Below are 53,270 nucleotides of genomic sequence, written 5' to 3' on the forward strand. Positions count from 1 at the left end.
GACCACCGCCGGGCCGCCGCACCCGGCCGACCGCGAATTCCTCGCCGGCCCGCAACTCGGCCAGCCCGCGCCCGATCGCGCTGCGCGCAATCCCGGTGGCGCGCATCACCGCCGTGACGCCGCCGCGCCCCGCAGCCAGCGCTTCGGCCGCCGCGAACCGGCGCCGGCCTCGCTCGTCGAGAACGTCACAGAGCGCCTCAAAGCGCAGGCGGATGGCCGATTCGTCAATCACTCAAACAGGCTACGAAATTGCCCGCCGGCCCGGAATCCCTTCCGGCCCGCAATAGACCCCACCTCGATTCACTTGTTCGTGGTCAATGCCTTAGCGTCATCCGCTACCACGGCATCGTCACCGTCATGATCTGCCGCCGCGGCTCGGGCGTCATCGACCTCGATCGGCGCCGCCTCGATCCACTTCCAGCCCTCGGCGGCGATCGTGGCAGCTTCCGTGGCCAGCTTCTCCGCCACCATGCGGTCGATGAGGGCAACGTCCTCCAGCCAGCCGCCGTCATCGCCCTGGAACAGGTCGCGCAGCACGGTGCCGCCGGCCTCGACATAGGCGGCAACGCCGATGAACTGGGCCCGCTTGTCGGCGGCGCGCACCGCGCCCTCGGTCAGCATGCGGCGGATGACGTAGGGCTGTCTGTCATGGGTCCGCTGCAGCCGCTCGAACGCCTGCTCCTGGCGGGCGTGGTCACCGGACACGGTGAAGGCCATCAGCTGGTCGAGCGTCAGGCCGTCCTCGGCATAGACCTCATGCAGCCTGGGCGACACCGACGCCAGCTTGAGGCGCTGCTTGACCACGTTCACCGAGACGAAGAAGGCGGCGGCGATCTCCTCCTCGGACTGGCCCTTCTCGCGCAGCGCCAGGAAGGCACGGAACTGGTCGAGCGGATGGAGCGGCGCGCGCTGGACGTTCTCGGCGAGCGAGTCCTCCTCGGCAATGCCGCCCTCGCGCACCACGCACGGCACCGGCGCGGTCTTGGCGAGCCGCTTCTGCTTCACCAGAAGCTCGAGCGCCCGGTAGCGCCGGCCACCGGCGGGGATCTCGAACATGCCGGTCTCGACGTCGGCCTCATTCACGACTGCCCGGACGCTCAAGCCCTGCAGCAGGCCGCGGCGGGCGATGTCCTCGGCGAGCTCCTCGATCGAGACGCCGGCCTTGACGCGCCGGACGTTGGACTGGCTGAGGATCAGCTTGTTGAAGGGGATGTCGCGCGAGGACGAAAGCGTGATCTTGGAACCTTGAGTCGCCATGGCGGATGCTCCGTGACGGGCGGCCGAGAGCCTGTCTCTCGCCCAACATCCCGTCACGAGGCACGGCGCCGCCCTCGTCCTCGAAGGCAGCGCCGCACAGCCGACAATCAGCAAAGGCGGACAGTCGCAAAGCCGGAGACCCGGTGTTGCGGGGAGCCGTAACACCACAAAGCCGGACCTCCGGCACCACGAGCATCAGGCGGCCTTGTCGAGCAGCTTCTTGGCCCGGGCCTCAAGGTCGAGCCGGGCGTCCTGGTGCGGCTTGTCGCGGGCAAAGGCGGTGATGCCCTGCACGAAGTCGAACACGCTCTCCGGCTTCCTGCCTTCCTCGGCCAGCACCGTCTCGATGATCTTCGCGGTCTCAGCCTTGGAAAAGCCCCGTTTGCGCAGGAACTCGGTGCGGTCGTCGTCATTCTTCGCGACGATGCGCTCGCGCGCCGCCTTGATGCCGTTGACGAACGGCAGGGCAGAGGAATTGGCAAACCGGGTCAGCGCCGGCGCCGCCTCATGCGCGAAGCGTGAAGCGGCGTACTTCGAATGCCGGATGGTGATCTCCTCGAAGTCCTCGACGCCCCACAGGTTGCGGTTCTGGCACACCGCGCGGAGATAGAAGCTGGCGATGCCCAGCGTCTTGGCGCCGACCTCGGAGTTCCAGCAATAGAATCCCCGGAAATAGAGATCGGGCGAGCCATCCGGCAGCCGCCCGGCCTCGATCGGGTTGAGGTCGTCGACCAGGAACAGGAACACGTCGCGATCGGAGGCGTAGAGCGTCGTGGTATCCGTGGTGATGTCGACGCGCGGGTTATAGACGCCGGTCGACCAGTCGAGCACGCCTGGCACCTTCCAGCGGGTGTCGCCGGTGCCGTTGCCGGCGATGCGCTGCACGGCTGCGACGAGTTCATGGTCGAAGATGCGGCCATAGTCCGGGCCAGTGACGGCGCGCAGCTCGACGCGGCCGTCCTCGATCTCCAGCGTCTTGACCTGCTCGGCGCGATGCGAGGTGAGGCCGTACTGCAGATTGATGCCGGCGAGCGGCGCTGGCAGCTGGCGCAGATACGCCGCTGGCGCGCCGACCAGGCCCGCCAACTGGCCGAAGCTCCAGTGGGTCGGCGACACCGGTGCGTCCGCGCCCGGCAGCGTCAAGGTGAGGCGCTCGGCGTCGTCGCGGCTGGCCTCCACCCGGATCGCGGCGCTCTCCACCGTCCGCGTCCGGCTGCGCTCGGTGCGGCCGCGCACGGCGGCAAACAAATCCGACAGCGACAGGAACCGTTCGTCCGCCGGCCGGGAAAACCATTCCGACGACACCCGGCCATTCCGCGCGCCGCGGGTCACATCCACCCGATAGCCGCTCCGCGCCTCACGCGCGGTGTCCAGAACCTCCACCTGGGCCATGGCACATCTCCATGACGGGCGCCGGAAGCCTCTCTCCCGACCCTCAACCCGTCATAGAGATCCGACTAAACTCTCACTTTCGGCATTGAGGGAGAGAATGACGTGGTCTTGGCTCCAACCGTGCAGAATGGCGCTTAAGCTTCGGCCGCGGAAGCAGCCCATGAACACCACCGGCTTACCCCTCGCATTCGCCGTGAGATCAAGCGGCTAATCGACCGCAGCTGAGACTTCAACGGCCGTATCGCAATTCTGGCATCGGAACAGCGCCATCGACTACATCTCGATCCAAAGATGGTCGATCAGAATTGGCTCGCGGCCGGCATCGCGCTTATGTGTCGACTGCAAGGAAGCAATCCGGGTCGCGCCATAGTGTGCCGCCAAGACCAGCTTGTCGTCCGCGGACCAACCTTGAACCGCTGTGGCAACCAGCCCATCGATCCATGCATCGAGCTGCGCATGCCAGAAGGGGATGTCGTGGCCCTGGACGTAGCCGATCATGCCCGCGCGGGCGTGCGCTGCGCCATGGTGACCTGCCTTGAAGCGCTGAATTCCGCCGGTCGAGCTGAACTGGCTAAACACATACTCACGCTCGTCACGATCCTTCCCGCTCGGGGTTGGCAGCCGTTTGCACTCTATAGGCAAGAGAGTGCGGTATTCGCTGTATTCGCGGCCGGAGATCCAAATGAGAGCCCCACTGGGTGCGACGACGAGATCGATGGAACGTCCCGCGCGAGCGTCATCAGGTTCCTCCCGGCGAAATTGCAGAAAATCCCAACCTGTTGAATGTCGGCTTACGCTATTCAGCCGCGCGCAGAGCTGTGCCGTCAAACCCGTTTCGCCAACCTGTGCAGGCCGCTTGGGATCGTCACGCCACCCGGGCAGTGCTGCAGCAATGAATCCAACCAAGGACGAAAGCCATTCACCCGGAAGATGAATGTTGGCGCCGAGCGTGCCGGCTTGCACCGAGGTCTCTTCTTCATCCGCCAGCACTCTAGAATCCCTGCGCCCGAAGATCTGTGAGGACATCATCGGCATCGCGCAACGCGATCGACCGAGTCCAGAATCGGTGCCGATCCGGTTTCAACAGAAAAACGAAGCCCTGATCGTATAAGCGGGTGATGCGTGTGATCGTAAGACTGGAGCCGCGACGCTCATGCAACAACGCATTTAGCTTCGCCCGCAGCTCTTCGGCATCCGACCAATCGACAACGCCATCGCCGAACACGTACGCTCCGCATATGGCGCCGGCCCAATGATAGCGATCCAGGGCGCGCAACGGCTTGCGTGCATAGACGGCGTTGATCTGAGCAGTGAAGGTCTTGTCGAACGCGCCGAGCGCCTCCTTCGGCGCGACGCGCATCAACGCTGACCCCGTGCCCCGCCGGATGAACTCGCGCTGATAGTCGACAATATCCTGAGCGATGATGCGCTCATTGTCGCTGAGGTCGAGATCCTCGTTCTCCGGATAAGGTAGTGCGAGAATGTCCGCCTGCAGGATTGCAGTGGCGCGCTGCACAAAGAGGCTGGCGCTGATCCCCGCGACATACGCCCTGAGGACGGTTTGCTCCTTTCGCAACCACGCCTCGACCGCCTTTAAGCGGGCAAGATCACGCTTCTTTGCCGCAAAACCCATTATGCGGTGTTTGTAGGCCAGATAGTGGCCTTGCCAGAGACCGTGATGAAGGTCCTCGTTTTCTTTGACCAGAAGGAGCGGAGGCGTGAACCGCTTGGCGGACCTAGGCCCCTCGATCGGCTGGTCGGGCACTATCTGCAGATGGGTGGCATCAATTCCGGTGTCGGACAGCGCTTTCGTCGGGAGCAGGGGCTGACCGACCAGGTGCTCAGCGGACCGCGATACATTCCCCCCACCTGCGATAAAGCCTTCACCGAAGTCCCAATCGTGGCGTGTTGCGATATCCCGTAGCGTTGGATATTGCCGAAGGCGCCCAATCAAATCGTGCACGCGATTGCCACCGAGGAGGTTCGATCTCCATATATCGGCGGAGTCTCTGGCCACCGTGTTCCGCACCCAATGGAGATCGTAATAGTCGATATCGAACCCTTGCTCCGCTGTAGCGCGCCCGTTGCGACGAAACACAGCGTGCAGGATACGCCCATCGGCAACAGGAACGACCGCCTCCGCGAGCACGACAACGATCTTTGGGTCGGCTTCGCCCTTTTTAAAGAGGCCTCGAACCGAGACGAAGTCCAGGATCTCGCGCACACCCCAACGAGTGAAGACGCCACGCCGGAATGGAGCGACATTCTGGTTGTAGAGAACACCAGCTGGCTCGACCAAGGCCAGGATTCCATTCGGCACAAGAAGCTCCATCGCCTCATGCAGGAAAAGATATGCGAGCTGCATATCCGCAAGCAGGCCATGGATCTTGGTGTAGGTGGCGTAGCTCCGCCTGGCACCCTCAGTCGTCAGAGTCGACTCGAACGGAGGGTTGCCGACCACCACTGCAACTGGTGCCTTGAGCAGCCCCTGTTCCTTGGCTTCAAAGAAGCAAATCCGGTGCAAGGTCACATCGGCCAACGGTGGGAAGAGCCTTACACTGGCGCGGATTTCCTCCGGCTGAAGGGCGTCACAGAGGCTGAGACACAAGCTGAATGCCGCAAGTTCGATGGCGCCTTCCTCGACGTCCACTCCGTGCACACGCTGCAGCAGCGGGCGTAGGTTGTCGACGCCAGGACGCGCCCATCCGTTGTGAAGTCGCCAGTGCAGCACCAGCCGCTTATAGGCTTCAACCAGAAAGACGCCCGACCCACAGGCCGGATCGAGAATGACACCGTCACTGGCCATCAGCCTGTCCAGCCGCTCCCAGCTCAGAGTCTCCTCAAGCATCAAGCGAACCAGCGCTGGCGGTGTGTAGATTGAGGAGCTAGCGGCATCCTTGACGAAGAGCTGGTAGATGTTGCTGATCAGCTCTACAGGAAGGTCCCGGAACGAATAGAGCCGCCATAGGCTAAGCTGACCTGTCGCATCCTCGCGGCCTTCGACCAACCGCGCGTAGTTCGCCAGTTCGCTGCTCGCAAGCAGCGCGGCGCGCTCCTCAGCGGTGAGGCGAAACACGTGGCCATTGAAACGCTCCTCCAGCATCTCGAGAAGCTTCACCAGAGCGGCACCATCACCCAGCACCTCGAAGAAGCGGTTCGCGTCTTTGCGCGCGCGCGCGAAATCCTTGGGAAGGAGAACCGAGCGCTCTTCGAGATAGGCTATGAGGAGCGCGAGGATCAGCAGTCGACGACGCAGCCGTGGCTCGAGCAAATCGCTATCGGTGAGCTGCTTAGCAAGCGCGCGCACTTCCTCAACGAGCGTGCGGTGGGCTGACTTCTGAGCGGACAGCATGAGATCACATGCGACGGGGTCATCCCAAATCGTGCCGTTCCGGATGCGCGCCGCATTCCACCACACGTCCGCTGCCGCGATGTCGGCACCGACGACCAAAGTGCGGATCGGTCGGCAAACCGGAGTATCTTGGGGACCGACAAAGTCGGGTTCGTGCGCGCAGCGGAACAGCTGAATGCGCCCTGGGGCGGCACGATAAACAAGAGGCACACCTCCCCAGCTCCATAGCCGCTTGTGCAATTCGGCAAACTCGTCGTCATCCACTGCGGTGCTTGTGTCGAACACAAAAGCTTGCGCGACCGGCGCGCGCCCGTGCCGCCCAGCCTCGAAGAACACGCCACGCGCACCGTAGTCGCGTGCTTTTTCCATGACCGCAACTTCCTCGGGCGCGCGTCCCGACGGCTCATAACCGTCGACCGCCACCAGTCCGTCAACGTTCGGAAAGCCACGACCTTCGCCAATCGCGAACAGCCATTCCGCGTCGGAGCCCGGACGGTCTGGCTCGTCCAGAGTCATAGACGCCACCTGCGACACGCGGGCGCCCGGGGACTTCGGCTTGCTTGAACTCGTGCGGTCATTTCTGCCGTTTTTTTTTCGAGAGTGCGAAGCCTTCTTTGAGGAGATCGGTCATGCTGATCCCCTCGGACACGGCGAAGCCTTTGAACTCCTTCTTGAACTGGGAGCTGACCTTGAAGTTGAGCGACTCTTTTTCGCTCTCCAGCGCGCTGCTTTCGCTGCTGCTTTCGGTCCGCCTGCTGGCCAAAGCCGCCCCCCTTGGCACGGCGACTACCATTTCCGGCCGCGCGATGCGGTGCGCAGGGTACAGATTTCCATCTTTCTTGCAATCCAGAAAGCCATAAATCGTACTGTCCCGAAAGCCAGAAATAAAGAATTCTGGATTGAGCGGTCGACCCATGCATAGCCCACCGTAGACCGCTCACGCCTGTGCTATTCAGCCCGATGCCGAACTCGGTTTTTTGATCAGGCGGCATCTGGGGTGACGGCGAGGACGAGGAGCGCCGGCGCGGCGTCGAGCATAGCGGCGGCAATCACCAGAACGAAAGCATCGTCGGTGCGAACGACGAAACCGGTCACGGTGGTCAGGGCCGCCAGCTCCCTCGGCGTGCCCACCCCGCACAGCACCCGCATCAAGAGGCCGAGATTGTAGCCGGCGACGTGGATCAGATACCGCTTGTGGACATTGTCACGCCCGCGCAACCACGTCCGGCGCATGCCGCCGCGCTCCAGGGTGTGGGCGAAGCTGCGCTCGACGATCTCGCCGCGCAGCCGCATCGCCTCCCGGCCGACTTCCGATTTCAATCGCGCCCGGTTGGCATAGACCGCCGACCGGGCCTCCTCGTCGCCATGCCAGCGCAGATAGCCCTTGGGCGGCTTTGGCTCGGCGATCCGCGTCTGCCACGGACCGCCGTCGATCGCCTTCAGCACAGCGCGGGAATGATAACCTTTGTCGGCCACCACCTCGCAGCGATCCTCCGGCCTCAGTGCCAAGCCGAGCGCGGACAGCGCCTTCTCCGCCGCCGCCAAGGTCGGCGCGATCGTGGTGGTGTCGCCCTGATCGGCGGCATGGATCGGTGCCGCCACGATCGCGCCGGTGTCCAGATCGACCGCGTGCTCGGGCTTGTAGGCCAAGTGCGTGGAGCCGTCCTTCATCTTGGCGATCCTGGCATCGGGATCGGTCGGGCTGGTCCAGTCCGCGTTCGACAGCGTCTTGTCCTTGCGCCGACGCTGAAGCCGGATGAGGTCCTCGGTGGTGGGCGTCGCGATGCCGCTCGCCTTGGCCATCTTCTCCAGCATCTGGCGATACGTCTCGCCGCTGTCCCGCCGCACGATGGTGCGCAGCGCCGCGTTGGCCTCCATGGTCGAGTCGTCCACCCCGAGCCGCTCGCCCTTCACCAGGCCACGCTCGGCCAGCAGGGTCAGCACGAAGCCGAACACCTGCTCATGGACCTCGTGCGGCAGCCGCGAGCGGGTCTTCGACAGCCAGGAATGATCCGGCACCTTCTCCCGCGAGCCAACCCTAAGCTCCTTCATTGGGCCAATTCCGCCCCTCGGCCAGAGCTTTCAAGGAGGCTCTGACCATGTCCGCTCGGGTGCGCATGAACGCCTCGTAGTCGGCCCGGATTTTCTTCGTCCGCTCCTCAGGCGACGCGATCTCGAAGTAGCCTCCGACCTTTAGCTCCTCGAACGGAACGATATGCGAGCGGAGCCGATCGCGGACGACAGGCTCTCCAAGGTCAGCGCGGTCGATCCGTTCCGACAAATATTTCAGAGGCTCCTTGGCAGAGATGTTTCGGTTGGTGTTCATCGTGATGAGGAGGCAGTTCAAGGCGCGGCTGCTTTCCCGATCCGACAATCCGCCATCGTCCCGGAGCAGTGAATCTGGAAACACATGGTGGTACTCACGATTTGCGAGCCGTTGGCGCGTCGCTTGATTCCCGTCTGCAATGTCGATGGCGCCCGCTTTGATTGAGGCGGCAAGTACGGCCCGCGCCAGCGTCTCCCTTCGCTTCGGCCAACCGGCTTGTATGAGTTCTTCAACAGATGGCAGCGGATAGTCGGCGTCATTGAACACTGGGACTGCGTTGCGCGCCCCTGTCCCGGCGAGGAAGTCTCGGAGGCCGCGATAGTCTTGCAGCGACCGCGTAGCGGAGGCGTTCTCGTATCGGGACGTTATCGAAGATCGCCAGACATAGGATCGGATTGTAGCCCTGGCGTTGCCGTGCTCGTCGAGCTTCTTCGGCATGTATTTGTGCAGGGCTGCCAGGACCGGCATGATCGTCACGGTCGGCAAGCGTTGGCCGTCGAAGATGCACTCCTCCTCCAAGACCTGAACCGCCCAGTTGACACCGTCGAAAATCTCGTCCCAGGCGGCAGCGACGTCCGAAAGATCGAGTTGGAAGAAGCTCGCTTGTGCGGGCGTTCGATCTGCCCGTAGCGCGGCCGTCTGAAGCACGATCTGCTCGGGCGAAACGTAACTCTCCAAAGCAGGGCACTTCTTCCGCAGATCAATCATCAAGTCGTGCATTGACTTGCCGGTTCGCGCCTCGAATTGCGCCACGATGATATCGAAGGCATTCAGCGGGACCGCGGATGTGTTCATCTTCACGAACACGTCCAATGCGGTGGCGGGTTTTGTCGCAACGTCGAGAACAAGCATCGGCAGGTTGAAGCGCTTCATCTTCTCCTGAAGATCGCGTAGGGCGTTCTCAAGGTCCCTGCTGGCCTGCAGATCGCCTTGCACCGCTTGATCGCACCATTGTTGGCGCCGTGCCGAGATATCTGAAGGTTGAAGTAGGGAAACCGGCGCGAGCCCGCGCGAGTAGACCTGAACAGCATCGTCGGCCCAAACTGGAAATCGACGACCATCCTTGTTGAGCCATCGCTTGACGCGGGTTATGCGCGAAGGCGCGGTCCCGTCCTCATCCGGCTCCGGCGCCTTGAGCTGCACGAAAAGAGTCACGTCGTCATACAGATCGTGAAGGCTGCGCCATAAGGCGGTCAGCCGTTGCTGCCCATCAAGAAGATGTTCGGTACAGCGCTCAACGGGCGCCGGCGCGCCGGCAAGAGGGCGCGTGACGAAAGGCTCTCTCTCTCCGATTTCCAGAACCAGCGTCGATCCGATAGGAAGGTCACGAAGGATCGAATCAATCAGCGCGGCAATATTCTCGTAGTCCCACGCCTCGAATCTTTGGAACCGAGGCAATCTCAATTGCCCGCTGCGTACGCGGTTGAACCATGCTTCAACGCTGCGATCCCGTGCCTCCATGAGCGCCCCCTCGCCGACCGGTTGTGCATGCGAAGAAATACCATGAAGGGGAAGAACCGCATCCCTGGAATCCGCTACGCCGCCGTGACCGTCGCGATCTCATCGAGCCGCACGCGCACTTTCGCCACGCCATTGTCCGCGGCTTTGGTAACCCGCCGCGGATTCCCGCCGGCAGCGTCCCGGTCACCGTCTCGCCCGACGGCGTCTTCCAGCTCTCGCGCCGGGAGCGGATCGCCCGCGCGGTGAGGTCGAGGTCCTGCACCACGATATCGCCATAGCCCTTGAAGCGGGAGCCGGCCGGCGCTGGTGCCGTCAGTACCGCCTCTTCGGTGATCGAAATCCGCGACAAAACAGGCCCGCACCGCCGGCGCAAACGGGGCCGCTTGGTCTTCGACACCCGCCCAGCCTCGGTCGAGCGCTCCATGCCCGATGGCATCAGCGGCGGCCGCGGCGGCAAGCCCTTCAGCCGCGCGATCTCGTCCTTCAAGGTCCGGTTCTCGGCTTCGAGCCGCACCACCTCGCCGCGCAGCGCCGTGTTCTCGTCCCAACGCTCCGTGACCCGCGCATCAAGCGGCGCCACGGTGGCTCGCAGGCCGCTGACCTCCGCCACAAGCCGGCCGATCAGGCCCCGAAACTCGCTGTCGGGAAGGTCATCAAGGGAACCAGCCGCGTCAGGCTCCATCGGCATGATGAATCACGCCGCCGGCCCTCACGCCACCCCCGCGCCCGCCAATCTGCCCCGGTTACGCGGCTTTGCGGCTAAGCCTTTGAAAAGAATGGTGGGCGCGACAGGAATTGAACCTGTGACCCCTGCCGTGTGAAGGGAGCGATCTCCCGCTGCGCACCCCTCAACTGACGAGGGCGACGAGAGCCTTCGCCCCGGCGCTACGCCGGAACCCGCTGGAGTTTGCCACCGAATGATTCCGATATGATTCCGGCGCTGGGTTCATGGAGGCGCGCTCGAGAGTCAAAAAGCCCGCCATCTCGTTGAGATAGCGGGCTTTTTGTTGGTTGCGGGGAGAGGATTTGAACCTCTGACCTTCAGTTATGAGCCTGTCGCCATTGATCACGCGGACCGGGGCCCCGATTGTCTGCGCGGGCGGTGGCGCAGCCACACGTTCATGCACAGGTTTCCCTGTAAGCCTGTGTGTCTCGATTTTCGGGCAAGCACGGGCGCGTCGCTTACCAGTGGAGCTTCGATCTTCTCTTCGAACACTCGCTTGATCGTAGTGGCGGAGACGGAGCCTCTCGGCGCTCGGCGGCGGCGGAGTAAGCGGAAGCGGAAACCGTTTCAAAAACCGTTTCAACCCCTGAATCTGAAACGGTGAAATTTCACTAAGTGATTGATTTTAATGGCGCGCCCGAAAGGATTCGAACCTCTGACCCCCAGATTCGTAGGCTGAACCGGGGCTTTGATCCGACTGGCACTATCGGCAAACCGGGGGTGAACCTACCCTCAGTTTATCAATGGGTTAGCAGGCCATTCGCAAACCGGATCACCCTTCCCAAAGGCAGGGGAGGGTGATGACCGACCACCCCCCGACCGCCAGCCGGACCCCGCTCGCCGATCAAGCTCGGGCCGTCCGTCCGTGGCCACTCCCTTTGCGGAGGGCCACCGAATGAACGAACTGCCCCCGTTTACATCTCTCTCCAAGCTCGCAGACGACTGCCAAGCCGCCCGCGATGAGGCCTATGCGAGGTGGCGGAAACCGTCCGCCCCCAGCAGTGCGGCAAGTTCCGCCGCTGGGTGCGACTTCGCGGACCGCATCGATCAGGTCGCCCGGCGGCTGCTTGGCGATCCGAGCCCCCGCCTGTCGAACCGGGATGAATGGCGCTACGGCACCAATGGCAGCCTGTCGGTGAAGGTCGGTGGCGAGCACCGGGGCACTTGGCGCGACCACGAGGTGGGTGCCGGCGGCGGCGTGCTCGACCTGATCGTGCGCGAGCGCGGCGGCGACCGGAAGGACGCGGTCGACTGGCTGCAGGCCGAGTTCGGCGACGTCGCCGGCCGCTCCGAGCCGGCCGGCGAACGGCGCATTGCCGCCCTCTACGGCTACACCGACGAAGCCGGCGAGCTGCTGTTCGAGGTGGTGCGATACGCACCGCAGAAGGACTTCCGGCAGCGGCGGCCCGATGGCCGCGGCGGTCACGTCTGGAATCTCAAGGACACCCGCATCGTCCCGTACCGCCTGCCGGAAACCCTGGAGGCGCTGGCGCTGGGCAAGACGGTGTTCGTCGTCGAGGGCGAGAAGGACGCCGACCGCCTCGCGAAGCTCGGCATCCCCGCGACGTGCAATCCGGGCGGGGCCGGCAAGTGGCGTGACGAGTTTGGGGCGCTCTTCGACGGCGCCGACGTCATCGTTCTGCCCGACAATGACGACGCCGGCCGGGACCATGCCGCGCGCGTGGCCAAGTCCCTTGCATCGCACGCGGCCCGCATCCGCGTCGTCGAACTGCCGGACCTGCCGCGCAAGGGCGACGTGTCCGATTGGTTGAACCGCGGCGGCACCGTCGAGGCCCTGCTCGACATCGTCGAGCGCGCGTCGCCGTGGCGGCCCAAGGCCGTCACCCGGTTTCCGTCGATCCGCTACGGCGATGAGGACAGCGCACCGCCGCTGCGGTGGCTGGTCAAGGGCCTGCTGCCCGAAGCCGGCCTGTCGACGGTCTACGGCCCTCCGGGCACCTCGAAGACGTTCGTCGCCCTCGACTTGGCCCTGCACGTGGCGCACGGCCGCGACTGGTTCGAGCGGCGCACCGAGCCGGGCGGCGTGCTCTATGTCAGTGGAGAAGGCGCCAGCGGCATGCTGCTGCGCATGAAGGCTTGGCGGCAGGAGAAGGGCGACGGCACGCGCGCGCCGTTCGTCCTGATCCCGTCGTCGGTGAACCTCTACGACGAAGAGGGCGACGTCGACATTCTGATCGACGACGTGAAGGCCCACGGCGCCGCGCTCGGCGTCCCGGTCCGCCTGATCGTGCTCGACACGCTGTCGCGGATGATCGGATCGGGCGATGAGGACAAGGCGCGCGACATCGGCATGGTGGTGCAGCGCGCGGAGCAGGTGCAGCGCGAGACCGGCGCCCATGTGCTGATCGTCCATCATTCCGGCAAGGATCGAGACCGCGGCATGCGCGGCTCGAATGCTCTCCTCGGCGCTGTCGATGCGTCGATCGAGGTGTCCCGGCACGATGAGTCCGGGATCTGCGAAGGCAAGATTGCGAAGGTGAAGGACGGGACCGCCGTCGCTCCCTTTCGGTACACGCTGCGGCAATCGGTTCTCTGGGTCGACGAGGACGGCGAGGATGTTACCTCCTGCGTCGTCGAGCCCACGGATGCGAGCCCCGGCGAGGCCAAGGGAAAACGGCCCCTCTCCGCCACCGAGAAAATCGCCCTGGACGCGCTCGACGAAGCCACCCTGGCCGAAGGCGTCGCCTCGCCGACCGCCCTCGTGCCGCAAGGCTACAGGGCCGTCCACATCGAAACGTGGCGCACCCACGCCTACCGGCGCGGCATCGCCGAAGGGACAGAGGAGGCGAAGAAGAAAGCGTTCCAGCGGGTTCGGCAGAGCCTCCAGGCCAAGCGCATCGTTGGTATCGACGGGGAGTGGGCATGGCGGGCGTAGCGGGACATCAGCGGGACATTTGCGGGACATTCTGCTCGTCCCGGTGCGAAGGCGGTAGGTGGATGCCGGATCGCCTGCGGTCTCTCCGGATCGGCCGCGGCCAGCGGAAGGGAGATGAAATGCCTGTTCCTTCAATGGGATTGGCAAGTCCCCTCAACCATCACTTCGCGAGCGGGACAGCGGGACATTTGCGGGACATGTCCCGGGTGTCCCGGTGCGGGGGGGCGGGACATAGGCCCCCCCCCAAGGGGGGCCGTATGTCCCGTCCCCCCTCCCAAGGCCGGCGCGCGGTGTGTCCCGCTGACCTGTCCCGACAGTCGGCCCGGCTGACGGGACGGAGCCCCCTGCCGGTGCTGGTGACCCGGCACCCGGCCCGACCGGCTGGGCCGACCCTGACCCGGTTGACGAATGGGCACCCCATCCGGATACCTCGGCGGGTCCTTCCCCGTGGGTGGCGTGCGCAGCCGCGGCGGCCCGGGATTTCGCTAGGCGGGGTCGGTTTAGCTCATAAACTCAGAGGCTTGAGGTTGTCTTAGCTATGCAATCGGCGCAGGGCCTGCCCTTCGATTTCCCCCCGGGACCGTTGCCGACGACGGTGTCGAAGGGCGAGTTCGCGCGGCTGATCGGCGTCACCGCCGGCCGGGTGTCGCAGCTCATCACCCGCGGCCTGCCGGTGGAGCCAAACGGCCGCATCCACATTGAGCGTGGCCGGGCATGGCTGCGCGAGAACGTCGATCCGAACCGCCGCCGGGCGATGATCGAGGACGCGGCGCCGGTCCTCGCGCCGACGGCGAACCCGCGGGCCGCCCGCACCGTTGCCGAAGCCAAGCTGATCAGTTTGAAGGCCGACCGGCTGGAGGGTTCGCTGATCAGCCGGGCCGCCGTGCTGCGCGCCATCGAGGGCCGCGCCCGGCAGGAGCGCGATGCCTGGATCGGCTGGACGAACCGCGTCTCCGCCGAGATCGCCCGCACCACCGGCGCCGACACCGCCGCCGTCTACGCGCTGCTGGACCGCCTGGTGCGCGAGCAACTGCAGGCGCTGGCCGACATGCCGGCGCCCGACATCATCACCGATCACAAACCGTCGCCCTGACCCCCAGGAGAAGCACATGGGCAATATCGAGAGCTCCCTCACGCTGCGCCTGATCGACCGCGTCACTGACCCGGCCAAGCGCATGTCGCCCGCATTCCAGCAGTTGGAGCGCCACGTCCGGCGGATGGAACGCCTGGGGCCAAAGTACGCGGCGGCCTCTGCGATCCTCACGCGTGGCGCTGGCATGATCGCCGGCGCCGTTGGCGGCATCGGCGGCGGCATGGTCGCTCGCAATGCGATCACCACCTATGCCGACCTCGACCGCCGCATGACGCGCATCGGCATCACCGCCGACGAATCGCGCGAGGCGATCATGGGCGCCACCGATGCCCTGCGGTCGCTGGCGCAGGAGACGGCGCTGCCGTTCGACCAGGTTATCGGGGCGCTGGAGACCATGGTCGCCCAGGGCATGAGCCTGACCGACGCCATGGACAAACTGCCGGCGGTGCTGCGCACGGCGCAGGCGGCCGGCGCCGAGACCGCCGACATCGCCAACAGCGCCAACGCGCTGACGCAACACCTCGGCATCACCGCCAACAAGATGCAGGAGGCTTTCGACATCGTCGCCAAGGGCGGCAAGCTCGGCCAGTTCGAGCTGAAGGACATGGCGCGCTTCCTGCCGTCGCTGGCGCCGGCGTTTGCGGCTCTGGGCGAGACCGGCACCAAGGGCATCACCAAACTGGTGGCAGCGCTGCAGACCGTGCGCCTCGGCACCGGCACGGCTGAGGAGGCGGCAGCCTCAATGCAAAATATCTTCGCCAAGATGGAGAGCGACGAGACAACCAAGAAGTTCAAGAAGTTTGGCATCGACCTCCGCAAGGAGATGGCCAAGGCCCGCAAGGAGGGCAAGGATCTGTTCGAAACCTTCCTCGACCTGTCGGAGAAGGCGCTGAAGGGTGACATGTCGAAGCTCCCGCAACTCTTCCCGGATCAGGAATTTGCGCGCGGCATGCGGGCGCTGCTGACCAATCGCGACAAGCTGCGCGAATTCATTGTCCAACTGGAGAAGGCCATCGGCACGGTCGCGAACGACCTGACGCGCATCACCGGCGATGCCCGTTCGTCGATCGACCGCCTGTCGAACTCCTGGACCAAGATGCTGGCCTCGCTCGGACGGGCCGGCGATGCTGCCGGCATCACCAAGGTGTTTGAGGCGATTGCCGAGTACGCCGAGCGGGCCGCGGACGGCTGGGATCGCATCCATGATCCGGAGGCGAGACGGAAACATCTGGAGAAGTTCGGAATCAAGGAACCGGGCGACGGCCGGAAATTCGTCGGGCGGGTTGTGGACTCGCAGCGGTATGATGCCGTCACCCGCAAGATCGCAGTGGTTGAGCATGATCTTGCGTCGGCCGAGGCGGCGCGCCGCACCGGCAACCATCTTGCCCGCGATCCGGAGTCGGTCCGCCGGCAGTTGGAACAACTCAAGGCGGAGCGCGACGAACTTTTTCGCAGCGTGTATCCGGCCGATTTCGAGGAGCGTGAATTCGAGCGCCTCCGCGCTGTGGCCAGGTCAGCCTGGGGGAGACCTGCACCCGGCGTGCCGATTCCACCGCCGCGGCCGCCGGCCGCGGGCGTCGATTGGTCGGGCGCCCGCGCCGCGGTCCCCACCGATTTTGCCTCGCCTTCCCGGTTTCCCTCTGCTTTCGGCGATATCGCCGACGAGCTCGCCGCGGCGATCAGCGGCCTCGACGTCACCGCAAAAGTTGAAGGATCGATCACGTATAGCGGCGTCAACGAGGTCACAATCACGCCTTCGCCGCTTTTCGACGCGCGGGTGCGGTCGATCATCGACGAACAGCTGCGCGGCATCGTGCAGCGCGGCGGCGCCAACGCGAATCCGCCGACCGGCACCAGCGGCTCGACCGGGGTGTCGCGGCCGGAGACCGCGCCCGGCGCCGGCCGTGATGGTGCGTGGTGACGCCATGACCGACGACGCGGCCCAGCTCGCCGATGTCTTTGCCGAGGTCGTGGCGGCCCGCCGCCGCGGCCTCCAGCTCGACGCGCAGTTGACGGTGTCCGAGTGGGCCGACCGGCACCGCATCCTGCCGGCCGGCTCATCCGAGCCTGGGCCGTGGCGCACGGCGCGGGTGCCGTACCTGAAGGACATCATGGACGCGCTGTCGGTGGCGTCGCCGATCGAGCGCGTGGTGTTCATGAAGGCGGCGCAGACCGGCGGCACCGAGGCGGCGCTGAACGCCATCGGCTATTGGATCGACCACGCTCCGGGCGTGATCCTCGCGGTGTGGCCGAGCATCGACATGGTGCGCAAAAACTCGCGCATCCGCATCGATCCGCTGATCGAAGACACCCCGGCGCTGCGCCGCAAGGTGGCCTCGCCGAAGGCCAAGGACTCCGGCAACACGGTGGTGCAGAAGGAGTTCGCCGGCGGCTCGCTCAACATGACCGGCGCCAACTCGGCCACCGGCCTCCGCTCGACCCCGGCGCGCTATCTGGTGCTGGACGAAGTCGATGCCTATCCGGTCGACGTCGGCGAGGAAGGCGACCCGGTCGCGCTGGCCATCAAGCGCACCGCCACCTTCCGTGGCCGGCGCAAGATCCTGCTGGTCTCGACGCCGACGCTGGCCGGCGTCTCGCGAATCGAGAAGGAATATTCACGCTCCGATCAGCGGCGGTTCTTCGTGCCGTGCCCGCACTGCGGCACGTTTCAGCCGCTGGTGTGGGCCGGCGTGACGTGGCCGGAGGGCGAGCCGGGCAAGGCGTTCTATGTGTGCCAGGCGCCGGGCTGCGGTGGCGTCATCGAGGAGCATGACAAACCGGCGCTGCTGGCGGCCGGCGAGTGGCGCGCCACCGCCGAGGGCGACGGCCGCACCGCCGGCTTCCACATCTCGGCGCTCTACAGCCCGTTCGAGACCTGGGGCGAGGTGGCGACCGATTACCTCGTCATGCGCCGCGACCCGGTCGAGCTGAAGTCCTGGACCAACACCAGCCTGGGCGAGGCGTTCGAGGATCGCGACACCGCGCCGCTGTCGCCGGATTCTTTGATCGCCCGGGCCGAGGACGGCGGCGAGCTGCTGCCCGAACGCGCCTTGGTGCTGACCTGCGGCGTCGACACGCAGGATGACCGCCTCGAACTGGAGGTGGTGGCCTGGGGGCTCGGCGAGGAATGCTGGTCCGTGGCCTATGAGGTGATCCACGGCAACACCGCCGGCGCCGAACCGTGGGCCGCGCTCGACCGCATCCTAGCCCGGCGCTTCCGCCACCCGCGGGCCGGCGAACTGGCGATCTCGGCGGTGGCGATCGACTCCGGCGGTCACCGCACCGACCAGGTCATGCGGTTCTCGGCCGAGCGGCTGCAGCGCCGGGTATGGGCGATCAAGGGCCGCGGTGGGCCGGGCGTGCCGCCCTGGCCGAAACGGCCGCCGAAGCCGCGCCGCGCGTCGCTGGCGCCGGTCCACATCGTCGGCGTCGACACCATCAAGGCCACGCTGTTCGCCCGCCTGCGGGCCGGCGGCGAGGATGGCGCGGCCCGGGAAGGCCCCGGCGTCATCCACCTGCCGGCCGAGCGCGATGACGACTGGTTCCACGGACTGGTGTCGGAGCGCGCCGTCCGCAAGTACCGCGGCAATGTCGCGCGAATCGAATGGGTGAAAGATCCCGGCGTGCGCAACGAACCGCTCGACTGCCGGGTCTATTCCATCGCCGCGCTGCACGGGCTGCTGGCGGCCGGGCTCGACCTCGCCGCCGCGTCCGCCCAGCTCGCCGCCCTGGCGCCGCAGCCGCCCGAACTGCCGGAGCCCGCGCCGCCGCTGGCGCCCGGGCTGAAGGTGGTCGGGCGGTCGAAGTGGATGACGCGGTGAGGAATGTGCTGCGCGCCGAGCGGATGCCCGGCCTGCCGCTGTCCTTCGGAAGGGCTCAGAGTGAGCCTCGTTATTTTGCCGAGGCGGAACAGCTCTGCTTGGATGCGCTGATGGAGCCGTCCCTGCAAACGAACTTCTCCCCCTGACAGCGGGCAATGCCACCCTTCTTGCCGGAGCACGGGGTGTTCTTCGCAATTGCCGGCACGGCCGAAATGCCAACCGCGGCGAGGACTGCAACCGCCACCAAGCCAAGTTTCATGTCGCACCTCCAAATTCAGAGGCGCGATCATCCGCTTTTTGGTTGCGATAAACAACTTTCGATTGTCACAAATTATCGTTCTTGCGTGAATTCGCCCCGGCCGCTGCCGTCCGCCTCGGACAGCGGCCGACCACCACCGGATATTCAGGTGGCATCTCGCGCTCGCTCGGCCGGGTGGTGCTGGCCGTCCTGGCGCTCGGCAAGCTGCATAGCGGCGTAGCCTATGGCCACGACGATCACGGGCAGCACGACATAGGCGTAAATCCAGAGCCCGGTCATGCCCCGGCGACGGCGCCTATTCCCCGGCCGGGAGATGACGGTTGAAGCGCCGGTCGAACTCGGCCGCGCTGTGGCGGGCATAGAGATAGCCCGCGACGGCCAGGAGGCCGGCGACGATCGGCAAGCCGTAGATCACCAGGGTGCTGGTCATGGTCATTCGGCCGGGTGGTGCTGGCCGTTCTGACGCTCGGCAAGCCGCATGGCGGCGTAGCCCATGGCCACAACGACCAAGGGCAGCACGACATAGGCGTAAATCCAGAGCCCGGTCATATCAGTCCTCGCAGCACGCGCCGCGCCATCAGATGTAGGGCGCCGGCGGCGAGCATCCAGCACAGGCTACCGATCGCCAAAAGAATACCACGATCCGCCAGCCCCGTCCCGCCGACGCCGTAGAGGGCGGCAACCAGCGGCCCGAGCACTCCCACGGTCAGGCAGGCGGTTGAGGCTCGGTCGAGTGCATTGGCGGCAAGCTTGATTCGCTCGTTATGGATGAGGCTCATGCCGGCTGCTCATCCCTGCAGGCTGCGATGGCAGATTATCGCGATTTTAGTCTTTCCAAGGCCGATCGCGATCATTTGCTTTGCTGAAGCATCGCCTCGAACGAGAAGGTGTACCCCATCTTCGATGTCGCGGAGCCCATCAAAGATATTGGCGAAGCTTCTGTTGTGAGCTCGCACGCTCGACCGAAAGTCCTTTATTGCACGAAATACAGCATTCGCGTTGCTATCTGTTGGTGCCAACTGAACAGCGTCGGTCAACAGGGTCAACCCGTCCCAAAATGCCTCAACGTCCTTCAGCGCGAGCATTTATGCACCGATGTTTCCGGGCTTCAGCCGCACGCCCGGCCCGCCGCCGTTCTCCGGGATGAACTCGACGCCGGCCTCTTCGAGGGCGCGCTGAACCGCGGCCAGTGTCGCCGCATTTGATGTTCCGTCAGCCTCTATCCGAGTGACTGTGTTGGGGGACACTGAGGCAGCCGCCGCGAGGTCGCGGACGCTTAGCTTCAATGCCGCGCGCGCCATGCGGACTTGGCTTCCTGTTATCATATGGTGACCTAGTCGCAAAATAGGGATTGCATCCCTGTGTGAACGTTGGTACTGTATCACAACATTGCTACGGAACCAACGGAGATCACGCGCATGAACACTCATGTTCGCGAACGGGAGAGCCATGCCCGGCGCCTGTTCATCGAAGTGACGCCCGAGCTGCGCCGGGTGCTGGAGATGGTGGCCGAGGCCGCCATCGACGCTCTCGACCGGATTGACGGCGACCCGGACCTCGAACCGCAGCCTGCCGAAGCCGAGGATGACGATCCGGCCGAAGACGACGATCCGGCTGAGGATGACGATTTCGCCGCGGAGGTGGCGTGCCATGCCTGTTGAACCGCTCGCTCCGCTCGCCTTCGCCTCCTGCCTCTTTTCGCTGCTGATCGGCGTCGCGATTGGCCGGATGACGTTGACCGATCGCCGCGGCGTCCGCGGCGCCCTCGACCTCTGAACCAAGGAGCCAACCAATGAACACGACCACGAATTCCACCGACACGCGCCAAGACGAGAGACCGATGAAACACCTTCTGGATATGGAGCCCGATTTGCGCCGCCTGCGCGCCCTCGCCGAACTGCTGGAGCTTGCCGGTGAGGGCCTGGAGGCCGACCACCAGACCGATACGGCGATGGCCGTGCGCCACGCCGGCGAGCTGGTGGCGGAAACCGCCAGACGGCTGCGTGAGACGTTCAACCGCGCGACCGACGCGCTGCGGCGCGAGGCCGACGCGCGCGCCTTCGCCGCGATGCGCACTCCGGGGGAGGCGTCGTCATGACGGCAATCCCCAGTGAGATCACCTCGGCCGCCGCCAACACCGTCAGCCTCCCCGACCTCGCCGTCCGATTCGCAGAGTTGTACCCGCGCTGGTGCGACTACAAGAACCGCCGCCACGCGGAGCATGAAGAATTCGAGGCGAGGGTACTGGCAGCCACTGGAATGACATTTGATGAGGCCGAAGCCCGCGGCGGAATACTCTTCGAAAATTATAGGGCAGTGCGCAAGCAGGTAATCTACGACGATAAGCAGACAGGTCGCTTGGATGATGATGATCCGGAAGAGATAATTTGGGATGAGATCGAAGACATTGCTTCGGCGATCCTGAAACATCCGGCTCTGTCGATGGATAATATCCGTCTGCAGGCGCAAGCTGTGGCTGTTTACTGCTTGTCTTATTGGGCAGACGTAAAGTCTATCGACCACGATGTGTGGCACATGCGGCGGGCCATCGAGAATTTCGCGGCGGTCGCCGGCGTCGAGTTGCTGCCCGGGCTCGACGAGGTTGTGTCGCTCGACGCCGTGCCCATGGCGTGAAGGGGACGCCCCTCGACAGGCCCCGCCGGCACGCCTGGGAGGCGTTCCCGGCGGGGCTGAGGCGGATCGAACAAAGCGACCAGCTAAAAGCTCGATAAGACGCTTTACAAAATCGTTTTGATATTTTACATTCGGGCAACGCTAACGGAGAACGCCGCGACATGCACCCCGAACACATGACCGTCAGCCGAGCGGATGCCGCGCGGATCATCGGAGCAACCGAGGCCCAGATTTCAAATTGGATGGCGCGCCACGGACTGTTCGGAAGTCGAAACCTCAAAGGCCGCGGCTTCCACGTACCTCTGACAATCCGCGAGTTGATGATCCTTGGCGCGATCAAGGAGCTGATCGACGCCGGAATCGACGTGGGTTTGGCCGTTGGCGCGGCCAACCGTTATTCCGTCTATGGCGCCCTGTTCTCTGGCTGCGGCGAACTTATCCTTGCGCCGAATGCCGACCGGACCGCCTTGATCGGGATGGACGGCACCGACCTCCCGGTCGCCATCCGCATTCGCGCTTGGCCGATCTTCGACCGCGTCATGCGGGCTTGGTTCCCCGAGCGGCCGAACGACCCCGAGTTCATCGATTATATCCGGAGTGTCACCGCGCGCCGTCGTGAGCGTGACTCCCGAGGCGAGCCATTCGAGGTCACCACCGATCCGTGGGGCAACGAGGTCGAGCCGATCAAGCATCCTGACCCGGCAACGCTGCAGGCTGCTGAACAGCGCCACGCGGAAAATGCAGCGAGCTGGAAGCGGGCCATCGACAAGGTCAACGCCGAACAGTCCGGCGACTCCAACGACTGACCGGGTTGACCTCGCCATGCTCGCCGCCCTGACCCGCTCCCGCCTCGGCCGCCGCATCGTGGATGCTGGTCGCGTGCTGTTCGCCGGCGAGGTGTCGACGCGCGGCATGATCGAGGCCGGCGGCAGCGGGCCGCGGTGGCACCGCAACGCCATCCTGCGGGCCCCGGCCCGCGAGATCGCGGCGCGGTCGGAGACGGCCGGGGCGAGGGCCGCGGCAGCGTTCCTGAACTCCACCTATGGCGCCGCCATCGTCAACACCTGGGTGACCAACGTCACCATGGATGGCCCGACATGTCGGCCGAAGGTGACGCGCAAGGCGCTGCGCAAGAAGCTGGTCGAGGACTTCGGCCGGTGGTGGTCGAACTGCGACGCCGAAGGGCGTTCCGATCTTGGCGGCTTCCTCGCCCGCACCGTCCGCTCGCTAGTGGTGAACGGCGAGGCGTTCGTTCACCTTGAGGTCGACCCGGACACCGGCGCGCTGCAGCTGCGCCTCTGGAACGTCAATCAGGTCGACCGGTCGATGAACCGCGACATTGGCGGCGGCTTCCGCGTCGTCGCTGGCGTCGAGTCTGATCCCCGCGGACGGCGTGTTGCGTACCATGTTCGCGAGAACCCGGACGCGCCGTTCGCAACCAATTACGGCACCATCCGGGTGCCGGCCGAGGATGTGCTGCACGTTTTCGAGCCGCTTTTCCCCGGACAGGCGAGGGGCCTGTCCTGGCTGGCGCCCTCGCTGACGCGGATCGCGGAGATCGACAAAAGCGAGGACGCGAACCTCGCGAGATTGAACGCCTCGGCGATGTTTGCCGGCTTTCTGACCAAGCCCAGCGAGGGGGCGCCCGACGTGCTGCCGATTGCACCCAACGCGCCGTCCGTCGATATGGAACCCGGTGCTTTCATTCAGGTGCCGCCTGGTTACGGCGTCGAGTTCTCGACCCCGCCGAGCGGCGATGGTGCGGTCGACTTCACTCGCGCGATGATCCGCTCGGCGGCGGCCGGCGCCGGGGTGCCCTACGAACTGGTAAGCGCCGACCTTTCACAGGTGAACTACAGCTCGGCCCGCCTCGGCCTGTCCGAATTCCGACAGCGCGTCACGGCGATCCGCCGCACGCTGATCATTCCCCAATTCCTGGATCCGGTGTGGCGCCGCTGGCTTGCGCTGGAGGCCTTGGCAGGCCGCATCAAGCTCGACCTCGGCGCGCTGCCCGAGGTCGAATGGGTGTTCCCAGGCTGGCCGGCGGTCGACCCGCTCAAGGAAACCAACGCGGAAATTCAGGCGATCAACGCTCGCATCAAGAGCCGGTTCGAGACGATCGCCGCCCGCGGTCGCGATCCGGAAGAGGTCGACGCTGAGATCGCGATGGACACCGCTCCGGCCGCAGAAAAGGAGGCCCGCAAATGAGCGTCGTGCGCCTTCGCGACACATCCACCGCCGCCAGCTTCAATCCGTTCCCGCACATCGCGGCCCTTGCCGGCGGCCTGCCGGACTGGATGGCGACTGCCCCCGCGTCCGACCGCGTCATCGCCGCGGCGGAGCTTTCGGAACTCATCGATCTGACCGGCAAGACGCTCACGGCAATGGACCCGATCGGGGTCCTCATGGCGCTGCAGAAGGCGCTGCCGGCATGGTTTGAGACGGCTCCGCTCGAAGATCTTGAGCGGTTCGCTGCGCTCGGTGAGGCGTTCGGCTACAGCGTCGCCGCTCTCTGCGCCGAACGTGCCCAGCGTCTGCGCGCGGATTTTCTCGCCGGCACGCATGACGAGTACGGGAGGCCGATTTGACCGCGCGGTTCCCGTTTATCGATCCGACCGCCGGCTTCGACCTGGCGCCGCTGCTCGACCTGCTCGACGATGAAATCGAGGTGTGGGCGCCCGGGGCGCCAGCGTCCGAGCTTGAAGACGTGCTGCAGCGGCTCGACGACCTGATCGAAAAGGTCCGCTCGGAGATCTCCAGCCGCTCCGGCGATCCCACCAATCTTGAAGAACTTCAGTTCGCAGAGCTTGAGGCAACCCGATGCCGCCCGCCGAAACCGAAACGTTGATCACCCGCCGCGCGCCGGAGGCCCCGACCTCCTGGAATGCCGAGGCGCGCACCTTCGAGGTGGTGTTCGCCACCTCTGCCGCTGCAGTCGATCGCTACGACATGCGCGGACCCTATCGCGAAACGCTTGCCGTCGAGGGTTTCACGGTGGTCGATCCGACGCCGTTCCTCGACGGCCACCGGCGGGACAGCCTGGACGCGGTGCTGGGCCAGATCGTCAGCTCGCGGGCGGTCGGCGGGAAAGCCAGTGCCGTTGTCCGGCTGTCCCGCAACAATCCGCTCGCCCTCCGCCTTGGCCAGGATCTCGCCGACGGCATGCGCTTCGGCGTTAGCTGCGGCTACACGGTCGAAGAGTGGCGCGAGACCACAAACACCAAGACCGGAATTCGCACCAAGGTCGCGCTCCGCTGGACCGTTCGCGAAATTTCCGTGGTCACCATTCCCGCCGACCGCCAAGCGACCACACGAGGTGCCGCCATGGCAGATCCCACCCCGACCCCGGCGCCCGCGCCGGCCACTGACCCGGCGGCGCTTCCGCCGGTCACTTCGCCCACCATCGCGCCGGCCCAGCCGCCGGCAACCGAGACGCGCTCGGCAAGCCCGGAGATCCAGAACCGCGCCAACGTCAACACCGAGATCCGCGCCATCGCCCGCACGCTCGGCCTAAGCCAGTCTTGGGTCGACGGGCAGATCGACCGCAGCGCCACCGCCGATCAGGCCCGCGCCGCGGCGCTCGACGAACTGCAGCGGCGCAGCGCCGCCGGCACGGTGCCGACCACGCCGGTGGTGACCTTCGGTGTCGACTACACCGACCCGGCGATTCGCGTCCGGGCCGCCGGCGAGGCGCTGTATTCGCGGACCAACCGGTCGCACAACCTCTCGGAGCCCGCCCGGCGCTACGCCGAGATGAGCATGCCGGACCTTGCGCGCGAGTGCTGCCGGGCGGCCGGCGTGCCGCTGGCGGGGCTGTCGACCGCCAGCATCGTCACGCGCGCGCTGCACACCACGTCCGATTTCGCGTTGATTCTCGGCGACGCGGTCGGCCGCACGCTGCGCGATTCGTATCAGGCTGTGCCCTCGGCGCTGAAGCGGCTCGGCCGGCAGCAGAACGCCACCGACTTCCGTACCCGCCACCGCATCCAGTTCGGCGGCAACCTGCTGCTGGAGCGGGTCAACGAGTCCGGCGAGGTGAAGTCCGGCACGCTGGCCGAGGCGAAGGAGGCGTATCGGCTTGAGACGTTCGCCAAGATGTTCGGCATCTCACGCCAGGCGCTGGCGAATGACGATCTCGGCGCCTTCGCCGATATGCCGCGCCGGCTCGGCCAGCTCACCGCGGCGACCGAGGCGAAGCTCCTGGCCGGCCTGCTGACCGAAGGCAGCGGCCTTGGCCCGGTGATGGCCGATGGCAAGCGGCTGTTCCACACCGACCACGGCAACCTTGCGAGCGCCGGCACGGTGATCGACGTCGGCACGCTCGGCGCGGCCCGGCTGGCGATGCGGGCGCAAACCGGGCTGTCGGGCGAGCTGGTCAGCGTCACCCCGAAGTATCTGGTGGTGTCGTCTACCAAGGAAACCGAGGGCGAGATGGTGCTCGCCGCCATCAGCCCGGCCACGGTCGACGACGTCAATCCGTTCAGCGGCAAGCTGGAACTGATCGTCGAGCCGCGGCTCACGGGAAACCGCTGGTATCTCGCGGCCTCGCCGGCCGAGATCGACGGGCTCGAATGGGCGTACCTCTCCGGCGAGGAAGGGCCGCAGGTCGAGACCCGGGCCGGCTTCGAGGTCGAAGGCGTGCAAATGAAGGTTCGCCTCGATTTCGGCGCCGGCTTTGTCGACCACCGCTCCTGGTATTCGAACCCCGGAGCGTGATCCATGGCGGACCTGGACACCCTTCGGCAGCGGCTGTCGCTCCTCAAGGAGGATCTCGCCAGTCCGACGCATTCAGTGCGCGAGGGCGAGCGGGAAATGACAGCTCGTTCAGTCGCCGACATCCGCAAGGCGATCGCCGACATTGAGGCCGAGATCGCCGCCGCCGAAGGGCGACCGGCCGGCAAGATCGTCCACCTCAGAAACACCAGAGGATGGTGAGAGCTATGAAAAATTTCGTGCAATCGGGTCGCATGCTGACCCTGACAGCGCCGAGCGGCGGTGTGGCCTCCGGCGACGGCGTGATGGTTGGCTCGGTCTTCGGCGTTGCAGCGTTCGATGCCGCCGAAGGTGCCGAGGTCGAGGTCGCGACCGAAGGCGTTTTTTCGTTGAAGAAGACCACCGGCGCCGCCTGGATCGTCGGCCAGCCCGTCTTCTGGAACGCGAGCGCCGGCGAGGCCGCCACCTCTGGCGACCTGCAGATCGGCGTCGCGGTGGCTGCGGCCGGCTCCAGCGCGGCGATCGGCCTCGTGAAGCTCGACCCGAAACCGGTGGTGCCGGCGGCGGCGATCGCCGACCTCGCCGGCGGTGCCGACCTCGCGACGGCGGTCGCGAAGATCAACGTCATCCTCGCCGCGCTGCGCACCACCAAGGCGGTCGCGACGAGCTAACGAATGCCTGCGGCGGGTTGAGCCTGGGGCTTGGTCGGTCCCTAAGGCGCCTCGCTTGCCGCCGTTGGTTCTGAAGATCGGTGAGGCGCCGAGACCAGCGGGCGGAGTGATGACCCGCGACCGCTGCCCGCCGGGGTTCTCCTGCCCCGTGACGGCGGTTTCCGCCTCTCCCGGCTTTGGCCGGGGGAGGCTCTTTCCGGGTCCGGCGGCGACTGCGGATGAACCAGCGCCGCCGGGCCGGAGCAGATTCCATTTCCGACTTGCAGGGTTGCCCCGGACACTGGCGCCACAGTCGAGGATGAGGCGGACAAATGGCGAGGGGGCGGGTCCCGTTCAGGCAGGCGGACGTCAAGCGCGCGGTCGCTGGCGTGATCGCCGCCGGCGTGCCCGCAGACAAGATTCGCGTCGAAGTCGACCCGGCAGCGGGCCGGATCGTGGTCACCGCCACGCCGACCCTGGAGGCCCCGAAGAATGCCCTCGACGAATGGAGGGCGCGCAATGCGCGTTAGGCTGAAAGGCATCAACACTGTCAGGAAGAAGCTCGCCGACGGAACGGTGAAGGTCCATCGCTACCATCGGGCAACCGGGCATCCGTTGACCGGCGAGCCGGGCTCGCCGGAGTTCCTGGCCTGTATCGCAGCCGCCGAGAAGCTGATGCGGGACCGACTCGCCGGCGTGTTCAATGGGCTGGTGCGCGACTTCACGCTGTCACCGGAATTCGGGAAGCTCGCGGACAGCACCCAAGGCGAGTATCGCCGGATGCTCACGAAAGCGGAGGGCAAGTTCGGCGACCTGCCGATCGCCGCGCTTGAGGATCCGCGCGTGCGCCGCGACTTCCTCGATTGGCGCGCACAGATCGCCAAGTCGTCGGGCGAGCGCGAGGCCGACAACCGGCTCTCGGCGATCAGCGCCATGCTCACCTGGGCGCGGGAGAACGGCCGGCTCAGCGCGAACCACCTCGCCGGTTTCAAGCGCCTCTACGCCTCCAATCGCGTCGACAGGATTTGGCTACCGGAGCACGTCGCAGCCTTCATGAAGGTCGCGCCGATTGAGCTGCAGCGCGCGCTGATCCTCGCGCTCCACACCGGGCAGCGGCAAGGAGACATTCGCCGGCTTGCCTGGACGAACTACGACGGGACGGCGATCACCCTTCGGCAGGGCAAATCGAAGAGGGGTGGCAAGGTCGCCCCCGCCCTCACCGTGCCATGCACGAAGGCGTTGCGGCGGATGCTCGACGAAGCACCGCGCCAGGCGGCGGTGATTCTGACCACGAAGACGGGCCGGCCCTGGGAGAAACGGTACTTCGCACGGTGCTGGGAGGAAGCGTCGGCGGCGGCGGGAATCACCGACCTGCACTTTCATGACCTCCGGGGAACGGCGGTCACGATGCTGGCGGAGGCCGGCTGCACGGTTCCGCAGATTGCGTCCATCACCGGCCACTCGCTCAAGACGGTGACGAGGATCTTGGAAACCTACCTAGCCCGAACGCGGGGGCTGGCTGAGGAGGCAATCGCCAATTTCGAGAACGCCAAGCGAACGAAATTTGCAAACCGTCTGCAAACCAGACGGGTTCGGAAGCCGAAGGAGGGCAGCTAAGTGTTTGATTTTAATGGCGCGCCCGAAAGGATTCGAACCTCTGACCCCCAGATTCGTAGTCTGGTGCTCTATCCAGCTGAGCTACGGGCGCGCGAGCCGGTCGGTGCCGGGAGGTAGGCTGCATACCGAGTTGGCCCCGGCATTTCAAGACCCCCGTCCCACCTTCCTGCGGATTATCTCGCTTGCGGGGCGAAAACGAGGGACAAGTTGCCGGCGGCGGTGTTCATGCCCCTCAGGCATTGCGGCCCGGCGGGATTGGCTGGACGCCAGCGCAGCGCGAGATGGGGCCGAAGGGGGACTCAGCGGAGGCTCGCGGGAGACGAAAGGGCAGGGGTGGCCGGCGAACGCGTGTTTCCGAACTCCTGCCTCCGGTCTCTCGCCTCCGAACGCCTGCGTCAGAACTCCCGCCTCCGAGCGCCCGCCCTCGAACTCCTGCCTCCGAGCGTCCATGTTCGAACGTCACTCCAGAACGCCCACCTCGCCGCGGCGGGCGGGCAATGCGTCCTGCCTCGGCGAAACAGTGTCCGGGGTCGTGTCCGGGCCAACCCACCCCCCAGCGGCTGCCGGCAGCGAGGCGCTTTCATCGCCAGCGGGGCGGATCTTCCGGTGCCAATTCATGCGGTTTCCGGTTGATCCCTTCGGGATGCCGGAAACGGTCTCGCCGAAAACCCCTTGTTCGGAAACGGGATTTTCGGCGATTTGAGTACGGTTCTCCGGCTTGATCAGCCGGAAACCGTATCACACGGTTTCCGGACGATCTCCTCGGATCCCGGCAACGGCCGCACCGAAAACCCCGTGTCCGAGAACGGGATTCTCGGCGACCGGCATATGGTTCTGCGGCCCGATCGGCCGGAAGCCGAATCAGGCGGCCGGCTTGACCACCTTCTCGACGCTGGCCTTCACCGGCTCGGCGGTGTCGGCGGCGATCTTCTGGGCCAGATCCGTCAGTTCGCGGGTCTGGTCGATCAGCGTCTCGAACTGCTTGCGGATGTGGCTGGAGGTCAGCTCCACCGCCTGCGACAGGGTCTTCACCTGCATCACCGCGCGGGTGAAGTCGAAGGAGGCGTTGATGTTCGCCCGCATCGCTTCCAGCGCCCGGATGTTGAGGTCGGAAAGGCCCTTGCTCGCCGTGATGTAGGTGTCCTCGATCATGTCGGTGGTCTCTTCCGCCGCCGACTTGATCTTCTCATAGGCATCCTTGGCCTGGGCGACGCTCTTCTCGGCCATCTCGCGCATCGCCACCGGCAGTTCCATGTCGGCCGCCGCGGCTACCGGCGCCTTGGGCTTCGCCGGCTTGGTGTCGGCGGGTTTGACCTCGGCGGATTTGACCTCGGCCATGCTCTTGGGCTCGATCTTGGTCTCGGCCATGGTGGTTGTCCTCAAATCGGTTGCGGCGGTGCACACCCTCCCGGTCCGACCGCCGCGGGCAGTCCGGGAACATCTGATACGGTTTCCGGTCGATCCCGTTGGGCTGCCGGAAACGGTCTCACCGAAAAATCCTTGATCTGAAGGATTTTTCGGCGAAAGGAATACGAAACGCCGGTCCTGGGACCGGATGTCGTATCAACTGTCCGGCCTCCGGAGGATCATCCGATGATCCCGGAGACAGCCTTGCCGAAAACCCGGATGCGAAACCGGGATTTCCGGCGACCTGGACACGGATCGTTGGCCCAGAGGGCCGACCTCCGTGTCTCCCGTTCGTGCCGCTCAGCCGAACGCTGGCGCGCCGATGACGCGCCTCGCGGCTGTCCGATCCGATCGCCTCGGATCGCCGGTCATTGCCTGTGGTCACACGCCATCACCGGCGGGATCCTGGCAATGTCCCCTCGATGCGCTCAGGACGGCGTGTTCACCTTCAGCGCCTTCTGGGCGATGGTGCCGAGTTCCTTGGCCTGCTCGGAGAGCACCTTCATCTGGTCCTGGACGAACTCGGCCTGGATGCGCATCACTTCCTGCACGTCCTTGGCGCGGACCAGCTTCTGGGCAAGCTCGAAGCTCGACGCCACATTGACCTCGGCAAAGCCCATGGCCTTCTTGCCCAGATCCTTGATGCCGCTCTGCATCGCCTCGGCGGAGCCTTCGATCGTGCCGACGGCCTTCTGGGCGGCGCTCAGATAGCTGTCGACCGCCTTCTTGGTCTGTTCGACGCTCTTTTCGGCGAAATCGCGCAGTTCCGGCGGGACGTCGAGTTGCGGGTTCTTCGTCGTAACCATTGCAAGCCTCCTTGGGTGGGCTGCTCGGACCCCCGGGCTCCCACGCCCCGAGGGTAGCAGCGATGACAAAAGCAACCTTAGCATTGCTTATTGTGCACTGCAACATAAATTTCGCATCGCGATATGCGGGGCCTGTCGGAGTGGCCCGCCTAGTTAAGGTTAAAGAAGCGTATTTTGTTCACGGCGGCCGTGCGCGTGGACGGAGCGACGCCACGTTTCTATTAATATTTCAGTTAGAAATGGCCGGGCTGCTGCCACCGGCCGAGCACCAGATGCGACGCGGCGAGACGAGACGCGAGCGATGATCGATCTCCAGCGGCTGATGGCCGCGCTCAGCGATGGCAGGCTCGCCGGGTTGATCGCCCGGCAGGGGCCGGCCTGGGCCTGTGGCGCGGATGGCACGCTGGCGCTGGCCAATGCCGGGGGCCTCGCCGCCCTCGGGCCGGCCGCGGGGCTCGGGGCGCATGTGCCGGAGACCTCGCCGCTTGGCCGGGAGCTCGATCGGCTGCGCCGCGTGCTGCCACGGAGCGGGGCGGTTCGCCTGGAGCGGCTGCGCCTGCCCGGCGCGCGCTTCGCGGCGGTCACCGCCGCCTGCCGCCGGCTGCCGGACACCCCGCTCGGCGACCTCATCACCATCGCCTCGCTGGAGGAGGGGGGCGATCGCGCCGCGACCGCGGCCACCATCGCCCGGCTGATCGCCGCCATCGTCGCGGCACCGGCGATCGTCGCCGACGGCGAGGGCCGGATCCTGGCGGCGAGCGCCGAGGCCGGGTGGCTCGCTGGTGCGGCGCCGAGGCTGTCGGCCCTGGCCGCCGACGCCCCGGCCTGGATCGCCGAGGCGGCGATGCGCCCGGCTGCGCGGCCGTTGGCCGGCGGGCAGCTAGTGCTGCAGGTTCTCACGCTCGGCGGCGCGCCGATGCTGTTCGGCCGTTTCGTCGCGGCCCCCGAAGCCGCGGCGCCCGCGCCGCAGCCGGTGCCGCCGGCCGAGCCGGCGCCGCAGGCCGACCTGTTTGCCGAACCGACGGCAGAGCCGACCGCCGAGCCGGTCCCCATCGAGGCGCCGGCCGCCGCCGAGCCGGCCGGTCCCGAGACCGCCGAGGAGCGCGCGCCGATCGACGCGGTCGCGAACGAGGCGTCCGAGGCGCGCGAGACGTCCGCGCCGGCGACCGAGCCTGCCGCCACGCCGCCGGCCGAGGCGCCGTCTGCCGAGGCGCCGGCGGCCCCGGCGAGCGGAGGCGGCCGCCGCCTGCCGCTGCGTTTCGTCTGGCAGACCGATGCGGCGGGGCTTCTGGTCCAGGTGTCGGGCGAACTTGCCGAGGCGGTTGGGCAGCGGGCTGCCGACATCATCGGCGAAAATCTGGTCGATCTTGCCGAGCGCCTGGGGTTCGACCCCGACGGGCGCATCGCCCGCGCGCTGGCCAAGCGCGACACCTGGTCGGGCGTCAACGTGGCGTGGCCGACCGACTTCGACGATGTGGCGATGGTCGATCTCGCCGGCCTGCCGGTGTTCGACCGCGCGCGCACGTTCCAGGGCTATCGCGGCTTCGGCGTGTGCCGGGCGCTGCGGCCGGCGCCAGCCGCGCCGCCGCCTGCGGACAGCAAGGCCGAGGCTGCCCCGCCGGCCGCGCCCGCGCCGCCGGTCGAGCCCGCAGCCAAGCCGGGTGCCGGTGCCAAGGTGGTGCCGCTCAGGGCCGAGCCGCCCGAGGCGCGCAAGCCCGCGCTGTCGCCGGGCGAGCGCTCGGCGTTCAACGAGATCGGCCGCATGCTCGGTGCGGTGCCGCGGGCCGGGGAGGGGGGCACCGGCCGCATCGGCGCGGTGCTGCCGGAGACGCCGAGACCGGCGCCTGAGGCCCGCAAACCCGACGAGCCCAAGGAGCCCAAGCTCGCGGACTCCAAGGTCGAGGCGCCCGAAGCCGAGGCGCCCGAGACCGGCGTGCCCGAGATTGACGTGCCGGAGACGGAGGTTTCCGAGACCGAGGCGTCTGGGGCAGCCGCGCGCGCGGCTGGCGAACCTGCATCCGAGGAACGCGGGGATGAGGGGGGCCCTCAGGTTCCCCCGGAGGAGCCGCCCCAGGCCGCTGCCCAGGATCTGCATGAGCAGGATCTGCGCGAGCAGGATCTGCACGAGCAGGAGCCGCAAGAGCAGGATCCGCATGAGGCGCCCGCCGAACCCGCGCCCCTGGCGGAACCGGTGCCCGCGCTTCAGCCCGAGCCCGAGGCCCGTCCCGAGCTGGTGGCCCGCATGGTGGCCAGCGGCGAGCGGGCGGTGCTGGAGCGCATCCCGCTCGGCGTGCTGGTCTACCGTGCCGACCGCGTGCTGTTCGCAAATCCGGCGCTGCTCGACTGGACGGGACGGCGGACGGCCGAGGAGATCGAGCGCGCCGGCGGCATCGCCGCGCTGTTCGGGGGCGAGGATCTGGCCGGGGCCGACAGCGGCGGCAAGGCGCTGACGATCCGCGGCGGATCGGACGCTTTGGTACCGGTGGAGGCGCGGCTGTTCAGCGCGCCCTGGCATGGCGACAGCGCCATGGTGCTGGTGCTGCGCCGGATCGACAACCAGGCCGACGAGCGCATCCGCATGCTGGAGGGGGCGCTCCGCACCGCCGAGGCCTCGGCGCGCGAGCTGCACGCGATTCTCAACACCGCGACCGACGGCGTGGTGCTGACCGACCGCGACGGGCGCATCCTCGGCACCAATGGCGCCGCCGAGGCGCTGTTCGGCTATGACGGGCACGAGCTTGCCGGCCGCTCCTTCGGCCTGCTGTTCGCGCCCGAGAGCCAGCGCGCGGCGTTCGACTATATCGACGGGCTGCTGCGCGGCGGCGTCGCCAGCGTGCTGAACGACGGGCGCGAGGTGATGGGCCGGGTGCGCGAGGGCGGGCTGATCCCGCTGTTCATGACCATGGGCCGCATCAACGAGGACGGCACCAAGTTCTGCGCGGTGTTCCGCGACATCACGCAGTGGAAGCGGGCCGAGGACGAGCTGGTGGCGGCGCGCCGGGCAGCCGAGCGGGCCAGCTCCCACAAGTCGGACTTCCTGGCCAAGATCAGCCACGAGATCCGCACGCCGCTCAATGCCATCATCGGCTTCTCCGAGGTGATGATGGAGGAGCGGTTCGGGCCGATCGGCAATCCGCGCTACAAGGAATATCTCAAGGACATCCACACCTCCGGCGAGCACGTGGTGTCGCTGGTCAACGACCTGCTCGACCTGTCGAAGATCGAGGCCGGCAAGCTCGATCTCGAATTCGTCAGCGTCGACCTCAACGACGTGCTGGCCCAGTGCATGGCGCTGATGCAGCCGCAGGCCAATCGCGAGCGCATCATCATCCGCACGTCGCTGGCGCCGCATCTGCCGCCGGTGGTGGCCGACGCCCGCGCCATGCGGCAGATCGTGCTCAACCTGCTGTCCAACTCGATCCGCTTCACCCAGCCGGGCGGGCAGGTGATCCTGTCCACCGCGTTGTCGGAGACCGGGGAGGTGGTGGTGCGGGTGCGCGACACCGGCGTCGGCATGAACGAGGCCGACATTGCCGCGGCGCTGGAGCCGTTCCGCCAGATCAACACCTCGGGCCGCGCCGGCACCCGCGGCGACGGCACCGGGCTCGGCCTGCCGCTCACCAAGGCGCTGGTGGAGGCCAACCGCGCCACCTTCGGCATCCGCAGCGGCGTCAATGCCGGCACGATGGTCGAGATCACCTTTCCACCCACCCGCGTGCTGGCGGAGTGATGGCGTTCGGGGATCCCTGAGGGGGCTTGCGGGAGACTGGCGACGCGGCCGGGTGACCGGCCTGCAGTTCAGACGAGTTCCAATATGCATCGTCGGGACTTGCCCGCGATGGACAGCGGCGGCATTTCATGGGACATGGAATGCCACTCGGTCGCATCAGCAGATTGGGGCAAGCTGGATGATCGTCTGCTCCTGCAACGTCCTCTCCGACCATGACATCCGAACGGCCGCCAGCAAGGGCGCGACGGTGCGCACCGTCGGCGATGTCTACCGCACGCTCGGAGGTTGTGACGGGCAGTGCCACCGCTGCGCGCGTTCGATCAAGGCGGTTCTGGACGAGGTGAGGAGCGGCGATTGCGACGCCTGCCCCACCGTCTGCGGGGCACATGTAACCGATACCGGCCATGTGCAGCGCCAGCCGCTGCATCTGCATGGCGTGAAGGATGACCGCGTCTCGCCGCGCCGGTTCGGCCCCGCGCCCTTGCTGGAAGCGGCCGAATAGGGCTCTTCCTCTTCGTGAATTCAAGTGCTGCGGCGGTAAGGCGAGCGCGTATTGCCGAGAGTTTCGGCATTCTTTTCGCCTGCAATCAATTATAATAATGTGAGTATATGGCGGCTTGCAGAAGCCGGTCATGACACATGCGGTCTGCCATGGTGTTCGGGCGGTCACCTGCTGATCCGGAGATCATGCGCGCCGAAAATCCTTGTTCGACGACGCGATTTTCGGCGACCGGAATGCGAAACGCCGGCTTGATCGGCCGGATTTCGTATTACATATTAGAGTTATTCCAGTTTGCGCGTATCGGATTTGCGCGTCTCGGAGGCACGAATGAAGGGCGACCAGAAAGTCATCGAGTATCTCAACCGCGGCTTGCGCAGCGAGCTGACGGCGGTAAGCCAGTATTGGCTCCACTATCGCATGCTCGACGACTGGGGATACAAGGATCTCGCCAAGAAGTGGCGTGAGGAGGCCATCGAGGAGATGGAGCACGCCGACAAGTTCGTCGAGCGCATCCTGTTCCTGGAGGGCTTCCCCAACCTGCAGACGCTCGATCCGCTGCGGATCGGCCAGAACATCAAGGAAGTCCTCGACGCCGACCTGGCGGCCGAGAAGGAGGCGCGGGCGCTGTATCAGGAGGGCGCGAAGTATGCGGCCTCGGTCGGCGACTTCCCGTCCAAGAACCTGTTCGAGGAGCTGATGACGGACGAGGAAGGCCATATCGACTTCCTCGAAACCCAGCTCGATCTGGTCGAGAAGCTCGGCCTGCAGCTCTACGCCCAGCACCACATCGGCAAGCTGGAAGGCTGAGGCCGGACAGGCCGTCGAAAATCCGTTATCGAACAAGGGGTTTCCGGCATTCCGAAGGGATCAACCGGAAACCGCACCATACGAGCTCCGGCCGATCGGCCGGAGCTTCGCATTCCGCATCACGAGGGGCGATCGGATCGATCGCCCCTTTCCATTTGACGATAGGGAATTCGCCGGCAGGCTTGCGGTTGTCCGGCCGTGTGCGGCCCGGAGCGTCAGGAGCAAGCATGCTGCCGAAACGTGACGATATCGAACGCGCCGCGGCGCTGGTCCACGCCACGCTGGGGCCGACGCCGCACTATGCGTGGCCGCTGCTGGCGAAGCGCCTCGGCACCGAGATCTGGGTCAAGCACGAGAACCACACGCCGACCGGTGCCTTCAAGGTGCGCGGCGGCCTGGTCTATTTCGATCGTCTGCGGCGCGAGCGCACCGGGGCGCTCGGCGTCATTTCCGCCACGCGCGGCAATCATGGCCAGTCGGTGGCCTTTGCCGGCGGGCGGGCGGGGGCGGCGGTGACCATCGTGGTGCCGCACGGCAATTCGCCGGAGAAGAACGCCGCCATGCGGGCGTTCGGCGCCCGTCTGGTCGAGTTTGGCCGCGATTTCGACGCTGCGAAGGCGCACGCGTTCGAACTTGCCGAACGCGACGGTCTGGTGTTCGCGCCGGCCATTTCGCGCGAGCTGATCTCGGGGGTTGCGACCTATGCGCTGGAGTTGATGAGCGCGGTGGCCGACCTCGACGTGCTCTATGTGCCGATCGGCCTCGGCTCGGGGATCTGCGGCTGCATTGCGGTGCGCGAGGCGCTGGGGCTGAAGACCGAGATCGTCGGCGTGGTGTCCGCCCGCGCGCCGGGTTACGCGCTGTCGTTCGCGGCGGGCCGTCCGGTCGCCACCGACAGCGCCGACACCTTCGCCGACGGCATGGCGGTGCGCACGCCCGATCCGGCGGCGCTGGAGATCATCCGCCGCGGCGCCGCCCGGATCGTCGAGGTCGATGACGACGCGGTCGCCGCCGCGATCCGCGCGCTGTTCGAGGACACCCACAATATGGCCGAGGGCGCCGGTGCGGCGCCTCTCGCCGCGGCGCTGGCCGAGCGCGACCGGCTGCGCGGACGACGCGTCGGCATCGTGCTTACCGGCGGCAATATCGATCGGACGGTTGCGGCCGAGGTGCTGGCCGGCGGGACGCCGGGGACGGCCTAAACAGGACGTGTCTGGGTCAACGCCACCCCAGCGGCTCCCGGCGGCGAGGCGCTTCCCTCGTCGGCGTGCCGGGTTTTCGGTGGCAAACCGAGACGGCTTCCGGCCAATTTCCGGTTTCGGGTTTCGCCCCTGCGCACCCCCCCACCCCCGACCCCTCCCCACCGCTCGCGAAGCTCGCGGGGGGAGGGGAGAAAAGAGCATGCCTCTTCTCCCCTCCCCCCATGAACGCAGTGAATGGTGGGGAGGGGTTGGGGGTGGGGGGCGCGCAGAGGTACGCCCCGGCGCGCGTCGTGTGCGTTCCGCCTCGCCGTGTGCCTCGCCAATGTTCCGGCCGGTCGGTTCAGGTTCTTCAGCCTTTAGAGCAGTCTCCGCAGAAGCGGATGCCGGCTCTACGAAAGTGACCGGCTTTCCGAAAGAGACTGCGACGGACCAAAAACTCAGAGCGCCCGGTCTGATGCCGTCAGACCGGGCGCTCTGAAACCGCGGCTGCGGACCGCTGTCAGTGCGTGCCGGTCAGCCGGCAGATGCCGCATACGTGGTTGATCTTCACCTCGTCCTGCTTCTCGATCGAGACGACACCGCGGCGGCGCAATTCGGAGAAGGCGCGCGAGACGGTCTCGATGGTGAGGCCGAGATAGTCGGCGATCTCCTGGCGCGTCATGGTCAGGCGCACGGTGGCGAGCATCTGCTCGCGATCCTGATGGGTGGGGCAGGTGTGCAGCGGCACGAAGCGCATGAGGAAGCTCGCCACGCGCTCCAGCGCCGACTTGCGGCCGAGCAGCACGGCGTGCTCGTGCAGGGCGCAGATCTGCGACTGCACGCAGCGGTTCAGGCGGGCGAGGAAGTGCGGCGAGCGCTCGACGGCGGAGCGCTCGTAGGAGGTTACCAGCGCCGGCGACAGGGTCTCGGCGGAGGAATCATGGACCGGCTTGAACGACAGGCCGAAAATGTCGCCCGGCCCGAGCAGCTCGACCACTTGGCGGCGACCGTCGGGCAGGAGCTTGTAGAGCATCACCGCGCCGTCGACGACCTGGAAGATGCGGTCGGCCGGGTCGCCTTCGAGGAAGATCAAAGCGTGCTGGACGAAGCGGACGCGCTGGCCCTCGATCTCGCCATCGACATCCTGGACTGGAAGCACCGGGGGCGCGTGCAATACCGGGGTGTGACCGCAGCGGGAGGCGGTTTCCCCCTGCCGCTCCTCGACGAGTTGCTTCATGGTTTCCCCTGGTCTGGCCATGCCGGCTACGTATCCGGCTCGCCTTGTTGCGGAAAGCCTAGTCGTGCGTTCTGAGGACGTTAACCGGTGACGTACTTAGGGAGAACGCCTAACCGCGGCATATTATCCGGACGATAGCATCTGTTGGCGCAACGGCCGAAGGCCGTCAATGACGGCGCTCAAGGTTCCAAACATTATGATCTGCGTCAAATGAATATCGGCCATTCGAGCGCCCGCCGGCCCATGTCTGCCGGACGGATGTCTGCCGGACGGATGTCTGCTGGATGGATGTCTGCCGAACAAACGTCAGGCGCGCAAATTTCACCCGAGCGGGCGCCGCCGAGATCCTTGGTGGAGATCCTTGGCCGAGATCCTTGGCCGAGATCCTCACCCGAGTTCCTCAGCCGAGCTCCTGGGTGATGACGTCCTCGGTCAGCGGTTTGCGCAGCAGGCGGGGCATCGCCATGCCGCGAAGCTGCGCCTCGATCGCGGATTGCGGCTGGCCGGAAATGGCGATGATGGCCGGCGGATTGGCGAGGCGCTGCAGCCAGCGAATCACCTTCGCCCCGCTGATGCCGGGCAGCAGCAGGTCGATGATGATCGTGTCGCCGGCGCCGGGCGGCTCGTGACGAAAGAAGGTTTCCGCGTCTGGATAGGCAATGGCGTGATGACCGAGACTCCGCAAGAGCAGAACCAGCGAGTCGCTGACACCCGGATCATCTTCGACAATATGAATCGTCACCTTTTGTGCTTTCATACGGTTTCCGGGGGATCACGCCGTGATCCAAGGAAACAGCCTCGCCGACAATCCTTGTTCGGGAACGGGATTTTCGGCGATCGGAATACGGACCCCCGGCCTTGCAGGCGGGATTTCGTATCGCAGGCGGCAATCATCCCAGGCTGGATACGTCCGCCGCCAGAGCCCCCGTCGATCTCACTCAACCGGAGGGACGCTCTAAGTTGTTGATTTACCGCATTCACTTTCGCAAGATCGGTTTCCGCCTCTGCGGCGAATGCACTAGAGAAATACACCGGGTGTCCCGCCAACAATGCGGGGAAATGCGACAGCCGCGAAATCCCCGCGAGGTGCTTCGTCTAAGACGCAGCAACCCGTGCGTGCAATAACCAGAAATACGGCTTCCGGCTGATCCTGACGCGATCCCTGCGAACCCGCGCGCCGAAACCCCGAACGCCGAGATGGGATCTCCGTTGACCGGGAGACGACGCCTCGGCCCCGGGGGGCGGGTTTCGGACCGGACGCGGGCTTGCCGGCAGCGGATCGGCCGCCGTCAGCCTATTGGCCGCGCCCCTCTGTCAGCACGATCCGCACCAGATCGGCGGCGTTCTTGGCGCCGAGCTTTTCCATGATGCGGGCCCGATGAACCTCGATGGTGCGCGGGCTGATGCCGAGGTGGCGGCCGGCCTCCTTGTTGGAGGCGCCGGAGGCGATCTGCGCCAGGACCTCGCGCTCGCGCGGCGTCAGCAGGTCGTGGCCGGGGAAGGCCATGTGCAGGAAATCGGCGCGGCCGTTCTGGTTGCGGCGGGCGCTGGCGTCGATCGCGTCGCGCACGCGCGACACCACGGTGTCGGCGTCGAACGGCTTCTCGATGAAGTCGAGCGCGCCGTTCTTGATGGCCTCGACGGCCATCGGAATGTCGCCCTGGCCGGAAATGATGAAGATCGGCGAGGCGTAGTTCTGGGCGTTGAGCTCCTTGAGGATGTCGAGCCCGGAGCGCCCCGGCATGTGCACGTCGAGCAGGATGCAGGCCGGCGTGCGGGAGCGGGCGGCGGTGATGAAGGCCCCGCCGTCGGCGAAGCCGGTGACGTGGAAGCCCTCGATCGTCAGCACCGTTGCGAGCGCATCGCGCACGGCCGGGTCGTCGTCGACCACGAAAACCTCAAGAGCCCCATTCGATGCAGTCGTCGGCATGGACTTCCTTTCGCTCGCCGTCTCGGGCCATTTCCATTGTCGGTGCTGGGTGTGTCGTCGCTGGTTCGGGCCGTCCCCACGCCGCTGCGCAGGGGGAGGGGCCAGACGGCGGCCTCACGATGCCGTTCCTGTCGTTTTCCGTTTGCGCCCGGTTGCCCGCCGCGCTTCACACCCCGCCTTCACAGGACTTCGGCTTTACAGCGTCTCCGGCTTTACAGCGTCTCCGGTTTCACAGCGTTTCCGGCTTGGCCGCCGGAAGCTGCAGGATGAAACACGCCCCGCGGCCCGATCCGCCGGGGTCGACGACCAGATCGCCGCTATGATTCTGGGCAATCGTCCGCGAAATGGCCAGTCCCAGGCCGAGCCCGGTGCGCTTGGAGGTGGCGAACGCCCGGAACAGGTTCTCCATCGCCTCTGGCAGGATGCCGGGACCATTGTCCTGGACGGCCATCTCCACCATGCCGTCGATGGCGCGGGTGACCACCCGTACCTCCGGCGCCTCCACGCCCTTGACCACTTCCAGCGCGTTGCGCACCAGGTTGACGACGATCTGCTGGATCTGCACCGGGTCGACCCGGACCTGCGGCAAATCGTCGGCAAGCTGGCGCAGGATGCGCGTGCCGCGGCGATGGCCGAGCATGGTCAGCTCCACCGCGTCGTCGACCAGCGGGTTGAGTTCGAGCAGGCGGCGCTCGGGCTCGCGCTTCTCGACGAACTGGCGCATGCGCTGGATGATGTTGCCGGCGCGCTCGGCCTCCCGCACCGCCTTGTCGAGAATGAGCTTGGTGTTCTCGGAAAAGCCGCCGCCCTGGCGCGCCTCGCGCGCATTGGCCCGGGCGATGGCCTGCAGATAGAGCATCACCGCGGTCAGCGGCTGGTTGAGTTCGTGCGCCAGCGCTGCACCCATCTCGTCCATGGCCGAGACGCGGGCCATGTGAAGCAGGTCCGTCTGCAACTGGTTCAGGCGCTGCTCGGCCTCCTTGCGCGGCCGCAGGTCGCGCAGGATGCCGATGAACTGCCGGCCGTCCGGCGTGTTGGCCTCGCCCACCGACAACTCGATCGGGAACACCGTGCCCTCGCGGTGCTGGCCCAGCACCTCGCGGCCGATGCCGATGATCTTGCGCACGCCGGTGGCCATGTAGGTGGAGATGTAGCCGTCATGGTCGGCGGCGCAGCTATGCGGCATCAGCAGGGTGATGTTGCGGCCGAGTATCTCATCCTCGCTCCAGCCGAACAGCCGTTCGCACGCCTGGTTGAACATGAGCACGCGACCGCGCTCGTCGGTGACGATGATGCCATCGACGGCGGTATCGAGCACGCTATCCAGACGCGCGTCAGACACGGTTCTCAGGGTGTGGAAGTCGTGGATGAGACTTACTCCCAAAGTCAAACTTAAACCAACTTTGGCCTGTCCAGGCGCGGTCTGCAAGTCCTTGGCATGACGCAGCGCCCGGCGTCGCCGGTAGGGCGCGCTTCGGCGGCGCCGCAGCCGGTGGCGCCGCGCCCCCATGCCCGCTATGAGCGGCGTTCGCTCTGCCACACCGGATAGCCATGCGCCACCCCGATCCATCCACTTCCGCCGACAACGCTGCCGTGGTGACGGTCGAACTCGACCGCGCCGGCGTCGTCATCGACGGCCGCACGATCATCGCGCCGACGACACTGACGCTCAAAGAGCGGCGAATCGGCGTCATCGGCGCCAATGGCTCGGGCAAGAGCACGTTTGCCCGCCTGCTGAACGGCCTGGTCGTGCCGACCACCGGCGCGGTGCGGATCGACGGGCTCGACACTGCCCGGGAGGCCGCCAAGATCCGCCGCAGCGTCGGCTTCGTGTTCCAAAATCCCGACAACCAGATCGTCTTTCCCATCATAGCGGAGGACATGGCGTTCGGGCTCAAGAATTCGGGCCTGGCGAAGGTCGAAATTCCGACCCGCGTCACGGCAGAGCTGGCGCGGCTCGGCATCGCTCATCTCGTGGAGCGCGCGAGTCATTCGCTCTCGGGTGGCGAAAAGCAGCTCGCGGCGCTGGCCGCCGTGCTGGTGATGCGCCCGAAGCTCGTGGTGTTCGACGAACCGACCACGCTGCTCGACCTGAAGAACCGCAACCGCATCCGCGCGGTCATCGACGCGCTGGCCGCATCCGCGCTCGTCGTCACCCACGATCTCGACCTCGTCGAGCGGTTCGACCGGGTGCTGGTGATCGAGGACGGCCGCATCGCGGCCGACGACACCCCGCGCGCCGCCATCGCCTGGTATCGCGAGCGCGCCGCCGCATGACCGCGCCACTCTATAGTCCCGGCGACAGCCTGCTGCACCGCGCGCCGGCGTCGGCCAAGCTGGCGGGTCTCGTGGTGCTCGGTACCGCCGTGTTCCTCACCGCCGATCTTGCGCTGCTGCTGCCGGCGGCATTGGCTGGGGTCCTGCTGCTTGCGATCGTCCGCCCGCCGCGGGCGCGCCTGACGCGCCAGCTCGCCGGTAGCGCGATCCTGATCGGTCTGGTGGCGCTGATCGCCGGCCTGTCGCAGGGCTGGCACCAGGCGGCGGTGGTGGCGCTGCGCTTCTCCGCCATCGTGTTGGCGGCCTTGGCGGTGACGCTGTCGACCCGCGCCGCCGACATGCTGGAGGCGATCGAGGCGCTGCTGGCGCCGCTCGACCGGCGCGGCCTCGTCGATTCCGCCCGCATCGCGCTCGCCGTGTCGCTGGTGCTGCGCTTCGTGCCCGACATTCTCGGCCACTATCGCGAGATCCGCGAGGCGCAGGCGGCGCGCGGGCTCGACGCCAATCCGCTCGCGCTGATCGTGCCGCTGGTGGTGCGCACCCTCAAGGACGCCGACGACATCGCCGCCGCCATCGAGGCGCGCGGCTTTCCGCCCGACCGGCCGGGGCGGTGAGGGGCGGGCGCGTTCACATGACCGGCGGCCGCGATACGGCTTGTCGGAGGCAGCTTGGCCGTGGTCTGGTGCGACGCTCCTTCAAACTTGGCCAGAATCCGCTCGACATGACCATTCGCGACATCGTCCTCATTGCCCTGTTCGCCGCGATCATCGTGGCGTTCGGGCTGGTTCCGGTCATTCCGGTTGCGGGGCTCCCGGTTCCGATCACGCTGCAAAACCTCGCCGTCATGCTGGCCGGCGCCATTCTTGGCCCGCGGCGCGGCGCGGCGGCGACCGCGCTGGTGATGCTCCTGGTGGCGATCGGGCTGCCAGTGCTGTCGGGCGGGCGTGGCGGGCTCGGCATGCTGCTTGGTCCCTCGGGCGGCTTCCTGTTCGGCTTCATCGCCGGGGCGTTCGTCATCGGCTGGCTGGCCGCGCGCTTCGCACGCGTGCGCGGCCCGGCGTGGAAGGAGAATGGTCTGTCCATTCTTGCCTGCATCGCCGGCGGCATCGGGGTGTGCTACGCGATGGGCATTCCCTGGCTGGCGCTGGCCACCGGGCTGCCGCTTGAGAAGGCTGCGCTGGGGGCGCTGGTGTTTCTGCCCGGCGACCTCGCCAAGGCGGTCGTCGCCGGCCTCGTCGCCCGTGGCGTCAGGCGGGTCTATCCGATCCCGTTGAAATAGGCCGGCGGTCAGCCGGCGCGCGCGATCGCCCGCCAGCCGATGTCGCGCCGGCAGAAGCCGCCCGGCCAGTCGATGCGGTCGACCGCGCGATAGGCTTTGGCCTGCGCCTCGGCGATGGTCGGCGCCATGGCGGTGACGCCCAGCACCCGCCCGCCGGCGGCGACGATGTCGTCGCCGCGCTGCGCGGTGCCGGCGTGGAACACCACCACGTCGGGATCGCCCTGGGCGGCGGTGCCGAGGCCCGCGATCACCGTGCCGGTCTCGGCCTTGCCGGGATAGCCCCTGGCGGCCAGCACCACGGTCAGCGCCGCGTCGTCGTACCAGCGCAGCTCGACATCGTTCAGCGTGCCGTCGCGCGCCGCGATCAGCGCCGGCAGCAGGTCGGACACCAGGCGCATCATCAGCACCTGGCACTCGGGATCGCCGAAGCGAACATTGTATTCGATGAGCTTGGGGCCATTGCTGCCGACCATCAGCCCGGCATAGAGGATGCCCTTGAACGGGCAGCCCTTTTCGGCCATCGCCCGCAGCGTCGGGCGGATGATCTCGGCCATCGTCCGCTCGACCACCGCCGGCGTCATCACCGGTGCCGGCGAATAGGCGCCCATGCCGCCGGTATTGGGGCCCTGGTCGTTGTCGAAGGCGCGCTTGTGGTCCTGGGCGGTGGCGAGCGGCAACGCGCTGGTGCCGTCGCAGAGCACGAAGAACGAGGCCTCCTCGCCGTCGAGGAACTCCTCCACCACCACGGCCGCCTCGCCGGGCGCGGCAGAGGCGAACAGGTGGTCGAGCGCGGCCTCGGCCTCGGCCACGGTGGCGGCGACCACCACGCCCTTGCCGGCGGCGAGGCCATCGGCCTTGACCACGATCGGCGCGCCTTTCGCGCGGACATACGCCTTGGCCGGCGCCAGCGCGGTGAAGCTGGCATAGGCGGCGGTGGGGATGCCGGCATCCCGGCACAGATCCTTGGTGAAGCCCTTGGAGCCTTCCAGCCGGGCGGCCGCCTTGGTGGGGCCGAACGCCTTGATGCCGGCGGCCTCCAGGTCGTCGACCAGTCCGGCCACCAGCGGCGCCTCCGGCCCGACCACCACGAGGTCGATGGCCTTGACCCGGCAGAAGGCGATCACCGACGCATGGTCGGCCGGGTCGAGCGCGACGCAGGCCGCCTCCGCGGCGATGCCGGGATTGCCCGGCGCGCAATAGAGCCGGGTCATCAGCGGACTCGCCGCGAGCTTCCAGGCCAGCGCATGTTCCCGGCCACCCGAGCCGATCAAGAGCACGTTCATGATTCAGTTCTCCGCTCGCGGCGAGGGGTAGCGAGGCGGCCGGCCGGCCGCAAGCCTGCGACGCGGTTGCGCTATCCCTGCGCTGCCCCGGCGCGGCCGGCGGGCGGCCTTTCCGGCGGGCGGCGAAACGGCCGGGGCACCCGCCGCCCGGGCTGAGACCACCCGACACTCTAAAGTGTTGAATTGGCGCAGTCTCTTTCGCATAACCGGTTCCCACGCCTGCGGTAAATGCTCTAGATAGTTGCACTGGGGCCAGGAGCTGGAGCACGATCCCGCGGGCTGCGGAAGAGGACTGAAGAAAATGGATCGTCTGGTCACGGTGTTCGGTGGGTCTGGCTTCGTCGGGCGGCACATCGTGCGGGCGCTGGCGAAGGCCGGCTGGCGGGTGCGCGCGGCGGTACGCCGGCCCGACCTCGCCGGCCATCTGCAGCCGCTCGGCACGGTCGGCCAGATTTCCGCCGTCCAGGCCAATCTGCGCTATCCCGATTCCGTCCGTCAGGCGGTGGAGGGGGCGCACGCGGTGGTCAATGCCGTGGGCATCCTGTTCGAGACCGGCCGCCAGCGCTTCGACGCCGTCCATGCCGAGGCGGCCGGCACCGTCGCCGAGGCGGCGGCCGCGGTCGGCGCGCGCATGGTGCACGTCTCCGCGCTCGGGGCGGATCCCAACTCGGCCTCGATCTATGCCCGCACCAAGGCCGTGGGCGAGGAGAAGGTGCGGGCCGCCGTGCCGGGGGCGGTGATCCTGCGGCCGTCGATCATCTTCGGGCCGGAGGACGGCTTCTTCAACCTGTTCGCGTCGATTGCCCGCATCTCGCCGGTGCTGCCGCTGGTCGGCGGCGGCAAGACCTGCTTCCAGCCGGTCTATGTCGGCGACGTCGCCAAGGCCGCGCTCAAGGGGGTCGAGGGGACGGCGGCGCCCGGCATCTACGAGCTCGGCGGACCGGAGGTGAAGACCTTCGAGGAGCTGCTGCGGATGATCCTCGACATCACCGGCCGCAAGCGGCTGCTGGTGCCGCTGCCCTTCCCGGTGGCCTATCTGCAGGCGCTGGTGATGCAGTATCTGCCCAACCCGCTGCTCACGCCCGACCAGGTGACGCTGCTCAAGAGTCCCAACATCGTCTCGCACGCGGCGATCCAGACCGGCCACACGCTGGAAGGACTCGGCATCACCCCGACCGCACTGATGAGCGTGCTGCCGAGCTATCTCGGCCGCTTCCGCCGCGAGGGGCAGTTCTCGGAGCCGCCCCCGGTGTGAGGGTTCCGGCGCGAGTCACCCTCCACCGGTCCGCACAGCCGCGCGAGGGCGGGGCCCGCCGCCCTCAGCCGACCAGCCACAGGCCAAGCAGGCCCAGCACGCCGGCGGCGATGCGATAATAGGCGAAGGGCGCGAAGCCGTGCCGGGCGACGAAGTCGAGCAGCGTCTTGACCACCAGCACCGCCGCGCAGAATGCCGCGACGAAGCCGACCAGGATCAGCAATCCGTCGTCGGCGCTGAGCAGCGACCAGTTCTTGTAGAGGTCGTAGGTGAAGGCGCCGGCCATGGTCGGCAGCGCCAGGAAGAAGGAGAATTCGGCCGCCGCGCGCTTCTCCACCCCCATCAGCATGGCGCCGACGATGGTGGCGCCCGAGCGCGACACGCCGGGGATCATCGCCACCGCCTGGCAGCAGCCGATGCCGAAGCACATCAGGGGTGACAGCCGCATGGCGTCATGATGGCGCTGGGGCAGCCGCAGCCGGTCGACGATCAGAAGCACCACGCCGCCGAGGATCAAGGTGACGCAGACCAAAGCCGGCGTTTCGAACAGCACACGCTTGATGAAACCGTGGGCGAGCACGCCGATGACTGCGGCTGGCAGGAAGCCGACGACAATTCCAATGACAAATCGCCGTGCTTGAGGATCTGTCGGCAGGCGGATGGCAACATCGACAAATCGGGTAGAGTAGACAACCAGGATTGCCAGAATGGCACCAAGTTGGATCAAGACCTCGAATGTCTTTCCCGATGACTCGAAGCCAAGGAAATGGCCGACCAGCAGGAGGTGTCCGGTCGATGATACGGGAATGAATTCGGTTAGACCTTCGATGAGTCCGAGGAAAGTGGCTTCAATCAAATCGCCGAGTGTCATAATATCCCCCGATGCCGACAGAATCAGCGTGCGGCGCGCGGCACTTCGGGCGCCTTCTTTCCACGAGAGCGGGCTTTACTGCAAGCTCTTGCCCGAATGCTCCCGGTCGAAACGGCTGTGGCGCCGTTGACGCTGCCGGGGGCGACAGTTATAGAGCCGGGACGCGAGTTGCGGCCCGGTGAGCCGGCGAACCGAAAACGTCGCTCAAGCCCTCCGCAGAAGTTGTCACGTCGGCGCGGCGTCGGACCGCCCCCAGACTTACAGGATTCAGGCCATGGCCAACACCAGCTCTGCCAAGAAAGCGGCCCGCAAGATCGCCCGGCGGACCGCGATCAACAAGATGCGCCGCACACGGGTGCGCACCGCGGTGCGCAAGGTCGAAGAGGCGCTCGCCAAGGGCGACGCCGCGGCGGCCGCGGCGGCGCTCAAGCTCGCCGAGCCGGAGATCATGCGCTCGGTCGGCAAGGGCATCCTTCACCGCAATACCGCGTCGCGCAAAGTCTCGCGCCTGACCAAGCGGGTGAAGCGGGTCGCCGTCTGAGGCGGACGGCCGCGCCGGGCTGCCCGCAGGGATTCCTCTGCGCGCGGTCCCGTCGGCACGGTCGATTTCCGGAACGGTCGGTTCGCGGCACAGTCGGTTCGCGGCACAGGGCCGGCTCCCAGCACAATATCGGGTCACGGATGAAATCCGGCACTTGTGAGCAAGTGCCGGATTTTTGCTATTCATGCTTGAATTGTGCGTGTCGGCACGCGTAAAGGATGCAATCCGTCCGGCGCCGCGCGTTTCACGATGGCGGATCCGATTCGGGCATCCGGAACCATACGCAGATTTCCCATTGACTCTATTTTCCGGTTTCGGGGGCGGGAAGGCGGCTTGGGAGCCTTCGGCTGTCGGTCTCGCCGCTCAGATTTTCTAACGAATTATCAATCGTTTGGACCATAAGCAGCGCCGGGGCCGGGTTTCTCGGCCGGTTCCAAACTGGCCAAAGGCCCCGTTCGCGAGTTTGTGGAAGGGTGTTGCAGCGGGCGCAACCAGCCCCGATTCCGGCAGAATCCTCAGAGATTTGCCGGCTGACGTTTGCCCCGCGTGCCGTGCTTTTGTTTCGGTGCCGATCCGGCCAGGAGCCGCGCCCGGGGCGGATGCGAGTTGCGAAGGCCGGGATGCGTGTTAAGACTCCGTTCACCTGCGGGGGACATCCCCAGGTAAGTCTGTTCGTTGTGAGTTATTTTTGGTTGGAGCTGCGGAGCATATGACCATGCAAGGGTTTTCCGAACGGATCCCGATCTTGGTCTAGGCATCCAGCAGTCGATATACTTACGAACTTGTTTGGTTGGGATCTGCCGGCGTCCTGTCGGCGGGTGGCGTAACAAGTATCCACATTCCAAGTAAGAAGAGCTGCGCGTAGTTGCAGCCGAGGGACAGCTATGTCTGCTATTGCACGGAACGGCGAGCGCAGTGTGCACAAAGGGCTGCGATCTCCGATCGAGCGCGCGCCTCGGCCCTGCCGGCCGGGGGTCAAGCCCAATGCCGCCTTAGCCGCTGACGACCGGGGAGCGCACGGCTCCCGGGCCGGCACAGCGCCGACGGCGGCACGCGCGGTCCCATTCCCGGGCACAGCCAGCGTGCACTGAACGCGATTTCCGGCAACGACATCGACGTCTCTCCTGCCTGGCGGGGCAGGGGCATGACGATTGCGACCATCGACGAAGAGCGGAGCGGCGGATGTTGAAGAGCGAAGGTCTGGAGACTGGGTTTTTCCCCGGCCACAAATCGGTAAGAAGCGCCCAGCCTGCGTTTGCGCGGACGTCGACGCGGTTCGACCCCCAATTCGACTCGCAAATGGCGGCGGCGTCGTGGGATCGCGTGCGCTCCCGGCTGAAGTCGACGCTCGGCGAGGAGGTCTATGCGAGCTGGTTCGCCTGCATGCAGCTCGATGCGGTGGCCGGCGAGGGGGTGCGTCTGTCGGTGCCCACCCGCTTCCTGAAGAGCTGGATCCAGACCCATTACGCCGAGCCGCTCGACGCCTTCTGGCGCGAGGAGATGCCGAGCCTGAAGCAGGTGGACCTGGTGGTCCGCTCGGCGGTGGCTCGGCTGCCGGCCCGCCCGGCCGCCGAGCCGGTGCCGGCGGCGCCCGCGCTGCCGGCCGGCGCGCGGCCGCGGCCGATGCCGATCGTCGACACGCCGTTCGCCAATGTCGAGGGCCTGCCGGCTTCGCCGCTCGATCCGCGCCTGAGCTTCGAGACCTTCATGGTCGGGCGCTCGAACACGCTCGCCCACGCCGCGGCGCAGGAGATCGCCGAATCCCGTGCCGGCGAGAGCATCCGCTTCAACCCGCTTTTCGTTCACTCCGCCGTCGGGCTCGGCAAGACGCATCTGCTGCAGGCCATCGCCTGGCGGGCCAGCCGGCTCGGCCGGCGCGTGCTTTACCTTACGGCCGAGAAGTTCATGTTCGGCTTCGTGGCGGCGCTGAAGAACCAGACGGCGCTGGCCTTCAAGGAGGCGCTGCGCGGCATCGATCTTCTGATCATCGACGACCTGCAGTTCCTGCAGGGCAAGTCGGTGCAGCAGGAATTCTGCCACACGCTCAATGCTTTGATCGATTCCGGCCGGCCCGTGGTGATCGCCGCCGACCGGCCGCCGGGCGAGCTTGAGAGCCTGGACGAGCGCGTGCGCTCGCGTCTGGCCGGCGGCCTGTCGGTCGAGGTCGGCCCGCTGGAGGAGGAGCTGCGCCGCGCCATCCTGGCGGCGCGCATCGGCCAGATCCGCACCAAGCACCCCGGCTTCGAGGTGCCCGGCGAGGTGGTCGACTATGTCGCCGCCCAGGTGACCGCCAATGGCCGCGATCTCGACGGTGCCCTCAACCGGCTGCTCGCCCACAACACGCTGACGAGCTGCCCGGTGACGCTGGAGATGGCCGAGCACGCCATCCGCGACCTCGTCCGCCACACCGATACCAAGCGCGTGCGGATCGAGGACATCATCCGCCTCGTCGCCGAGCACTCCGGCATCACCAAGCAGGACGTCCTGTCCTCGCGCCGCACCGCCAATGTCGTGCTGCCGCGGCAGGTCGCCATGTACCTGGCAAAGACGCTGACCCTGCGCTCGCTGCCGGAGATCGGCCGGCGGTTCGGCGGGCGCGACCACACCACGGTGCTGCACGCGGTCCGCAAGATCGAGGAGAAGATCAAGACCGACCGGGTGTTTGCCGACGAGGTCGAGCTTCTCAAGCGGCGCATCCTCGACTAGAGGGATCGCTCCGGCGCACCCTGGCCGGGTGTCCGAATGGCGAAGGGCCTTCGCATTGTTGCGAATCCTGCGCTAAAGTCCCCGCTCCCGGCACGTCTGGCCGGGGGCAGGGCCGCTCGGTCTCAGCCCGTCCGCGTGTCCCGAAGCGTATTCCGAAGCTTTCCGCCGCGCGGCCATGGGCCGCCGGCAGTCGAGGTGTCGTCATGCGTACCATCGTCGAGCGGGCCGACCTCGCCAAATCGCTCGGCCACGTTCACCGCGTGGTGGAGAAGCGCAATACCATCCCCATTCTCGCCAACGTGCTGCTGCGCGCCGATGGCACGCGGCTGGAGCTGAAGGCGACCGATCTCGACCTGGAGGTGGTGGAATCGATCGCCGCCGACGTGAAGCTCGCCGGTGCCACCACCGTGCCGGCGCACATGTTCAATGACATCGTGCGCAAGCTGCCCGAGGGGGCCGAGATCTCGCTGGAGGCCGATGCCAGCAAGGGGACGCTGGTGATCCGCGCCGGCCGCGCCCGCTTCCAGCTCCAGACCCTGCCGGAGTCCGACTTCCCGGATCTCACCGCCGGCGAGTTCAGCCACCGCTTCACGCTGAGCGCGGCCGATCTCAAGCGGCTGTTGGACAAGACCCAGTTCGCGATCTCGACCGAGGAGACGCGCTACTATCTCAACGGCATCTACCTGCACACCATCGCCGGCACGGAGGGGGAGATGCTGCGGGCGGTCGCCACCGACGGCCACCGCCTGGCCCAGGTCGAGCTGGCCGCGCCTGTCGGCGCCATCGGCATGCCGGGGGTGATCGTGCCGCGCAAGACCGTGGCCGAGGTGCAGCGCCTCCTGGAGAATGGCTCGACCGAGGTGCAGATCGAGCTCTCGACCTCCAAGATCCGCTTCGCCTTCAGCGACACGGTGCTGACCTCCAAGCTGATCGACGGCACCTTCCCCGATTACGCGCGGGTCATCCCGGTCGCCAACGACAAGACGCTCCTGGTCGACAAGGCCGATTTCGCCGCCGCCGTCGACCGCGTCTCGACCGTGTCGAGCGAGCGCGGCCGCGCCGTCAAGCTCGCGCTGTCGGAAGGCAAGCTGGTGCTGACCGTCACCAATCCGGATTCCGGATCGGCCACCGAGGAGATCGAGGCCGAGTATGCCGCCGATCCGCTCGAGATCGGCTTCAACTCGCGCTATCTCTTGGAGATCACCGGCCAGCTCGAAGGCGATGATGCCGAGCTCAAGCTGGCCGATCCCGGCTCGCCGACGCTCTTGCGCGACAAGGACAGCCGGGGCGCGCTCTATGTGCTGATGCCGATGCGGGTGTGAGCGCGCCTCGGGCTCCATCGGCCGCTGGCCAGCGGCCGTGACCACGCATGATGATGTCGTTCGAGGCTGCGTCTCTCCCGCCGCGCCGCGCCGCGCGGGTGCGGCGGCTGTCGCTTGTCAATTTCCGCTCCTGGCGGCGCGTGGTGCTCGACCCCGGCGACGCGCCGGTGGTGCTGGTCGGCCCCAATGGTGCGGGCAAGACCAATATCATCGAGGCGGTCTCGTTTCTCGCCCCCGGCCGCGGCCTGCGCCGCGCCACGCTGGAGGAGGTGGCCCGCGACGGCAGCGAACGCCGCGACGGTGCGAGCCACGGCACCGGTAGCGGTTACGAAGATGACTGCAGCGTCGGTAACGGCAGCGATGGCAGCGATTTGGGCAACGGATCCTGGGCCGTCTCGGCCGAGATCGAGGGCCATGCCGGGCCGGTGGTGCTGGGCACCGGCATCAACCCGCCCGACCAGGCCGGCCCGGTGCGGAGCCGGGAATGCCGCATCGACCGCGTGCCGGTCGGTTCCGCCGCCGCCTTCGCCGAGCACCTCGCCATCGCCTGGCTGATCCCGCAGATGGACGGGCTGTTCTTCGGCCCGGCCGCCGAGCGGCGCCGCTTTCTCGACCGGCTGGTGCTGGCGGTCGACCCCGTGCACGGGGCGCGCGTCAACGCGCTGGAGCGGGCGCTGCGCTCGCGCAACCGCCTGCTGGAGCAGGGGGGAGGCGACGCGCGCTGGCTCGATGCCGTCGAGCACGAGGTGGCGGAAGTGGCGGTGGCGGTGGCGGCGGCGCGCGCCGAGACGGTGCGGCGGCTTGCCGCCGAGATCATCGCCAGCCGCGACGATGCCGGGCCGTTTCCGTGGGCGGGCTTGCGCATCGAGGGCTGGCTGGAGCGGGCGGTGGGCGACACGCCGGCGCTGGCGCTGGAGGATCTCTACCGCGCCCGCCTCGCCGAGGGGCGAGCCCGCGACCGCGCCGCCGGCCGCACGCTGGACGGGCCGCACCGCTCCGACCTCGTGGTGATCTTCGGCCCCAAGGGGGTGACGGCCGACCGCGCCTCGACCGGCGAGCAGAAGGCGCTGCTGGTCGGCCTCGTGCTGGCGCATGTGCGGCTGGTGGGCGCGATGACCGGCATGATGCCGGTGCTGCTACTCGACGAGATCGCCGCCCATTTCGACCCGGACCGCCGGGCCGCGCTCTACGACACGCTGATACGGCTCGGCGTGCAGAGCTGGATGACCGGCACCGACCTTGCGGCGTTCGCGGCGCTGGGCAGCCGCGCGGTGCGCTTCGCCGTCGAGCCCGGCCGGCTGTCGCGGCTGGATTGAACAGACGTGTCCAGGCCAGCCCCACCCCAATGGTTTCCGGCGGCGAGGCGGTTTCATACGGTTTCCGGTTGATCCCTTCGGGATACCGGAAACGGTCTCGCCGAAAATCCATTGCCCGATAGTGGGATTTTCGGCGATCGGAATACGGTTCTCCGGCTTGATCAGCCGGAAACCGTATCATTGTTGGCGGGTCGGTTCTTCCGGTGGCAAACCGAGACGGCTTCCGGCCAGTTTCTGGAGCGTCCGCCGATCCGGTTGAACCGGGCGGACGCTCCAAGTTCTTGGTTTATCGCATTCTCTTTCGCAAAACCGGTGCCCACTTTTGCGGAGAATGCTCATGTTTCCGGCCTCGCTGCGCCCCGGACGGGGCTCCGCGAAGCGGCGGAACAAACCGCAAACCCCAACCCAGACCTGTCGACCATCATCCCGGTCCAAAGTGTCGACCATCTTCCCGGTTGAACATCGAAGCCCCCCACCCCCGACCCCAGGGGAATCGCAGATGAGTATAAGGGCATTGCGCGGGAGGTAGAGAAGGATTCATTCATGAGGCTTCTCGATTCGGGGAGGCTCCCATGCAGGCTCTCATCTCGATTTTCCGCCAAGTTCACGATCCTCGCGACATCAA

General features: G+C 66.8%; 50 protein-coding genes, 1 tRNA gene and 2 pseudogenes. 30 read left to right on the forward strand and 23 right to left on the reverse strand.

The window, feature by feature from the left end; translation table 11 throughout:
* The 9 genes and pseudogenes from F1193_RS12335 to F1193_RS12375 all read right to left on the reverse strand — a co-directional run.
* Positions 1-232 (reverse strand): annotated as a pseudogene (locus F1193_RS12335) (ISAzo13 family transposase); the annotation flags it as partial.
* Positions 233-396: 164 nt separating this feature from the next.
* Positions 397-1,257 (reverse strand): annotated as a pseudogene (locus F1193_RS12340) (ParB/RepB/Spo0J family partition protein); the annotation flags it as partial.
* 195 nt (positions 1,258-1,452) lie between these two features.
* Positions 1,453-2,649: a DUF932 domain-containing protein gene (locus F1193_RS12345; protein WP_150098118.1), complete on the reverse strand. Its 1,197-nt coding sequence runs from the start codon at positions 2,647-2,649 to the stop codon at positions 1,453-1,455.
* A gap of 273 nt (positions 2,650-2,922) precedes the next feature.
* Positions 2,923-3,639 carry a hypothetical protein gene (locus F1193_RS12350; RefSeq protein ID WP_150098119.1) on the reverse strand — a complete coding sequence of 239 codons (717 nt, stop codon included), beginning with the start codon at positions 3,637-3,639 and terminating at the stop codon, positions 2,923-2,925.
* A gap of 1 nt (position 3,640) precedes the next feature.
* Positions 3,641-6,517, reverse strand: coding sequence for an HsdM family class I SAM-dependent methyltransferase (locus tag F1193_RS12355; protein WP_170263589.1), 2,877 nt, complete (start codon positions 6,515-6,517; stop codon positions 3,641-3,643).
* Between the two features lie 58 nt (positions 6,518-6,575).
* The gene (locus F1193_RS17490; RefSeq protein WP_246164363.1) at positions 6,576-6,917 is read right to left on the reverse strand and encodes a hypothetical protein; all 342 of its coding nucleotides are present in this window, start codon (positions 6,915-6,917) and stop codon (positions 6,576-6,578) included.
* 65 nt (positions 6,918-6,982) lie between these two features.
* Positions 6,983-8,020 carry a transposase gene (locus F1193_RS12365; RefSeq protein WP_210247365.1) on the reverse strand — a complete coding sequence of 346 codons (1,038 nt, stop codon included), beginning with the start codon at positions 8,018-8,020 and terminating at the stop codon, positions 6,983-6,985.
* A 19-nt stretch (positions 8,021-8,039) separates the two neighbouring features.
* Positions 8,040-9,788 (reverse strand): DUF262 domain-containing protein, encoded by a 1,749-nt coding sequence (locus tag F1193_RS12370; protein WP_150098120.1) that lies wholly within the window; start codon positions 9,786-9,788, stop codon positions 8,040-8,042.
* Positions 9,763-10,476, reverse strand: a complete 714-nt coding sequence (locus F1193_RS12375) for a hypothetical protein (RefSeq protein WP_150098121.1) — start codon at positions 10,474-10,476, stop codon at positions 9,763-9,765. The genes F1193_RS12370 and F1193_RS12375 overlap by 26 nt, the downstream gene beginning before the upstream one ends.
* A 1,234-nt stretch (positions 10,477-11,710) precedes the next feature.
* Here F1193_RS12375 and F1193_RS12380 point away from each other — a divergent pair.
* The 5 genes from F1193_RS12380 (at position 11,711) to F1193_RS17120 (ending at position 18,468) form a co-directional block, all read left to right on the forward strand.
* Positions 11,711-13,408 carry an AAA family ATPase gene (locus F1193_RS12380; RefSeq protein ID WP_150098122.1) on the forward strand — a complete coding sequence of 566 codons (1,698 nt, stop codon included), beginning with the start codon at positions 11,711-11,713 and terminating at the stop codon, positions 13,406-13,408.
* Between the two features lie 538 nt (positions 13,409-13,946).
* Positions 13,947-14,501, forward strand: coding sequence for a hypothetical protein (locus F1193_RS17115; RefSeq protein WP_170263591.1), 555 nt, complete (start codon positions 13,947-13,949; stop codon positions 14,499-14,501).
* A 16-nt stretch (positions 14,502-14,517) separates the two neighbouring features.
* Entirely contained in the window at positions 14,518-16,422 is a 1,905-nt protein-coding gene (locus F1193_RS12385; protein ID WP_170263594.1) for a phage tail tape measure protein, read from the forward strand.
* 4 nt (positions 16,423-16,426) lie between these two features.
* Positions 16,427-18,322, forward strand: coding sequence for a phage terminase large subunit family protein (locus F1193_RS12390; RefSeq protein ID WP_150098124.1), 1,896 nt, complete (start codon positions 16,427-16,429; stop codon positions 18,320-18,322).
* Positions 18,319-18,468, forward strand: coding sequence for a hypothetical protein (locus F1193_RS17120; RefSeq protein ID WP_170263596.1), 150 nt, complete (start codon positions 18,319-18,321; stop codon positions 18,466-18,468). The genes F1193_RS12390 and F1193_RS17120 overlap by 4 nt, the downstream gene beginning before the upstream one ends.
* 257 nt (positions 18,469-18,725) lie before the next feature.
* Here the strand turns inward: F1193_RS17120 and F1193_RS17665 are convergent, their stop codons facing one another.
* From F1193_RS17665 to F1193_RS17805, 5 genes are all read right to left on the reverse strand, one after another.
* Complete coding sequence (locus F1193_RS17665) at positions 18,726-18,860, reverse strand: hypothetical protein (RefSeq protein ID WP_281287246.1); 135 nt, start codon at positions 18,858-18,860, stop codon at positions 18,726-18,728.
* A gap of 16 nt (positions 18,861-18,876) precedes the next feature.
* Complete coding sequence (locus tag F1193_RS17670) at positions 18,877-19,011, reverse strand: hypothetical protein (RefSeq protein WP_280177362.1); 135 nt, start codon at positions 19,009-19,011, stop codon at positions 18,877-18,879.
* A 115-nt stretch (positions 19,012-19,126) separates the two neighbouring features.
* Complete coding sequence (locus tag F1193_RS12400; RefSeq protein WP_150098125.1) at positions 19,127-19,360, reverse strand: hypothetical protein; 234 nt, start codon at positions 19,358-19,360, stop codon at positions 19,127-19,129.
* Between the two features lie 9 nt (positions 19,361-19,369).
* Positions 19,370-19,666, reverse strand: coding sequence for a hypothetical protein (locus F1193_RS12405; protein ID WP_150098126.1), 297 nt, complete (start codon positions 19,664-19,666; stop codon positions 19,370-19,372).
* Positions 19,667-20,032 (reverse strand): helix-turn-helix domain-containing protein, encoded by a 366-nt coding sequence (locus F1193_RS17805; protein WP_425457238.1) that lies wholly within the window; start codon positions 20,030-20,032, stop codon positions 19,667-19,669.
* Here F1193_RS17805 and F1193_RS12415 point away from each other — a divergent pair.
* The 13 genes from F1193_RS12415 (at position 20,000) to F1193_RS12465 (ending at position 28,195) form a co-directional block, all read left to right on the forward strand.
* Positions 20,000-20,242, forward strand: a complete 243-nt coding sequence (locus F1193_RS12415) for a hypothetical protein (RefSeq protein ID WP_150098128.1) — start codon at positions 20,000-20,002, stop codon at positions 20,240-20,242. The two genes, F1193_RS17805 and F1193_RS12415, sit on opposite strands and share 33 nt — an antisense overlap.
* The gene (locus F1193_RS17675; protein ID WP_281287247.1) at positions 20,232-20,357 is read left to right on the forward strand and encodes a hypothetical protein; all 126 of its coding nucleotides are present in this window, start codon (positions 20,232-20,234) and stop codon (positions 20,355-20,357) included. Before F1193_RS12415 ends, F1193_RS17675 begins: the two co-directional genes overlap by 11 nt.
* 64 nt (positions 20,358-20,421) lie before the next feature.
* Positions 20,422-20,679, forward strand: coding sequence for a hypothetical protein (locus F1193_RS12420; RefSeq protein WP_170263598.1), 258 nt, complete (start codon positions 20,422-20,424; stop codon positions 20,677-20,679).
* Positions 20,676-21,215, forward strand: a complete 540-nt coding sequence (locus tag F1193_RS12425; RefSeq protein WP_150098130.1) for a hypothetical protein — start codon at positions 20,676-20,678, stop codon at positions 21,213-21,215. The genes F1193_RS12420 and F1193_RS12425 overlap by 4 nt, the downstream gene beginning before the upstream one ends.
* 161 nt (positions 21,216-21,376) lie before the next feature.
* Positions 21,377-22,021 (forward strand): hypothetical protein, encoded by a 645-nt coding sequence (locus tag F1193_RS17125; protein ID WP_170263601.1) that lies wholly within the window; start codon positions 21,377-21,379, stop codon positions 22,019-22,021.
* A gap of 106 nt (positions 22,022-22,127) precedes the next feature.
* The gene (locus tag F1193_RS12430; protein ID WP_170263603.1) at positions 22,128-23,423 is read left to right on the forward strand and encodes a phage portal protein; all 1,296 of its coding nucleotides are present in this window, start codon (positions 22,128-22,130) and stop codon (positions 23,421-23,423) included.
* Positions 23,420-23,803 (forward strand): hypothetical protein, encoded by a 384-nt coding sequence (locus tag F1193_RS12435; protein ID WP_150098132.1) that lies wholly within the window; start codon positions 23,420-23,422, stop codon positions 23,801-23,803. The genes F1193_RS12430 and F1193_RS12435 overlap by 4 nt, the downstream gene beginning before the upstream one ends.
* On the forward strand, positions 23,800-24,063 hold the full coding sequence (locus tag F1193_RS12440) for a hypothetical protein (protein ID WP_150098133.1): 264 nt from the start codon (positions 23,800-23,802) through the stop codon (positions 24,061-24,063). Before F1193_RS12435 ends, F1193_RS12440 begins: the two co-directional genes overlap by 4 nt.
* A complete protein-coding gene (locus F1193_RS12445) occupies positions 24,036-25,931 on the forward strand; it encodes a prohead protease/major capsid protein fusion protein (RefSeq protein ID WP_150098134.1) in 1,896 nt (631 codons plus the stop codon). The genes F1193_RS12440 and F1193_RS12445 overlap by 28 nt, the downstream gene beginning before the upstream one ends.
* A 3-nt stretch (positions 25,932-25,934) precedes the next feature.
* Complete coding sequence (locus F1193_RS12450; protein ID WP_150098135.1) at positions 25,935-26,150, forward strand: phage head-tail joining protein; 216 nt, start codon at positions 25,935-25,937, stop codon at positions 26,148-26,150.
* A gap of 5 nt (positions 26,151-26,155) precedes the next feature.
* Entirely contained in the window at positions 26,156-26,599 is a 444-nt protein-coding gene (locus F1193_RS12455) for a DUF2190 family protein (RefSeq protein ID WP_150098136.1), read from the forward strand.
* A 311-nt stretch (positions 26,600-26,910) separates the two neighbouring features.
* Entirely contained in the window at positions 26,911-27,108 is a 198-nt protein-coding gene (locus F1193_RS12460) for a hypothetical protein (RefSeq protein ID WP_150098137.1), read from the forward strand.
* A complete protein-coding gene (locus F1193_RS12465) occupies positions 27,098-28,195 on the forward strand; it encodes a tyrosine-type recombinase/integrase (RefSeq protein WP_150098138.1) in 1,098 nt (365 codons plus the stop codon). The genes F1193_RS12460 and F1193_RS12465 overlap by 11 nt, the downstream gene beginning before the upstream one ends.
* A gap of 14 nt (positions 28,196-28,209) precedes the next feature.
* On the opposite strand, the gene F1193_RS12470 is transcribed toward F1193_RS12465, so the two are convergent.
* The 3 genes from F1193_RS12470 to F1193_RS12480 form a co-directional block, all read right to left on the reverse strand.
* Positions 28,210-28,286: transfer RNA gene (locus F1193_RS12470), tRNA-Arg, on the reverse strand.
* A gap of 770 nt (positions 28,287-29,056) precedes the next feature.
* Positions 29,057-29,563 (reverse strand): phasin, encoded by a 507-nt coding sequence (locus F1193_RS12475; protein ID WP_150098139.1) that lies wholly within the window; start codon positions 29,561-29,563, stop codon positions 29,057-29,059.
* A gap of 467 nt (positions 29,564-30,030) precedes the next feature.
* The gene (locus F1193_RS12480; protein WP_150098140.1) at positions 30,031-30,408 is read right to left on the reverse strand and encodes a phasin; all 378 of its coding nucleotides are present in this window, start codon (positions 30,406-30,408) and stop codon (positions 30,031-30,033) included.
* Between the two features lie 301 nt (positions 30,409-30,709).
* Between F1193_RS12480 and F1193_RS12485 the strand changes: the two genes are divergently transcribed.
* The 4 genes from F1193_RS12485 (at position 30,710) to F1193_RS12500 (ending at position 36,649) form a co-directional block, all read left to right on the forward strand.
* Entirely contained in the window at positions 30,710-34,138 is a 3,429-nt protein-coding gene (locus F1193_RS12485) for a PAS domain S-box protein (protein WP_246164366.1), read from the forward strand.
* A 178-nt stretch (positions 34,139-34,316) separates the two neighbouring features.
* A complete protein-coding gene (locus F1193_RS12490; RefSeq protein ID WP_150098141.1) occupies positions 34,317-34,640 on the forward strand; it encodes a (2Fe-2S)-binding protein in 324 nt (107 codons plus the stop codon).
* Between the two features lie 327 nt (positions 34,641-34,967).
* Positions 34,968-35,447, forward strand: coding sequence for a bacterioferritin (gene bfr, locus F1193_RS12495; protein ID WP_150098142.1), 480 nt, complete (start codon positions 34,968-34,970; stop codon positions 35,445-35,447).
* 227 nt (positions 35,448-35,674) lie between these two features.
* Positions 35,675-36,649, forward strand: a complete 975-nt coding sequence (locus F1193_RS12500; protein ID WP_210247366.1) for a threonine dehydratase — start codon at positions 35,675-35,677, stop codon at positions 36,647-36,649.
* Between the two features lie 499 nt (positions 36,650-37,148).
* Here F1193_RS12500 and F1193_RS12505 read toward each other — a convergent pair whose 3' ends face one another.
* The 4 genes from F1193_RS12505 to F1193_RS12520 all read right to left on the reverse strand — a co-directional run bounded on the left by F1193_RS12505 (position 37,149) and on the right by F1193_RS12520 (position 41,179).
* Positions 37,149-37,865: a helix-turn-helix domain-containing protein gene (locus tag F1193_RS12505; RefSeq protein ID WP_150098143.1), complete on the reverse strand. Its 717-nt coding sequence runs from the start codon at positions 37,863-37,865 to the stop codon at positions 37,149-37,151.
* A 400-nt stretch (positions 37,866-38,265) separates the two neighbouring features.
* A complete protein-coding gene (locus tag F1193_RS12510; protein ID WP_211198855.1) occupies positions 38,266-38,622 on the reverse strand; it encodes a response regulator in 357 nt (118 codons plus the stop codon).
* Positions 38,623-39,159: 537 nt separating this feature from the next.
* Positions 39,160-39,795 (reverse strand): response regulator transcription factor, encoded by a 636-nt coding sequence (locus F1193_RS12515; protein ID WP_150098144.1) that lies wholly within the window; start codon positions 39,793-39,795, stop codon positions 39,160-39,162.
* A 229-nt stretch (positions 39,796-40,024) separates the two neighbouring features.
* Positions 40,025-41,179, reverse strand: a complete 1,155-nt coding sequence (locus F1193_RS12520) for a two-component system sensor histidine kinase NtrB (RefSeq protein WP_425457237.1) — start codon at positions 41,177-41,179, stop codon at positions 40,025-40,027.
* A gap of 212 nt (positions 41,180-41,391) precedes the next feature.
* Between F1193_RS12520 and F1193_RS12525 the strand changes: the two genes are divergently transcribed.
* From F1193_RS12525 to F1193_RS12535, 3 genes are all read left to right on the forward strand, one after another.
* The gene (locus F1193_RS12525) at positions 41,392-42,072 is read left to right on the forward strand and encodes an energy-coupling factor ABC transporter ATP-binding protein (protein ID WP_210247367.1); all 681 of its coding nucleotides are present in this window, start codon (positions 41,392-41,394) and stop codon (positions 42,070-42,072) included.
* Positions 42,069-42,686 (forward strand): energy-coupling factor transporter transmembrane component T family protein, encoded by a 618-nt coding sequence (locus F1193_RS12530; RefSeq protein WP_150098147.1) that lies wholly within the window; start codon positions 42,069-42,071, stop codon positions 42,684-42,686. Before F1193_RS12525 ends, F1193_RS12530 begins: the two co-directional genes overlap by 4 nt.
* Before the next feature lie 107 nt (positions 42,687-42,793).
* The gene (locus tag F1193_RS12535; RefSeq protein WP_150098159.1) at positions 42,794-43,351 is read left to right on the forward strand and encodes a biotin transporter BioY; all 558 of its coding nucleotides are present in this window, start codon (positions 42,794-42,796) and stop codon (positions 43,349-43,351) included.
* Between the two features lie 8 nt (positions 43,352-43,359).
* Here the strand turns inward: F1193_RS12535 and purD are convergent, their stop codons facing one another.
* On the reverse strand, positions 43,360-44,634 hold the full coding sequence (gene purD / locus F1193_RS12540; protein ID WP_150098148.1) for a phosphoribosylamine--glycine ligase: 1,275 nt from the start codon (positions 44,632-44,634) through the stop codon (positions 43,360-43,362).
* Positions 44,635-44,935: 301 nt separating this feature from the next.
* On the opposite strand from purD, the gene F1193_RS12545 reads away from it, so the two are divergent.
* Positions 44,936-45,889 (forward strand): complex I NDUFA9 subunit family protein, encoded by a 954-nt coding sequence (locus tag F1193_RS12545; RefSeq protein WP_150098149.1) that lies wholly within the window; start codon positions 44,936-44,938, stop codon positions 45,887-45,889.
* Between the two features lie 64 nt (positions 45,890-45,953).
* Here F1193_RS12545 and F1193_RS12550 read toward each other — a convergent pair whose 3' ends face one another.
* A complete protein-coding gene (locus F1193_RS12550) occupies positions 45,954-46,760 on the reverse strand; it encodes an undecaprenyl-diphosphate phosphatase (RefSeq protein ID WP_150098150.1) in 807 nt (268 codons plus the stop codon).
* Between the two features lie 274 nt (positions 46,761-47,034).
* Between F1193_RS12550 and rpsT the strand changes: the two genes are divergently transcribed.
* The 4 genes from rpsT to F1193_RS12570 all read left to right on the forward strand — a co-directional run bounded on the left by rpsT (position 47,035) and on the right by F1193_RS12570 (position 52,645).
* Positions 47,035-47,301 carry a 30S ribosomal protein S20 gene (rpsT, locus tag F1193_RS12555; RefSeq protein ID WP_150098151.1) on the forward strand — a complete coding sequence of 89 codons (267 nt, stop codon included), beginning with the start codon at positions 47,035-47,037 and terminating at the stop codon, positions 47,299-47,301.
* A 1,299-nt stretch (positions 47,302-48,600) separates the two neighbouring features.
* Positions 48,601-50,007: a chromosomal replication initiator protein DnaA gene (gene dnaA / locus F1193_RS12560; RefSeq protein WP_150098152.1), complete on the forward strand. Its 1,407-nt coding sequence runs from the start codon at positions 48,601-48,603 to the stop codon at positions 50,005-50,007.
* Between the two features lie 203 nt (positions 50,008-50,210).
* Positions 50,211-51,329 (forward strand): DNA polymerase III subunit beta, encoded by a 1,119-nt coding sequence (dnaN, locus tag F1193_RS12565; protein WP_150098153.1) that lies wholly within the window; start codon positions 50,211-50,213, stop codon positions 51,327-51,329.
* 47 nt (positions 51,330-51,376) lie between these two features.
* Entirely contained in the window at positions 51,377-52,645 is a 1,269-nt protein-coding gene (locus tag F1193_RS12570; RefSeq protein WP_246164369.1) for a DNA replication/repair protein RecF, read from the forward strand.
* The last annotated feature ends 625 nt before the right edge of the window (positions 52,646-53,270 follow it).

The organism is Blastochloris sulfoviridis (assembly GCF_008630065.1).
Taxonomy (GTDB): domain Bacteria; phylum Pseudomonadota; class Alphaproteobacteria; order Rhizobiales; family Xanthobacteraceae; genus Blastochloris; species Blastochloris sulfoviridis.

Bases quoted from the DNA above. Each gene is read 5' to 3' on its own strand.
- F1193_RS17665 (WP_281287246.1), bottom strand. From the start codon at position 18,860: ATGACCGGGCTCTGGATTTACGCCTATGTCGTGCTGCCCGTGATCGTC.
- F1193_RS12375 (WP_150098121.1), bottom strand. From the start codon at position 10,476: ATGCCGATGGAGCCTGACGCGGCTGGTTCCCTTGATGACCTTCCCGAC.
- F1193_RS17805 (WP_425457238.1), bottom strand. From the start codon at position 20,032: ATGGCTCTCCCGTTCGCGAACATGAGTGTTCATGCGCGTGATCTCCGT.
- F1193_RS17125 (WP_170263601.1), top strand. From the start codon at position 21,377: ATGCACCCCGAACACATGACCGTCAGCCGAGCGGATGCCGCGCGGATC.
- F1193_RS12445 (WP_150098134.1), top strand. From the start codon at position 24,036: ATGCCGCCCGCCGAAACCGAAACGTTGATCACCCGCCGCGCGCCGGAG.
- F1193_RS12425 (WP_150098130.1), top strand. From the start codon at position 20,676: ATGACGGCAATCCCCAGTGAGATCACCTCGGCCGCCGCCAACACCGTC.
- F1193_RS12530 (WP_150098147.1), top strand. From the start codon at position 42,069: ATGACCGCGCCACTCTATAGTCCCGGCGACAGCCTGCTGCACCGCGCG.
- F1193_RS12480 (WP_150098140.1), bottom strand. From the start codon at position 30,408: ATGGTTACGACGAAGAACCCGCAACTCGACGTCCCGCCGGAACTGCGC.
- F1193_RS12415 (WP_150098128.1), top strand. From the start codon at position 20,000: ATGAACACTCATGTTCGCGAACGGGAGAGCCATGCCCGGCGCCTGTTC.
- F1193_RS12485 (WP_246164366.1), top strand. From the start codon at position 30,710: ATGATCGATCTCCAGCGGCTGATGGCCGCGCTCAGCGATGGCAGGCTC.
- F1193_RS12435 (WP_150098132.1), top strand. From the start codon at position 23,420: ATGAGCGTCGTGCGCCTTCGCGACACATCCACCGCCGCCAGCTTCAAT.
- F1193_RS12465 (WP_150098138.1), top strand. From the start codon at position 27,098: ATGCGCGTTAGGCTGAAAGGCATCAACACTGTCAGGAAGAAGCTCGCC.
- F1193_RS12455 (WP_150098136.1), top strand. From the start codon at position 26,156: ATGAAAAATTTCGTGCAATCGGGTCGCATGCTGACCCTGACAGCGCCG.
- F1193_RS12400 (WP_150098125.1), bottom strand. From the start codon at position 19,360: ATGAGCCTCATCCATAACGAGCGAATCAAGCTTGCCGCCAATGCACTC.
- purD (WP_150098148.1), bottom strand. From the start codon at position 44,634: ATGAACGTGCTCTTGATCGGCTCGGGTGGCCGGGAACATGCGCTGGCC.
- F1193_RS12345 (WP_150098118.1), bottom strand. From the start codon at position 2,649: ATGGCCCAGGTGGAGGTTCTGGACACCGCGCGTGAGGCGCGGAGCGGC.
- F1193_RS12500 (WP_210247366.1), top strand. From the start codon at position 35,675: ATGCTGCCGAAACGTGACGATATCGAACGCGCCGCGGCGCTGGTCCAC.
- F1193_RS12505 (WP_150098143.1), bottom strand. From the start codon at position 37,865: ATGAAGCAACTCGTCGAGGAGCGGCAGGGGGAAACCGCCTCCCGCTGC.
- F1193_RS17115 (WP_170263591.1), top strand. From the start codon at position 13,947: ATGCAATCGGCGCAGGGCCTGCCCTTCGATTTCCCCCCGGGACCGTTG.
- F1193_RS12475 (WP_150098139.1), bottom strand. From the start codon at position 29,563: ATGGCCGAGACCAAGATCGAGCCCAAGAGCATGGCCGAGGTCAAATCC.
- F1193_RS12510 (WP_211198855.1), bottom strand. From the start codon at position 38,622: ATGAAAGCACAAAAGGTGACGATTCATATTGTCGAAGATGATCCGGGT.
- dnaN (WP_150098153.1), top strand. From the start codon at position 50,211: ATGCGTACCATCGTCGAGCGGGCCGACCTCGCCAAATCGCTCGGCCAC.
- F1193_RS12370 (WP_150098120.1), bottom strand. From the start codon at position 9,788: ATGGAGGCACGGGATCGCAGCGTTGAAGCATGGTTCAACCGCGTACGC.
- F1193_RS12515 (WP_150098144.1), bottom strand. From the start codon at position 39,795: ATGCCGACGACTGCATCGAATGGGGCTCTTGAGGTTTTCGTGGTCGAC.
- rpsT (WP_150098151.1), top strand. From the start codon at position 47,035: ATGGCCAACACCAGCTCTGCCAAGAAAGCGGCCCGCAAGATCGCCCGG.
- F1193_RS12570 (WP_246164369.1), top strand. From the start codon at position 51,377: ATGATGATGTCGTTCGAGGCTGCGTCTCTCCCGCCGCGCCGCGCCGCG.
- F1193_RS12535 (WP_150098159.1), top strand. From the start codon at position 42,794: ATGACCATTCGCGACATCGTCCTCATTGCCCTGTTCGCCGCGATCATC.
- F1193_RS12450 (WP_150098135.1), top strand. From the start codon at position 25,935: ATGGCGGACCTGGACACCCTTCGGCAGCGGCTGTCGCTCCTCAAGGAG.
- F1193_RS12490 (WP_150098141.1), top strand. From the start codon at position 34,317: ATGATCGTCTGCTCCTGCAACGTCCTCTCCGACCATGACATCCGAACG.
- bfr (WP_150098142.1), top strand. From the start codon at position 34,968: ATGAAGGGCGACCAGAAAGTCATCGAGTATCTCAACCGCGGCTTGCGC.
- F1193_RS12355 (WP_170263589.1), bottom strand. From the start codon at position 6,517: ATGACTCTGGACGAGCCAGACCGTCCGGGCTCCGACGCGGAATGGCTG.
- F1193_RS12385 (WP_170263594.1), top strand. From the start codon at position 14,518: ATGGGCAATATCGAGAGCTCCCTCACGCTGCGCCTGATCGACCGCGTC.
- F1193_RS17675 (WP_281287247.1), top strand. From the start codon at position 20,232: ATGCCTGTTGAACCGCTCGCTCCGCTCGCCTTCGCCTCCTGCCTCTTT.
- F1193_RS12420 (WP_170263598.1), top strand. From the start codon at position 20,422: ATGAAACACCTTCTGGATATGGAGCCCGATTTGCGCCGCCTGCGCGCC.
- F1193_RS12545 (WP_150098149.1), top strand. From the start codon at position 44,936: ATGGATCGTCTGGTCACGGTGTTCGGTGGGTCTGGCTTCGTCGGGCGG.
- F1193_RS12390 (WP_150098124.1), top strand. From the start codon at position 16,427: ATGACCGACGACGCGGCCCAGCTCGCCGATGTCTTTGCCGAGGTCGTG.
- F1193_RS17670 (WP_280177362.1), bottom strand. From the start codon at position 19,011: ATGACCAGCACCCTGGTGATCTACGGCTTGCCGATCGTCGCCGGCCTC.
- F1193_RS12430 (WP_170263603.1), top strand. From the start codon at position 22,128: ATGATCGAGGCCGGCGGCAGCGGGCCGCGGTGGCACCGCAACGCCATC.
- dnaA (WP_150098152.1), top strand. From the start codon at position 48,601: ATGGCGGCGGCGTCGTGGGATCGCGTGCGCTCCCGGCTGAAGTCGACG.
- F1193_RS17490 (WP_246164363.1), bottom strand. From the start codon at position 6,917: ATGGGTCGACCGCTCAATCCAGAATTCTTTATTTCTGGCTTTCGGGAC.
- F1193_RS12405 (WP_150098126.1), bottom strand. From the start codon at position 19,666: ATGCTCGCGCTGAAGGACGTTGAGGCATTTTGGGACGGGTTGACCCTG.
- F1193_RS12460 (WP_150098137.1), top strand. From the start codon at position 26,911: ATGGCGAGGGGGCGGGTCCCGTTCAGGCAGGCGGACGTCAAGCGCGCG.
- F1193_RS12550 (WP_150098150.1), bottom strand. From the start codon at position 46,760: ATGACACTCGGCGATTTGATTGAAGCCACTTTCCTCGGACTCATCGAA.